Source organism: Staphylococcus sp. 231237_7MaSpsaltlick, assembly GCF_043107035.1.
Genome location: NZ_JBICNX010000004.1, coordinates 1 through 57,671 on the forward strand (window position 1 = coordinate 1; position 57,671 = coordinate 57,671).

General features: G+C 30.8%; 52 protein-coding genes, 2 pseudogenes and 1 riboswitch (1 of these 55 running past the window's edge). Of the genes and pseudogenes, 36 read left to right on the forward strand and 18 right to left on the reverse strand.

All coding sequences use genetic code 11. The features are described 5' to 3' along the window. From ACF91D_RS08575 to ACF91D_RS08660, 18 genes and pseudogenes are all read left to right on the forward strand, one after another. Positions 1–2,627, forward strand: a 2,627-nt coding sequence (locus tag ACF91D_RS08575) for a type VII secretion protein EsaA (RefSeq protein WP_392436863.1), incomplete at its 5' end; no start/stop codon positions are given. Then, the gene (gene essA / locus ACF91D_RS08580) at positions 2,628–3,062 is read left to right on the forward strand and encodes a type VII secretion protein EssA (RefSeq protein WP_107589856.1); all 435 of its coding nucleotides are present in this window, start codon (positions 2,628–2,630) and stop codon (positions 3,060–3,062) included. Then, positions 3,062–3,304 carry an EsaB/YukD family protein gene (locus ACF91D_RS08585; protein WP_107589857.1) on the forward strand — a complete coding sequence of 81 codons (243 nt, stop codon included), beginning with the start codon at positions 3,062–3,064 and terminating at the stop codon, positions 3,302–3,304. The genes essA and ACF91D_RS08585 overlap by 1 nt, the downstream gene beginning before the upstream one ends. Positions 3,305–3,317: 13 nt before the next feature. Beyond that, a complete protein-coding gene (essB, locus tag ACF91D_RS08590; protein WP_107589858.1) occupies positions 3,318–4,640 on the forward strand; it encodes a type VII secretion protein EssB in 1,323 nt (440 codons plus the stop codon). 20 nt (positions 4,641–4,660) lie between these two features. Continuing rightward, positions 4,661–9,091, forward strand: a complete 4,431-nt coding sequence (gene essC, locus ACF91D_RS08595; RefSeq protein WP_107589859.1) for a type VII secretion protein EssC — start codon at positions 4,661–4,663, stop codon at positions 9,089–9,091. Positions 9,092–9,103: 12 nt separating this feature from the next. After that, on the forward strand, positions 9,104–10,183 hold the full coding sequence (locus ACF91D_RS08600; RefSeq protein ID WP_107589860.1) for a hypothetical protein: 1,080 nt from the start codon (positions 9,104–9,106) through the stop codon (positions 10,181–10,183). Positions 10,184–10,185: 2 nt separating this feature from the next. Beyond that, positions 10,186–10,476: a DUF3130 family protein gene (locus tag ACF91D_RS08605; RefSeq protein WP_107589861.1), complete on the forward strand. Its 291-nt coding sequence runs from the start codon at positions 10,186–10,188 to the stop codon at positions 10,474–10,476. 11 nt (positions 10,477–10,487) lie between these two features. Further along, the gene (locus ACF91D_RS08610) at positions 10,488–11,750 is read left to right on the forward strand and encodes a T7SS effector LXG polymorphic toxin (RefSeq protein WP_107589862.1); all 1,263 of its coding nucleotides are present in this window, start codon (positions 10,488–10,490) and stop codon (positions 11,748–11,750) included. Between the two features lie 12 nt (positions 11,751–11,762). Further along, positions 11,763–12,176: a YwqH-like family protein gene (locus tag ACF91D_RS08615; protein WP_107589863.1), complete on the forward strand. Its 414-nt coding sequence runs from the start codon at positions 11,763–11,765 to the stop codon at positions 12,174–12,176. Positions 12,177–12,187: 11 nt separating this feature from the next. Next, entirely contained in the window at positions 12,188–12,646 is a 459-nt protein-coding gene (locus tag ACF91D_RS08620; RefSeq protein WP_119626798.1) for a DUF5083 family protein, read from the forward strand. Positions 12,647–12,690: 44 nt separating this feature from the next. Then, a complete protein-coding gene (locus tag ACF91D_RS08625) occupies positions 12,691–13,026 on the forward strand; it encodes a cystatin-like fold lipoprotein (RefSeq protein WP_392436867.1) in 336 nt (111 codons plus the stop codon). 30 nt (positions 13,027–13,056) lie between these two features. After that, on the forward strand, positions 13,057–13,470 hold the full coding sequence (locus ACF91D_RS08630; RefSeq protein WP_107590104.1) for a DUF4064 domain-containing protein: 414 nt from the start codon (positions 13,057–13,059) through the stop codon (positions 13,468–13,470). Further along, the gene (locus tag ACF91D_RS08635) at positions 13,460–13,852 is read left to right on the forward strand and encodes a DUF5084 family protein (RefSeq protein WP_107590105.1); all 393 of its coding nucleotides are present in this window, start codon (positions 13,460–13,462) and stop codon (positions 13,850–13,852) included. The genes ACF91D_RS08630 and ACF91D_RS08635 overlap by 11 nt, the downstream gene beginning before the upstream one ends. Positions 13,853–14,026: 174 nt before the next feature. Beyond that, positions 14,027–15,313: pseudogene (locus tag ACF91D_RS08640) on the forward strand (ISL3 family transposase). A 560-nt stretch (positions 15,314–15,873) separates the two neighbouring features. Next, on the forward strand, positions 15,874–16,737 hold the full coding sequence (locus ACF91D_RS08645) for a LysR family transcriptional regulator (RefSeq protein WP_107590106.1): 864 nt from the start codon (positions 15,874–15,876) through the stop codon (positions 16,735–16,737). 109 nt (positions 16,738–16,846) lie between these two features. Then, positions 16,847–17,701 carry an aldo/keto reductase gene (locus tag ACF91D_RS08650; RefSeq protein ID WP_107590107.1) on the forward strand — a complete coding sequence of 285 codons (855 nt, stop codon included), beginning with the start codon at positions 16,847–16,849 and terminating at the stop codon, positions 17,699–17,701. 1 nt (position 17,702) lies between these two features. Beyond that, positions 17,703–17,843, forward strand: coding sequence for a hypothetical protein (locus ACF91D_RS08655; RefSeq protein WP_158261783.1), 141 nt, complete (start codon positions 17,703–17,705; stop codon positions 17,841–17,843). Position 17,844: 1 nt separating this feature from the next. Beyond that, positions 17,845–18,384: an NAD(P)H-dependent oxidoreductase gene (locus ACF91D_RS08660; RefSeq protein WP_107590108.1), complete on the forward strand. Its 540-nt coding sequence runs from the start codon at positions 17,845–17,847 to the stop codon at positions 18,382–18,384. A 323-nt stretch (positions 18,385–18,707) separates the two neighbouring features. Here the strand turns inward: ACF91D_RS08660 and ACF91D_RS08665 are convergent, their stop codons facing one another. Further along, the gene (locus tag ACF91D_RS08665; RefSeq protein WP_232166619.1) at positions 18,708–20,261 is read right to left on the reverse strand and encodes a trypsin-like serine peptidase; all 1,554 of its coding nucleotides are present in this window, start codon (positions 20,259–20,261) and stop codon (positions 18,708–18,710) included. A 761-nt stretch (positions 20,262–21,022) separates the two neighbouring features. After that, positions 21,023–21,943, reverse strand: a complete 921-nt coding sequence (locus ACF91D_RS08670; RefSeq protein ID WP_107590109.1) for an ABC transporter substrate-binding protein — start codon at positions 21,941–21,943, stop codon at positions 21,023–21,025. Positions 21,944–22,257: 314 nt separating this feature from the next. Here ACF91D_RS08670 and ACF91D_RS08675 point away from each other — a divergent pair, with 314 nt between their 5' ends. Next, positions 22,258–22,731, forward strand: a complete 474-nt coding sequence (locus ACF91D_RS08675; protein ID WP_232166618.1) for a GNAT family N-acetyltransferase — start codon at positions 22,258–22,260, stop codon at positions 22,729–22,731. A 271-nt stretch (positions 22,732–23,002) separates the two neighbouring features. Here ACF91D_RS08675 and ACF91D_RS08680 read toward each other — a convergent pair whose 3' ends face one another. From ACF91D_RS08680 to ACF91D_RS08690, 3 genes are all read right to left on the reverse strand, one after another. Beyond that, positions 23,003–23,527: a hypothetical protein gene (locus ACF91D_RS08680; RefSeq protein ID WP_107590111.1), complete on the reverse strand. Its 525-nt coding sequence runs from the start codon at positions 23,525–23,527 to the stop codon at positions 23,003–23,005. Between the two features lie 429 nt (positions 23,528–23,956). Continuing rightward, entirely contained in the window at positions 23,957–24,934 is a 978-nt protein-coding gene (locus ACF91D_RS08685; RefSeq protein WP_107590112.1) for a tRNA dihydrouridine synthase, read from the reverse strand. A 314-nt stretch (positions 24,935–25,248) separates the two neighbouring features. After that, positions 25,249–25,434 carry a hypothetical protein gene (locus ACF91D_RS08690; RefSeq protein ID WP_107590113.1) on the reverse strand — a complete coding sequence of 62 codons (186 nt, stop codon included), beginning with the start codon at positions 25,432–25,434 and terminating at the stop codon, positions 25,249–25,251. 67 nt (positions 25,435–25,501) lie between these two features. Next, a riboswitch (SAM riboswitch) is annotated at positions 25,502–25,603 on the reverse strand. A 388-nt stretch (positions 25,604–25,991) separates the two neighbouring features. On the opposite strand from ACF91D_RS08690, the gene ACF91D_RS08695 reads away from it, so the two are divergent. The 6 genes from ACF91D_RS08695 to ACF91D_RS08720 all read left to right on the forward strand — a co-directional run bounded on the left by ACF91D_RS08695 (position 25,992) and on the right by ACF91D_RS08720 (position 35,364). Further along, complete coding sequence (locus tag ACF91D_RS08695; RefSeq protein ID WP_319633840.1) at positions 25,992–26,303, forward strand: 3-hydroxyacyl-CoA dehydrogenase NAD-binding domain-containing protein; 312 nt, start codon at positions 25,992–25,994, stop codon at positions 26,301–26,303. A gap of 23 nt (positions 26,304–26,326) precedes the next feature. Next, entirely contained in the window at positions 26,327–26,881 is a 555-nt protein-coding gene (locus ACF91D_RS08700) for a 3-hydroxyacyl-CoA dehydrogenase family protein (RefSeq protein WP_332299557.1), read from the forward strand. Positions 26,882–27,871: 990 nt separating this feature from the next. Then, a complete protein-coding gene (locus ACF91D_RS08705) occupies positions 27,872–31,024 on the forward strand; it encodes an AAA domain-containing protein (RefSeq protein WP_392436872.1) in 3,153 nt (1,050 codons plus the stop codon). A gap of 48 nt (positions 31,025–31,072) precedes the next feature. Further along, positions 31,073–33,223, forward strand: coding sequence for an AAA family ATPase (locus ACF91D_RS08710; protein ID WP_107590115.1), 2,151 nt, complete (start codon positions 31,073–31,075; stop codon positions 33,221–33,223). Continuing rightward, on the forward strand, positions 33,220–34,254 hold the full coding sequence (gene mcrC / locus ACF91D_RS08715; RefSeq protein ID WP_107590116.1) for a 5-methylcytosine-specific restriction endonuclease system specificity protein McrC: 1,035 nt from the start codon (positions 33,220–33,222) through the stop codon (positions 34,252–34,254). The genes ACF91D_RS08710 and mcrC overlap by 4 nt, the downstream gene beginning before the upstream one ends. 108 nt (positions 34,255–34,362) lie before the next feature. Then, on the forward strand, positions 34,363–35,364 hold the full coding sequence (locus ACF91D_RS08720; protein WP_107590117.1) for an HNH endonuclease signature motif containing protein: 1,002 nt from the start codon (positions 34,363–34,365) through the stop codon (positions 35,362–35,364). A gap of 115 nt (positions 35,365–35,479) precedes the next feature. Here the strand turns inward: ACF91D_RS08720 and alsE are convergent, their stop codons facing one another. Genes alsE through ACF91D_RS08750 form a run of 6 tightly spaced genes read right to left on the reverse strand, consistent with a single transcriptional unit; the run spans position 35,480 to position 39,927 of the window. Continuing rightward, positions 35,480–36,163, reverse strand: a complete 684-nt coding sequence (gene alsE / locus ACF91D_RS08725) for a D-allulose 6-phosphate 3-epimerase (RefSeq protein WP_332299592.1) — start codon at positions 36,161–36,163, stop codon at positions 35,480–35,482. A gap of 15 nt (positions 36,164–36,178) precedes the next feature. Continuing rightward, a complete protein-coding gene (locus ACF91D_RS08730) occupies positions 36,179–37,276 on the reverse strand; it encodes a PTS fructose transporter subunit IIC (RefSeq protein WP_220452780.1) in 1,098 nt (365 codons plus the stop codon). A gap of 14 nt (positions 37,277–37,290) precedes the next feature. Beyond that, a complete protein-coding gene (locus ACF91D_RS08735; protein WP_107527960.1) occupies positions 37,291–37,737 on the reverse strand; it encodes a PTS sugar transporter subunit IIA in 447 nt (148 codons plus the stop codon). Between the two features lie 12 nt (positions 37,738–37,749). Beyond that, positions 37,750–38,067 (reverse strand): PTS fructose transporter subunit IIB, encoded by a 318-nt coding sequence (locus ACF91D_RS08740; RefSeq protein ID WP_107527961.1) that lies wholly within the window; start codon positions 38,065–38,067, stop codon positions 37,750–37,752. Positions 38,068–38,072: 5 nt separating this feature from the next. Next, positions 38,073–38,462: a PTS sugar transporter subunit IIA gene (locus ACF91D_RS08745; protein WP_107527962.1), complete on the reverse strand. Its 390-nt coding sequence runs from the start codon at positions 38,460–38,462 to the stop codon at positions 38,073–38,075. Then, a complete protein-coding gene (locus tag ACF91D_RS08750; RefSeq protein WP_158262829.1) occupies positions 38,455–39,927 on the reverse strand; it encodes a BglG family transcription antiterminator in 1,473 nt (490 codons plus the stop codon). Before ACF91D_RS08750 ends, ACF91D_RS08745 begins: the two co-directional genes overlap by 8 nt. Positions 39,928–40,213: 286 nt before the next feature. On the opposite strand from ACF91D_RS08750, the gene ACF91D_RS08755 reads away from it, so the two are divergent. Genes ACF91D_RS08755 through ACF91D_RS08775 form a run of 5 tightly spaced genes read left to right on the forward strand, consistent with a single transcriptional unit; the run spans position 40,214 to position 45,092 of the window. Beyond that, entirely contained in the window at positions 40,214–40,981 is a 768-nt protein-coding gene (locus ACF91D_RS08755; RefSeq protein WP_232161430.1) for an IclR family transcriptional regulator, read from the forward strand. Continuing rightward, the gene (locus ACF91D_RS08760) at positions 40,978–41,919 is read left to right on the forward strand and encodes a sugar kinase (protein WP_107527147.1); all 942 of its coding nucleotides are present in this window, start codon (positions 40,978–40,980) and stop codon (positions 41,917–41,919) included. Before ACF91D_RS08755 ends, ACF91D_RS08760 begins: the two co-directional genes overlap by 4 nt. Positions 41,920–41,927: 8 nt before the next feature. Continuing rightward, on the forward strand, positions 41,928–42,551 hold the full coding sequence (locus tag ACF91D_RS08765) for a bifunctional 4-hydroxy-2-oxoglutarate aldolase/2-dehydro-3-deoxy-phosphogluconate aldolase (protein WP_107527148.1): 624 nt from the start codon (positions 41,928–41,930) through the stop codon (positions 42,549–42,551). A gap of 12 nt (positions 42,552–42,563) precedes the next feature. Then, complete coding sequence (dgoD, locus tag ACF91D_RS08770) at positions 42,564–43,709, forward strand: galactonate dehydratase (RefSeq protein ID WP_107590121.1); 1,146 nt, start codon at positions 42,564–42,566, stop codon at positions 43,707–43,709. 21 nt (positions 43,710–43,730) lie between these two features. Continuing rightward, positions 43,731–45,092, forward strand: a complete 1,362-nt coding sequence (locus ACF91D_RS08775) for a gluconate:H+ symporter (protein ID WP_107590122.1) — start codon at positions 43,731–43,733, stop codon at positions 45,090–45,092. Positions 45,093–45,180: 88 nt separating this feature from the next. Here the strand turns inward: ACF91D_RS08775 and ACF91D_RS08780 are convergent, their stop codons facing one another. Next, the gene (locus tag ACF91D_RS08780) at positions 45,181–45,915 is read right to left on the reverse strand and encodes an NAD-dependent protein deacylase (protein WP_107590123.1); all 735 of its coding nucleotides are present in this window, start codon (positions 45,913–45,915) and stop codon (positions 45,181–45,183) included. A gap of 182 nt (positions 45,916–46,097) precedes the next feature. Between ACF91D_RS08780 and ACF91D_RS08785 the strand changes: the two genes are divergently transcribed. Beyond that, a complete protein-coding gene (locus ACF91D_RS08785; RefSeq protein WP_107590124.1) occupies positions 46,098–46,967 on the forward strand; it encodes an alpha/beta hydrolase in 870 nt (289 codons plus the stop codon). A 112-nt stretch (positions 46,968–47,079) separates the two neighbouring features. Here the strand turns inward: ACF91D_RS08785 and ACF91D_RS08790 are convergent, their stop codons facing one another. The 3 genes from ACF91D_RS08790 to ACF91D_RS08800 all read right to left on the reverse strand — a co-directional run bounded on the left by ACF91D_RS08790 (position 47,080) and on the right by ACF91D_RS08800 (position 50,250). After that, positions 47,080–47,451: a cupin domain-containing protein gene (locus ACF91D_RS08790; RefSeq protein WP_107527153.1), complete on the reverse strand. Its 372-nt coding sequence runs from the start codon at positions 47,449–47,451 to the stop codon at positions 47,080–47,082. A 13-nt stretch (positions 47,452–47,464) separates the two neighbouring features. After that, entirely contained in the window at positions 47,465–48,418 is a 954-nt protein-coding gene (locus ACF91D_RS08795) for an NAD(P)-dependent oxidoreductase (protein ID WP_107590125.1), read from the reverse strand. 470 nt (positions 48,419–48,888) lie between these two features. After that, entirely contained in the window at positions 48,889–50,250 is a 1,362-nt protein-coding gene (locus tag ACF91D_RS08800) for an FAD-dependent oxidoreductase (RefSeq protein ID WP_107590126.1), read from the reverse strand. A 381-nt stretch (positions 50,251–50,631) separates the two neighbouring features. On the opposite strand from ACF91D_RS08800, the gene ACF91D_RS08805 reads away from it, so the two are divergent. Continuing rightward, complete coding sequence (locus ACF91D_RS08805; protein WP_107590127.1) at positions 50,632–51,798, forward strand: MFS transporter; 1,167 nt, start codon at positions 50,632–50,634, stop codon at positions 51,796–51,798. Positions 51,799–52,061: 263 nt separating this feature from the next. Here ACF91D_RS08805 and ACF91D_RS08810 read toward each other — a convergent pair whose 3' ends face one another. Then, positions 52,062–52,994: a ketopantoate reductase family protein gene (locus tag ACF91D_RS08810; protein WP_107590128.1), complete on the reverse strand. Its 933-nt coding sequence runs from the start codon at positions 52,992–52,994 to the stop codon at positions 52,062–52,064. Between the two features lie 603 nt (positions 52,995–53,597). Between ACF91D_RS08810 and ACF91D_RS08815 the strand changes: the two are divergent. The 3 genes and pseudogenes from ACF91D_RS08815 to ACF91D_RS08825 form a co-directional block, all read left to right on the forward strand. Beyond that, positions 53,598–53,810, forward strand: a pseudogene (locus ACF91D_RS08815) (hypothetical protein); the annotation flags it as partial. A gap of 168 nt (positions 53,811–53,978) precedes the next feature. After that, positions 53,979–54,830 (forward strand): SDR family oxidoreductase, encoded by an 852-nt coding sequence (locus tag ACF91D_RS08820; protein ID WP_107590129.1) that lies wholly within the window; start codon positions 53,979–53,981, stop codon positions 54,828–54,830. A 198-nt stretch (positions 54,831–55,028) separates the two neighbouring features. Beyond that, positions 55,029–55,532: a DUF805 domain-containing protein gene (locus tag ACF91D_RS08825; protein ID WP_107527159.1), complete on the forward strand. Its 504-nt coding sequence runs from the start codon at positions 55,029–55,031 to the stop codon at positions 55,530–55,532. Between the two features lie 49 nt (positions 55,533–55,581). Here ACF91D_RS08825 and ACF91D_RS08830 read toward each other — a convergent pair whose 3' ends face one another. After that, positions 55,582–56,892 (reverse strand): YjiH family protein, encoded by a 1,311-nt coding sequence (locus ACF91D_RS08830; protein WP_107512741.1) that lies wholly within the window; start codon positions 56,890–56,892, stop codon positions 55,582–55,584. A 289-nt stretch (positions 56,893–57,181) separates the two neighbouring features. Continuing rightward, positions 57,182–57,313: a hypothetical protein gene (locus ACF91D_RS08835; protein ID WP_257044044.1), complete on the reverse strand. Its 132-nt coding sequence runs from the start codon at positions 57,311–57,313 to the stop codon at positions 57,182–57,184. 290 nt (positions 57,314–57,603) lie between these two features. On the opposite strand from ACF91D_RS08835, the gene ACF91D_RS08840 reads away from it, so the two are divergent. Then, on the forward strand, positions 57,604–57,671 hold the beginning of the coding sequence (locus ACF91D_RS08840; protein ID WP_107590130.1) for an ABC transporter ATP-binding protein. It continues 802 nt past the right edge of the window; only the first 68 of its 870 coding nucleotides appear in the window; it begins with the start codon at positions 57,604–57,606; its stop codon lies off the right edge, out of view.

The following is a 57,671-nucleotide window of genomic DNA, read 5'->3' on the forward strand; positions in this document are numbered from 1 at the left end:
AGAAAGTAGTAAGCAGTGTCTTAAAAGATTTTAATAAAAATCTCATAGAAATTTATTTAACAGGAATTATAGATAATTTACATAATGCCCAGGAAAATGTTGGCGATATTATGAAGAGAGAAGAACATGTAAACAAACAATTTTCAAATTATTTACTGAACCCATTAAATGATTATCCAATTTTATTTACTGATGCTTTAGTTAATTCTCTCGGTGCTAATAATGATGTTACAAATTTGATGCATACATACAATAATACTTTATTAAGTTCAGATTCTAGTGTTTTTAACATTAATACAAACAATTCAGCATCTAAGATAGTTCAAGACCAGAGTGGAATTTTTAGTGAACATATTTCAACAATGGAAAAAACACTTGAAGAATATAAATCTCAAAAAGAATCGATAAAGCTTAATGATTATATTTCACAGTTGAAACAAATGGACAACCAACTCAAACAACAAAATGATTCAGATCAACAATCAAAAGATGAGTATAAAAAAACTTATGAAAATAATCTAAAGCAAATAAAAGATGATATAAAAAAAGAAAAATCACCATTTACAGATGAAATGATTGATGACTATAGAGATCGTTTGACAAAATCTATCAATTCACAATTAGACAACAATAAAGAACTTAATGATGCACTAAAACAGACAAATGAAGATAATCAAAAAGTTCAAGACACTATGATTAATAATTTGCGTAATGCAATAGAAAATGATGGAACAGGACAGGATCAATTTTACATTTTTAATTTATCTAATAAGGATTTAGAAAATGTTGGTCTTACACAAAAATCAGTAGAAGAATATCAAGAAATATTGAGTGATGTGGAAAAATTCAAGAATGAATTTAAAAAAACACATCCTAATGAAATGATTAAACAAGACGAGTATCATGGTGAATTAAGTGCCGACAACACATATAAACTCACTAGTGAAGGTGTTAGCATAAAGCGCGAAGAAACAATCAATAGTAAAGATATAAATCAACTAACTATCGCCACAGATCCTAATTTTAATTTCGAAGGCAATGTTTATATTAACGATAAAAAATATGACATTAAGAATGAAGATATAAATTTAGATACAACACATAAGTCATATAAAGTAAAAGTAAACGGAATAGCTAAGTTAAAAGAAGATAATAAATCACAAAGTGCATTTTTAAAAAATAAAACAATGCATTTACAATTACTTTTTGGACAAACAAATAAAGTAGTTCAAGCGGCAAATGAGGGGTATGAGAACCAACAAAAGAGTGCAAGTGTAGTAGATCTCTCTATTAATCATAATTTAGAAGGTCAATTAATCAATGCCGATATTAAACAACAACTTAAGTCATTAGAACGATTCAAAGCACAATATAATATATATGAAGACTTGAATTTGCAACCGACTAATGAAAAATTTGATAACAAAGCAATTACGAGTCTTATGGTGAACGAAGTTATAAATGATATGAAACACTTTAAAACTGATAAGAAAAATTTATTGAATCAAGTTGATGGATTGGATAATTTATCTGACGATATGGTAAATGATATCTTCAATAACAAAAATGAAATAAATAAAAATAGGGATGAGATTTCATCATTAATTACAAACTTAGAACAAACAGAAATGAAGTTAGATAAAAATCCGAGCGAACCAAAAATTAATACGGATAAAGAAGAAGAATTTACAACTTTATCTACTAATCTTGATAAAGATATAAGTCAATTATCTGAAAGAAGTACAAAATTATTATCAGATAGTCAAGAATCTAAATCAATTTCTGAATCAATAAGCGGAAAGTTAAATCAGCTTGATGATAATGTAAATAAGTTACATGCAAGTGGCAAATCTTTAGGTTCAAGAGCTAATGATTTAAATAAAGAGATGACTGATAATGATAAAAATAATCTACTATTTGCAAAAGGTTTTGCAAAAGTATTGGAAAATTCTAAAGACGGCGATCGTCAAAATGAAGCATTAAAATCGTTCATGAGTAATCCAATTAATAAAAAGAATTTAGAAAATGTACTTGCAAAAGAACAACAAAATGACACTGTATCACCTACAGTTCTTGTGTTACTAATGTATTTAATTGCAATGATGACAGCCTATATTATTTATACTTATGAACATAGTAAAGGCTCATTAGAACTAATTAAAAAAGATTTTAGTAAAAATAATAACTTGTGGAATAGCATAATAAATTCATCAATTATTACTGTTATAGGTATAGTTGAAGGTTTAATCATAGGAATAATTGCATTAAACCAATATTCAGTATTATCTGGATATAAAATGAAGTTTATCTTTATGGTAATTATAACAATGGTTGTATTTGTACTGATAAATAGTTATTTACTTCGACAATTGAGATCTTTAGGTATGTTTATCATGATCACTGTACTAGCTATCTACTTTATAGCTATGAATTCAATGAGTAGTTTCAGTAATGGTAATTTGATAAATAAATTATCACCATTATCACAAATAGACACAATGATGTTTAATTATTTGAATGCTGAACATCCATTTACTACATCATTAATCATTTTATCTATATTAGCGATAATTGGTTACTTATTAAATATTTTTATCAAGCAGTTTAAGAAGGAGAGGCTTACTTAGATGGTAATTGAAGGATTACTAACAATGGTTCTATTAACTGCAGATCGTCAAAGTGGGAGCCTTGATATTGATATTAAACAAGAAGATAAAAAGAGTATTCATAATGACTTGAATCAATATGATACAACATTATTTGATAAGGATAGTGAAAAAGTAAACGATAAAATAAAAGCGAATAAAAAAGAGCAAAAGCAAAAGTTGAAAAATAATATGTTTCAAAACCAAGTGAGTCATACAACTCGCTTGGATGAAGCAAAAAAGATATTGTTTGCTTCTTCAACAAATTTAAAAAAAAGTTCATATAGTGATAAAAGTCCTTATATTCAAAGCAAACAAAAGAAGAATATACTTCCGTATGCATTATTGGGTATAGGAGCTTTTTTAACAATAGGAGTCATTATATTTTCAATAAGAAAGGGGATTAGAAAAACGTAATGAACCAGCATAAAAAAGTTACGGTTGATTTTTCTAACTATAGCTATGGTACTTATGATTTAGCAGTGCCTATATTTGTACCGTTAAAAACGTTAATTCCTTTGATAATAGATAGTTTAGATTTAGATATTTATAATTATAAAGTTCAAATGAAAGTTACGACAAAACAGCAATTGTTAGTCGGAAATGATAGGTTGATAGATTTTCAAATAGCTAATGGCGACATTTTGAAATTATTATAAGGAGATATGAAATATGACTGGAAATAACAGCGAGGAGCATAGTGAGTTAGAACCATTAGGTGAAGAAAATTTTATTAAATCGACAAGAGATGACATGAGAGAAATATCAAAAACTTCAATAAAAAAAGAACATTATCATCTAATAAGTTTATTAGAACAGAAGCAACAATACTATATTGATGCTGAAGTGACAGAATTAGAAGATAGTTTTCAAATTCATTACGATATTTCAAGACATACAATACCATTTGAGGATATAAAAAATTTTTCAAAAAATGAAAAATTGAGGTATTTATTGAACATTTCAAAATTAGTAGAGCTCAAAGAAACGAGGTATACATTCTCTTTATCTGCTGACGATCTTTATTTTACAAAAGATGGTTTGCCATTAGTGAAAACAAGAGGCTTAAAAAATGTGTTACCCCCGTTAGCAATATCAGATGAGAAATTTCTAACGTGTTACAAAGCACTTGTTATCAATGCATTTAACACTAAAACTTCTTTTAATGCATTAGTTGAAGGAAATTTAGAATTACATAAAGGAACACCATTTGAAAAGAAAGTTATTGCAACGCAATCACTTAATGAATTAATAGATTTTTTAAATGAACAATACGATAAACAACAACATGATTATTCTAACAATTTCAATTATGTAAGAAAAACAAAATATAATACTTTTAAATGGATGGCAATTATAGGTGGAATAATTGCAATTACCTTAATGGCATTTTTAGCATATACATATTTCTCGATAATGAAGACGAATCATCAGATTGAAAATGGTTATAAATCATATGCAAAAGATAACTATTCACAAGTTTTAACAGATTATGAGGATTTAAATGCTAAAAAATTAGATAAAGAAGCACTTTATATTTATGCAAAGAGTTATATAGAAACGAATAAGCAAGGTCTAGAAAAAGCTAAAAAAGAGAATCTGTTAAAAAACATAACGCCTAACTCAAATAAAGATTATTTATTGTATTGGGTGGAACTAGGTCAAGGTCATTTAGATGAATCTTTAAACATTGCGACATACTTAGATGATAATGACATCATGAAACTAACATTAATAAATAAATTAAATGGTATAAAAAATAACCCTAATCTATCCAATGAAAAACGTTCAGAGGAAACTAAAAAGTATAACGAAAAACTGCAAGATATTTTAGATAAAGAAAAAGAAGTTAAAGAAGAACAAAATCAAAATCAAGAAAAAGCAGATCTAGAAAAAGATGAAAAATTAAAACAGCAAGAAGAAAATGAAAAGAAACAAAAAAAACAAGAACAAGATGATAAAAAGAAGAGACAAGAAGCAGAACGTAAAAAATAGTTTGGGGTGAGTCACTAGCTATGCTTAAGATGGTGATAAAGTATCAAGAGCAATTAAAAGTACTGAATCTAATAGATAATAGAACATACACAATCAGCAATGATAAAGAGGCTGACATTATTATTGATAATTTAGATGAAGTTATACATTTAGAGCAAAATGATGAAGGTATGTGGCAGGCGAACCACACTACTATATTTAAATCATTAGTAAGAAAAACGAATCATGGTGACTTAACAATATCGATATTTAATGAAGGTGATATGACTACATTTTCATACCCATCAGCACAAGAAGTTATGACCATTGGACCAAATGAATTTGAAGATATTTCATTAATAGATTTATCAAGTGTGTTAATGATTAAAGATATCAATATTATTAAAGAGAAAGGATTCGTAAGGTTATACCATGATAGCGATATAGATGTGTATGTTAACTATGAATTAAGAAAAGATAAAGTGAACAAATTGTATATAGGCGATCAAATATTTATAGAGGGTGTTTGTCTTGAAATTCTACAAGATGGCATAACTATAAGTTCACATAAAAAAGCAAAATCTAAATTAATACGTGTAATAAAAAATGAAATAGATACAAACGAACAAGAGATTAATGACTATCATCGCTCGCCTAGAATTATACATCGTGAACCTACAGATAAAATTAAGATTGAAAAGCCGCCTCAACCAATTCAAAAAAATAATACGATGATATGGAGAGCAATTATTCCCCCATTGGTAATGATAGCGTTGACAGTAGTTATATTCTTAGTACGTCCCATAGGTGTGTATATTTTCATGATGATTGGTATGAGTTTGGTAACTATTATATTTGGTATAACGACATACTTTACTGAGAAGAAAAGGTATAGAGAAGAAGTCCAAAAAAGAGAAAAAGACTATAAGCAGTACTTAAATGAAAAATCTAAAGAAATTAATAAAGCTATTCAAGTTCAGCGGTTTAGCCTTAATTTTCATTATCCCACGTTACCTGAAATTACAGATATAGTCGAACAAAAAGCATCGCGTATATATGAAAAAACGGTGCACCATCATGATTTTTTACACTATAAATTAGGAATAACAAATATAAAAAAATCATTTGAACTTGATTACCAAGAAGATGAGTTTATCCAGCGGAGAGATGAGCTTTTTGATGATGCCAAAGAAGTATATGAATATTACAAAGATGTGGAACAAGCTCCATTAATTAATGATTTAATACATGGACCAATTGCATATGTAGGTAATCGTAAGTTAATTGTGGAAGAATTGGAAAAAATGCTCATACAATTGTCCACGTTTCATAGTTATCATGATATAGAGTTTTTATTTGTTATACGTGAGGATGAACGTGAAATATTTAATTGGTCGAGATGGTTGCCGCATATGACCTTTACAACTCAAAACATACGAGGGTTTGTTTACAACCAAAGAACTCGTGACCAAATATTAACGTCTATGTATAGTTTGATAAAGGAACGGATTCAAACTGTACGTGAAAAAAACATAGGAAATGAAAAAGTTATATTTAGTCCACATCTCATATTTGTAATTACAGATATGTCATTAATTATCGATCACGTAATATTAGAATATATTAATCAAGACTTGTCAGAATATGGTATTTCGCTAATCTTTGTTGATGATGTTATTGAAAGTTTACCTGAGCATGTTAGAACTATTATTGATATCAAATCACGTACAGAGGGCGAGCTAGTAATGAAAGAGGAAGAACTGGTTCAGTTAAAGTTCACACCTGAAAGTAGTGGCGATATTAATAAAGAATATATTGCTCGCAGGTTAGCGAATTTGAATCATATAGAGCATATGAAAAATGCAATACCAAACAGTATTACATTTTTACAAATGTATAACGTTAAAGAAGTAGAGGCACTCAATATAAAGCAACGTTGGCAACAAAATGAAACATTTAAAACTATGTCTGTGCCTTTGGGTGTACGTGGTAAAGACGATATTTTGTCATTAAATTTACACGAAAAAGCACATGGTCCTCATGGTCTCATCGCAGGAACAACCGGTTCAGGGAAATCAGAAATTATTCAATCCTATATCCTATCATTAGCTATCAACTTCCACCCACACGAAATAGCATTTTTATTAATTGACTATAAGGGTGGAGGTATGGCGAATCTATTTAAAGACTTAAAGCATTTAGTAGGTACAATTACCAACTTAGATGGTGATGAAGCTATGCGTGCATTGACTTCTATAAAAGCGGAGTTGCGTAAACGTCAACGACTTTTCGGTGAATTTGATGTGAACCATATTAATCAATACCATAAACTCTTTAAAGATGGGGTAGCTACAGAACCAATGCCACATCTATTTATTATTTCAGATGAATTTGCAGAATTAAAATCTGAGCAACCGGAATTTATGAAAGAACTAGTATCAACCGCACGTATAGGTCGTTCATTAGGTATACATTTAATTCTTGCTACACAAAAACCATCAGGTGTAGTGGATGACCAAATCTGGTCAAACTCTAAATTTAAATTAGCTTTGAAAGTTCAAGATAAACAAGACAGTAATGAAATATTAAAAACACCTGATGCAGCAGATATAACAGTACCTGGTCGTGCATATTTACAAGTAGGTAATAATGAAATTTATGAATTATTCCAATCTGCATGGAGTGGTGCATCATATAATACCTCAGGTGAAACGCTGGAAGTTGAAGATAAAACGATATATATGATAAATGAATTTGGGCAACTTCAACCTATTAACAAAGATTTAAGTGGTTTGGATAATAGTGAGACTGAAGTAGCACAAACAGAGTTAGAAGCTGTGATAAATCACATTGATCAAGTCACTGAACATTTAGGGGTGGAACGTGTCAAACGTCCATGGTTACCACCATTGCCAGAAGCTGTTTACCAAACGGATTTAATAGAGACAGATTTTAGAAAGTTATGGTCAGACCGACCACAAGAAGTAGAGTTAACAATAGGACTAAAAGATGTTCCAGAAGAACAATATCAAGGACCATTATCATTTAAGTTAAAACAGTCCGGCCATATTGCGGTCATTGGGAGTCCTGGATATGGACGTACAACTTTCTTACACAATGCGATATTTGATATTGCTCGTCATTATCGTCCAGATCAAGCACATATGTATTTATTTGATTTTGGAACAAATGGATTGATGCCTGTATCTGATGTCCCACATGTTGCAGATTATTTTACAGTAGATCAAGAGGACAAGATTGAAAAAGCGATTAAACGCGTGAATCAATTGATTTCAATGCGTAAACAATTACTGAGTCAAGAGCGTGTGGTCAATATAGAACAATATAATAGAGAAACGCAGAATGCTGTACCCAATGTTTTTGTGATTATTGACAATTATGACACTGTAAAAGAGACGCCATTTGTTGAATCTTTTGAAGAAATGATGACTAAGGTTACACGTGAAGGATTGGCATTAGGAATTTATATAATATTAACAGGCTCTAGATCAAATGCAATTAAAACAGCAATTTTCACAAATATAAAAACGCGTATCGCTCTGTACTTATTTGAAAATAGCGAATTAACAAATATTATTGGCTCTTATAAAAAAGGTGTAAAAGACATAAAAGGGCGTGCAGCTATAAATGATGATAATTTCACACAAATGCAAATAGCACAGCCATTTAAATTGAAAGATGGTCAAACTTATAACGATAGAATTAAAGACGAAGTTGCACAAATGAAAGAACACTATGTAGGCGATTATCCAGCACACATTCCAATGATGCCGGAGAAAGTTGAAATTGAAGTATTTAAAGAAAAATATGAATTTGACAACTTGATAAAAAATGAACAAATATTACCAATAGGTTTAGAATTTGAAGAAGTAAAACCAGTTGGAATTAAGCTAGATTCAACAAATCTATTTACTTCATCCAAGCCGAGTGACTTAGATGTAGGTTTTGAAATTCTAGAAAAACAATTAAATGATGTAGCGAAAAGCTACGAAATAGCAGTCTTAGATCCTAACGGTCGATTAAAACAGTCACAATATCAAAATTATCTTTATTGTGATGATAATCAAGATGTCATAGGATTTAAAAAAGAATTAGTAAATTTCATTAAAAATATTGAACCTCAAAAACAATGGTTTGTTGTAATAACCGATTATAAAGAATTCATAAATGTTGCAAATCCTACGAATGAGGAAATTAAGACGATTTTCTTAGATGGACCTAAGAATAACGTTTATCCAATTGTGTTTGGCTTATATCAAGATACGATAGGTGGATTTAAAACAGAAGCTAAATTACTTAAAGAAATAGTAAGCGAAGCATTTATAGGCATGAGTATTAGTGAACAAGATTTAATCAAAGTGAAATATAATTCTAATGAACCCATACTTAAACACAAGGAAATGTATAATATTTCAGAGTATAGCTATAAACGCATCCGACTGTTTGACTAAGGAGGGATAAAAATGAAGTTTGATTTAAATAGCAGTAATGGTATTTTAAGTGAAGATAAAATATATACTCATTTTATAATTGGCACTGGAATAGGACAGTCTATTGTTAATTTTAGTGAAAAAGGAAAAATCAGTTTTGTAAATGCAACTCCAATTATCTATGCGCATTATATTCAACAATTGTTGTTGAATATGAACATACAAGTGGATATTAACAATTATATGGACTGTACGATTATTTCATTTGAATTCCATATGAAACAAGAATTTTTAGACAACTATAAAACTGTGTATAATACAATAGTGAGATACTTGAAAAATTTAGAAATAAACGAACAAATTTTAAACAAAGCTATCAGTAGTGCAAAAGAAGATATGAAATTTAATTTTATAAACACTGAATTTAGAGCTACTTTAAAATTTATGGAACAATATGATGAATATTTTGATTTTGATTTAAAAAAAATAATAAATGATATATGGGATTTTAAAAGTGAAAATTTAATAGTATTTGTTAAAGAAATGATATTTCAAGAAAATATTATGGTAAATATAAGCCATGATATTTTAAACAAGGATGAATTAGAAAGGTTTCAAAAAAGAAAAGAAAAATTTTATTATCCCACTAGTAATAGGAAAAATAAGCAAAAAGTAATAAACGAAGTGGCTAGAAATTCTGATAATTATTTAGGTTACTTATTATATAGTTCGAGTTTTAGTGGAAAAGAATATGAATACTCGATTTTATTAATATTAGGGATGCATCTCTATAAAGGTAGATTTCAAATTCATAGTACAAAAAAACAAATAGGAATAGTGGGTAAAAAAATAGATTTTGAAAAAATGATAAGCGGTATACAAGTTACCGAAGAACAATTTAATCGCTATGTCTATCTACTTAGAAAATCGATTGAAAAGCTATACTTAGATGATAAAAGAAACTTTTATGAAATATTAGCGAAATTAAATGGTAGTAATTTGATGTTGGATAACATTTTGTTTAATTTAAATGAATTAGAGTTAGACAATTTAAATACGTTGCTAGAAAATACAATAATAGAAAATTTTGAAATACATTTTAAGGATGTGTAAAAATGGCGAAAGAAATATACTTAGATCCAATAGAATTTCAAAATCAACTTAGTAAATTTGAAAATGGTGAAACTAAAATTAAATCAACATCAGTAGAGGAAATAAAAGAAGCAAAAAACGAAATAATTTTAGATAGTATCGATAAGTTAGATGAATTAATTGATGATTTAACAGATGCTATAAATATGTATTCAAAAATGATAAAAACTGATGCAGAATCAATGGATAAAATTGCAGCAACAATAAAAGAAAATGACCAAAATAATGCTAGTAAAATTTCAAATGAAAGTTAGGTGACAAATATATGCCTAGATTAGTAAGTTCAGAAATAAATGATTATCTAGAGAAAACATCTTCGGTGAAAGAAAAATTAAACGAAGCATTGTATGATCATTATACAGAATGCAAGTTTTTGTCGAGAACAAGTAGTATTAAAGGTGAGGCAGGTGATAGTATAAAAAAGTATGTGGAAGTTGCTCATATAAGTACTATTGCTAGATCAATTAATGTGATAACTAATTTTGAAAAAGCAGTTAAAAAATTAAAAGAGTTAGGCGAAGATTGTGATAAAGATAGTGATGCTAAAATAGGATCGAAAACATTAAGTGATACCAAAGAAAAAGTGCAGAAAATGAAAAATGAATTTATTGATGTGACTTCTGATTCATCAAGCATACTTAATGAAGCTTCGGAATTTATAAACACTTCTTCATTGAAAAAAGAAAAAGTTGAAAGTGATTATGGAGAAAGTAAGAAAAAAATCACTAAAACTAATGAAAAATTAGATGAGATGGATAAATCTGGCGTAGAATCATTAAGTTCAATAACTAGTGATATTAATGGTTTATTAACACAAATTAAAAAGTTAACGAATGAAATTCATGATAAAAATGGAATAATAACTTCAAAAATCAATTCTATTACAAGAGAAAAATGGTATGAAAATCAAGTTGATTCAGGCGAATTCAAAAAAATGAAAGCAGACAGTCCTGTAGAATATGCAGATGGAAATAGTGCTTTGCAGAGAGTACAAGGTTATAGTAGCGATAGTCACGCCGTAGGCACATCACAAATAGGTGCAGTAAAAGGTAAAGCATATTCTAGTAAAGACGGTGCAGGAGCTAGTGGAGAAGCATTGGTTGGCAGCTTAGACGGTAAAGTTAAAAGTGATTATACAGAAGGAGCAGCACAAATTGAGGTAGCAAGTGCTAGAGGAGAAGCAGAAATAACTAATAAGCATATAAAAGCAAATGCAGAGGCACAAGTTATAGATGCTCGAGCACAAGGGGAAATAGGAGAAGATAAAAATAATGTACATGGTGCAGCATATGGAGATGTGTTATCAGCAAAAGCAGGAGTTAATGCTGGTGGAGATGGTGTAGGGGCGCAAGCGGAAGCAGTCGGAGCTAGTGCCGGAATAGATGGAGGTTTGAAAATAAGTGGAGTAAATGTTGATGTGGGAGCTAGTGTAGGAGCTCAAGCAGGAGGTGCTGCGCAAGTAGGATCACATGGTATAGAGGTTGATGCTAAGTTTATTTTTGGTGGAAAAGTTAAAATAACATGGTAAGGGGGGGGGATTATGTCCAAAATAGAATTGTTAAATACTCTGAATTCAAAAAAAAGTCAGTCAGCAGCAACCCAAGCAAAAATGAGTGAGTTAAATGAAAAAATAGAAAAAGCAAAAAAAATCAAAAAGAAACTAGAGAAGCTAAAAGATGATGTTAAAGAACATAAAAAATCTAGTCATAATATATTTAAAGAATATGATTATTGGATAGGTGATAATAATAAAAAATGGGAAGAAAAAAGCGAAGAAGACTTGATAAACGGTTCTTTACAAGATACTGTAGATAAAATTGATGAAAATATAGATAAATTAATTGATAAAATAGCCGAAATGGAAAATGAGGTTAGTTCTTTAGGAGGAGTGTTAGTAGGGTTAGAGAATGCTATTAATTCTATTTCATCTAGTATTGAAAAGATGTTAAATTAGGAGTGTTAATATTGAAAGAAATAAAAAGTGTAAATAAAAAACTATTAGCTTTTGAAATACTGCCATTTATAGTATTCTTATTTGGTTTACCTTTACCATTTATAGTACCACTGTTTTTTTCATACAATGATAATCTTATCGATACCTTGGCTTTGACGGTACTATTTACATTTATATGTGTTTATATAATAACCATTATTATTGAAATCATTACATATTTTTTATTTACTCGAAAAGTAACTTGTGATGCCTCAGATATAGAAATGTGTAACCGAGTGAAAGCAACCAAAGTATTATCTATATTATATATGATTCCATTGCTTTATTTTATAGCATTTTACTTTAGACTCCTGCATGTAAGATCATTTAGAGAAAATAAGGTTTCAGGACAACCGGCATATCATTTTTGGGAGTTCTTTTTAAAAGCAGATAAAAAACCATTCGAATTACAAGATTTGTTTAAAAAATAATAGATAGGTGTTGAAATATGAGGGGAATTGGAGTGTTGTTGATAATGATGACAGTTTTACTTTCAGCTTGTAGTAATAACGACGACAAGTATCAAAAAAACATTAATAAGGTTCTAGATATACAAAAAGAAACACATAAAGAAATGGCTAAACAAAATTCAGATGTTGTAAAAGAATTTGATGAAAAAAACACAAATGTTTATGTGTATAAAAATGGAAAACTAATTATTATTGGATATAAATTATTTAAAGATAAAGATCAAATGTTTTTGGCTACTTATGAATTTAAAAACGATAAAATTTATTATAAAAGAGACATAAATCCAGAAAAGTATGTTAAAGAGCATAAAGCAGATTATAAAAAAGAAAGAATAGAATAATAGATTATATAAATTAAGAGGAGAACCTAAATGAATAAAATAATTAAAGTGACATCTCTCATTGGAATTATATTACAAAGCTTTTTAGCATTAATATTTTTGGTGTATTTGATTTTAACGATTACAGGAGTACTTAGTCCAGATTTAACTACTACTGTAAATGGAGAAGTGACAGTACAAAATGAAGCAACATCTAAATTAACATTTACAATTCTGTTTAGTGTGTTGTTTATCGTTGCAATTATTGCTGATATTTTAGGCATCATTGGTTTGAAAAAGATGAAAACTTCGTTAAAAACTAGCGGTATATTATATATTATAGGTGCAGTTGTGAGTTTTAATATGATTACATTTATTGCTTGGTTAATTTGTGGTATTTTATTGATTCAACAAAAGAAAAAACAAATGAGTCAAGAAACTCAGGACATGAAATATGAATCGTAGTTGGTGGATTGTACTAGCAATAGGTGGTATTTTATGCATGCTAAGTGTAAAAGGTTTTATTTTAGGTATAGGATGTTTTGCAATGATTGCACTAAATGCAATGTGGCTTGTGGTATACACACCGAAACGTAATAAACCTATATTTGAAAATGTGGCAAAACCCACAATATACATATCAATTATAGGTACATTTTCAGTAATAACATTTATGGGAATCGTATTCTTGGTAACCATGAACCAAGGGTTTAATAACATTGGTGAACAATTATATGGAAATATATTTCACAGTTTTGATTTAATTGTACTTGTACTAGGTATTTTATTTTATATTGTAGGTACTTGCTTAGTGTTTAAAATACAATATTTGCAGTTAAAGAAGTGAAAAAGTCATTTACCAAGAAGGATTAGTCTATTGTAGTAAATTTTACCGGCTCTATAATAAATTGGACTGATGAGAAATTATTCTCAACAGTCCAATTTTTTTATGCATATAAAAAGGGCGCAAATATCTCTATAATTAAAGTTACCACACAATAAAGAAGGAGATAATGCGCCTATGAATGAGTTTATAACAAAAACGCTTGGAATTAAAGATAAAAATATAAAATTTGAGAAAACTGTTGAGGAGAAAGTCGTTAAAAGTTGGAACCGTCTATTTTATTTTGACAAACTGACTTACACACCTACAAGGTGTGCTATGTGCGGTTATGAAAATAGTAATAAAATGATTATTAAAAATGGAATGAAAAATCTAAAATTACACTAAATAAAATGAATGAACGTCCTAGCTATTTAATATTAGCTAAACAACGTTTTTATTGTAAACACTGTGAATCTTATTTTACTGCTGAAACAAATCTTGTAGATGCTTTCTGTAATATTTCAAATAACACGAAGTTTGCTATTTTAAATAAAGCTAATGAAATACGATCGGAAAAATCCATAGCACAAGCTTGTTTCGTTTCACCTAGTACAGTTTCATGCTATATAGATAAGACTGCACGTCAACTCTATCATACTCCATTTCAATCTTTACCAGAACATATAATGATGGATGAATTTAAAAGTGTAAAAACGTAGCTGGTAGTATGAGTTTTATTTTTGCTGATGCTCAAACACATTGTATTGTTGATATTGTCGAAGACCGTAGGTTATCTGCCTTAAAGACGTACTTCTCTCGTTTTCCTTTAAACGAACGTAAAAAAGTTAAAACGATTACGATTGACATGTATGAACCATACATTAGTCTGATTAAAACTACATTCCCTAATGGCAAAATAATCATTGATCGTTTCCATATAGCACAAGCTCTTAATCGTGCACTCAATATAGCTCGTGTTGCGGCAATGAATGCCATTCGATATACAAATAATCCAGATTATAATAAGTGCAAACGTTATTGGAAGCTTGTATTAAAACCAATAGAGTATTTAGAATTATTTCATTATAAAAAAGTTAAATTATTTAAAGAATGGAAAACTGAAAAAGGAATTGTTGGTTATATACTTTCACTGGATTCAAAATTAGATAATACATATCAATATGTGAATAAACTCCGTTTATGTCTTAAAAATAATAATTATCATACATTTATTCAATTATTATCAACAGTTAATATATCCAGTCTACATTCAAGATTTAAAACTGTGATACGTTCTCTTCGCAAATATAGCGAATACATTAAATATACAAAGGAATTAATAATAAAATCAAATTAATTAAACGTGTTTCTTTTGGTTATAGAAATTACTATCATTTGCGAAACAGAATCATATTATGTTCTAGGCTTTATGCAGATTATATAAAAAAAGAGATTAAGCAACCAAATTACGTAGTTGCTTAATCTTTAGGATGTAGTTCATCAATCCAATTTGACGGAGAACCAAAATATATAACCTTGAAATGTCATTGAATTCATTAATTGAGAAATACTGGTATAAATTTATTGGCTTAAGTAGTCTTACTTATATTTTGATTGAATATAAGCTCTTAAGATTATATTTGGTAGATATTTTGCAAAATCAGTAATAGGGGGAAGCTTATCAGAAGTGATGCGGTTTTTTAGAGGGATGATGAAATGTATATGTATATTTCAGATAGCCAAAAGTTTAATTTGTAGAATCAAATATTAGATTCTCTTTCTGATTTGAACATAGTGTAAAGAATAAAGATTAAAAGGTCATCATCATTATTTAATAAGGATGACCTTTCCATATGTCCAAACTGTGATTCACTTTTTCTAATTTTATTTTCCAAAAATTTCAGTTGTCATCATAATAACTATAACGAAATGGCCTTAATAATTAGGAAACTGGTATTTGAAATATTATACTAAACTAAAATATAACTTTTGGTGGTCAGTGCCGAAGATAGCACAATTAATACATAAAAGTAGGTGAATCAATGGATATTAGAGTTTTAGAATATTTTTTAATGGTGGCAAGGGAAGAGAATATTACGAAAGCTGCACAGATTCTGCACGTGACTCAGCCGACTTTATCTAGGCAATTGAAACAGTTAGAGGCTGAATTGGAAGTTTCGTTATTTAAACGTAGTAATCATCATATTGAATTAACTGATGAAGGGTTATTGTTTAGAAGACGTGCGCAAGAGATGGTTGATTTATCTCACCGTTCTAAAAGTGAGCTGAAACAAAGTGAGGAATTAATAGGTGAGATTGAAATAGGCTGTGGCGAATTGCAAAGTATGGAGGAATTGTCTGAGTGGATAGCTGGATTCCAAGAGCTACACCCGGATGTTAGGTTTATTCTGAACAGTGGGAATAACAATAATATAAAAGCTTGGTTGGATCAAGGGTTGATTGATATTGGTTTATTAGTTGAGCCTGTAGAGTTAAGTAAATATGAAGTAATCCGTATGAATCAAAGGGAAGTATGGGGCACTTTGGTTCATAAAGCTTCTCCGTACTACAATTATGAAAGTATTCAACCTGGTGACTTAGTTGGGACAAAAGTAATTACGATTTCTGACAGGGTTGTACAACAGGAACTTGCTCATTGGTCAGGCAAGTATGCTAAAGATATGGATTGGAAGGTTCGCTATAACTTGAGTTATAATGCTGCAGTTATGGCTAAAGCGAGTAAAGGCGTGGTGATTACACTTAATTTAAATCATCATTATGACGATTTAAAGTTTATTCCTCTTGAACCTAAATTAGAATTAAGTTCTGTCTTGGCGTGGCATCAAGAGAAGCCTAATTCGAGAGTTACAGATGCATTTTTAAAATACATCAAAGAAATACAATAAATGAATAACAAATCATTTGATATAAGTATTATACATTTCTTTAATGCCAAATTACACTTAGAGTATCCCAAGTAGGAATACTCTTTTTTAATTTTAAGGACGTGAATCAATGGAATATTTAACATTAAATAATGGTGTAGAAATGCCGAAATTAGGATTAGGGGTCTTTCGTGTTACAAATTTACAAGAAGCAGAGCAAACAGTAGTTCAAGCGATTGAAGCAGGATATCGTTTAATTGATACGGCTGCAGCATATGGAAATGAAGAAGCGGTTGGTAGAGCCATTCAACAAAGTAAGGTAGCTAGAGAAGAGCTATTTATCACTTCTAAGTTATGGTTGACTGACAACTCATACGAAGGTGCGAAAAGAGGTTTAGAACGCTCTTTAAAAAAACTAAATTTAGATTATATTGATTTATATTTAATTCATCAACCTATAGGTGATGTATATGGCGCTTGGCGTTATTTAGAAGAAGCGTATCAAGAAGGTAAAATTCGTGCGATAGGTGTAGATGATTTTACGCAACAAAAATTAGTGGAATTTATCACATTTAACGAAGTGAAACCAGCAATTAATATGGTTGAAGCGAATGTCTTCCATCAACGTGTCGAGGATCATAATTTAATGAAAGAATACGATGTTCAGATGGAAGCTTGGGCACCATTTGCTAATGGCGGTAATAACGTTTTTGAATTACCAGAACTTATTAAGTTAAGTGAAAAATACAATAAATCCGTCGCGCAAATTATTTTAAGATGGTTTATGCAAAGAGATATTATTGCAATACCAAAAACTGTCAATGTTAAGCGTATGCAAGAGAATATTGATATTTTTGACTTTGAATTATCAGCAGAAGATATGGATTTGATAGCTACTTTAAATAGTGGTGAAGGCTTTAAGCTACCAGAAGATGGTCACGCATTTAAAAAGACACTCGATATGCTTAACCAATTTACTGTGTGATATGGATAATTCGAAGCAGAAGCAATATGAGCAATTATGTAATCAACGTCAAGCATTGTTAAAGGAAATTCATGAAAAGGAACAAGAAATCATGCGAATTGATTATCTTAAACATCAAATAAAAAATACAAAGGAGCAATAAAATGACAACATTAGTATTAGTTTTTCATCCAAATTTAGAAGAATCAAGAGTGAATAGAGCAATTGCAGAGGGATTAGAGCATAGTGATGATGTAATCGTTCGTCGTATGTATGACTTATATCCTGACTTTAAAATAGATGTCGCTGAAGAACAAAAACACTTAGCTGCAGCAGATCGTATTATCTTACAGTTTCCATTTTACTGGTACAGCACACCTGCATTACTTAAACAATGGCAAGATGATGTGTTGACTTATGGATGGGCATTCGGTTCTACGGGTACGCAACTTCATGGTAAAGAGCTATTGGTGTCAACAACAACAGGAGCTGTAGGCTATCAAAGAGATGGCGAGGTCAAATATACTGTCGAAGAATTATTACGGCCATTACAAGCAACTAGTAATTTAATAGGTACTAAGTACTTACGACCATTTATTCTTAATAATGCATTAGTTATTAGTGAAGAGGAAATTAATGCATATGTCGAGCAATTTAAACAATATATCACGACAGATCAAGAATTATTAGGATTGTACGAATAGTAAGATTGTCGTTATGATGATTTAATTGAAGACACTGAGTCATTGTCTATGTCTGTATGTGAATACGGATGTTGTGGATGCGTGCTTTGTTGCATACAAATATAGACATAGTAATAAGCAGATACTTCAGTATTTAATTTATTGGATTGTAGAAAGAGATTTTTAAGTTCCTACTATTATGAGTTTAATATATTGTTAATATTTAACTTTAATAGAAAAAGACACCTCCATATTTTTCATTTTAAATGATTGATATGGAGGTGCTTTTATATAACTGTCACGGATTTAGTGTCTGTCTATTTTAAAGATAAGCGACTAAAATGTTATTTTATATTATTAATGATATCTTTACGTAATTTGCCTCTTAACTCTGCCATTGTATTCAAATGATATTTTTTATAATCACCTGAATCAATTCTAAAAGCATGTACGCCTAAAATTTCATTTTTACTATTTAAAATGGCGCCACCAGAAGAGCCAGGCTCAGCCATAATTTGATAATACCCCATTGGATTTACATTACGTGCCATGAGTGAATATTTGCCTTTTGAATAGTACATAGTACCCATTGGGTCATTTTTGAATTTTCCAGTCGGTAAGCCATAATGATATAGGTGAATAGGTGTATTAGCTTTGATATTCGTAATTGATTTTTCATTAGCAATTTTACGTATTTTCATATATTTTGAAATATCTTCATCTGTATATAATAGGGCAACATCGCCATATTGTGACATTTTGACACCAGTCACTTTGAGTGTACGTACTATTTTCGAGCCTTCTTGTAATAAATTTATTCTTAAATTTTGTGTTGATGAAGGTGTCATTGGTTTATGTGCTTGTTGATCATTAATAACGTGATTCGCTGTCAATATTGTGTGATTGCCAATTGCAGTCCCAGTACCATAAGTTAATGATTTTGCTGTGGGATTCCAATTGAATATAGTTGCAATATTGGCTGATTTTGCATTTGTATGTTCTAAAGTAAGTCCTTTATTTCCAGAAGCTTTCATGATTTTTAATGCATCGTTGATACCAGATGCACTGGTCGTTTGTCCAAAGTCTCGAACGTTATCACTACCAGGTATTTTTGATGACCAAGCCTTAGGCGCTTTATTATAGTAGTTACTCTTTGTCTTTGTTTTTTTACTAGTTTTTGGAGTAACCTTTACTTTTACAGCTTTAGAAGCCTTTGCCTTCTTAATTTGTGCTTTTGATTGTTTGCTTTTTACAGTTGTTGATAATGTTTGCGCTTTTAACTTTTTAGTACCATTTGATTTTGCTTTTTTTGTTGGTAAACCTTTATGTGCTGTTTTTAATTTAGTAGATTTAACTACTGCATTTTGTTTCTTTTTACTTGGAATTATAACCTTTTTATTTTTGTAAATTTTATGCTTTATTTTTGCCGGTTTCTTTTTAACTTTTGTTGCTTTCTTTGAATGTAGTAGTTGTTGAGGTTTTGTGGCTTTGACTATACTTGAAGATTGTTTAGGTTTACTATGCTTTACTATATGATTTTGCGTTTTTGATTGATTCGTTGCACTTGTTTTTGTATTTTTAATTGATTGTTTGTCAGTTTGTGTCTTTATATCATTACTTGTATTGGGTTGCTTTAATAAACTATTATTTTGTGATAGAGTTGTTTGTTGCTTTTTATTCTTTTCTACAACTAGATTGGTTTGTTTGATATCATTGGAATCTGATTTTACTTTAGTTGGTATATCTTCAATTGTTTTATAGTTGGTTGACTGTATTTCATTTGTGTTGATTTCAGAGGCACTAATTTTATTAGCATGAAATACCACAATTAAACCAATAATTATTAGAACTGATATAATATTATAAATATAATGTTTTAGATGAATTTTTCTGTTCACTTAATTAGTTTCCCTTCATTTGTATTTAAGTTAAAAAGTTGAGTGCAATTTTTCTTTATAATTATATATTTAAAATATTGTGTTTAGCAATATATTTTTGGACGAATTTTTGATAAATAATAAATTGAAAATTTTTTGCTATATCAATCTTAACTTCACATGAAACTATCGAGTGATTTTGTTTGTCTATACAGTTTTGATAACGATTATTAGGTAGGGAAAAAGAGAAGATTGGTATCGTGGATGGAATGAGAAGAAAAATAGGAGTATGTCATTAATAGGAAATGAGGTTTATTCAGGAACATTATTTGTAAAGTGGTATTTAGTCTCTCTTTTACAGTTTCTAAGTAGTATTACTAATGATTAGGTTAGATAAATTCAGTTAGATTTATGAAGGACTAATTTTTTAAAGTGTTTTAATATAAAATTACATATTTAGATGACGTGTTTTAGCAGTATTCCTGAGAGAATAGGTCGTTCTAAAGACTATAGGCGAAAGTTGTCCCTTAGTATAGCAAGCCAATAATACTATAAATAAAAAGAAGCACCGAGATAAATGAAATTTATCTGAGTGCTATTTTTCTGGGGATTTTGTCCCACGTTCTATTATTCATATGCTGTTATCACAAATTGACATTTACACACAGACTTAACTTGTCACTCATACGATTGTGAAATTCTACTGTGTCCTTGGGTGTTGCATTTAATTCATAACTCCCATTATGATTTTTATTATTTGTTGTATCGCCCAGTGATTGAATTTAGTTCATATCTTTTAGTTGTTTTAAAATAATTTTTCTTTGCTTTTCTAAAGAGATAGGATCATTATACTGTGTATCTTGTAAATCTAAATTAATAACATGTCCTTTTTTTACTGCATCTAAATTTTTCCAATTTGCTTTCTGTGTAAATGGAGGTTTTTCTCCCATTGTGGCTAAGATAATATAATCTCCTGTGTAATCTGCAAGTTGTTCTTCAGATGGTGTAGCCATATAAGCGTTTTTCGTTTCTTTTTCTAATAACTTAGGTTGTTTCATACCATATCCGTCATAAACTATTTCAGTACCACGACCGTAGTTTTGACCGAATGCACTTATACCTTTTGGTGTTGATTGCAAAACAGTAATTGTTTTTCCTTTAACTTTATCACCAAGCGCACTTTTATCTTTTTGTAATTTATTGTCCCACTCTTTTAACCATTTATTAGCTTTATCTTGCTCATTTACAATTTCGCCGAGTTCTTTAGTCGTTTCTTTATAATTCGATTTCATTGCATCCATCTGTAATGTTGGTGCAATTTTTTTAAGCTTATTAGCATTTTTATCTTCTTGAGTTGTAATGATCAGATCTGGTTTTGTTTTTGCAATTTGTTCAATATTGCCCTGGCCTATTCTTTTAATGCCTTTAGTTGCATCGTCGAGCGTTTTATTTTGCTTAACAAAATCTATAACACCAACCGGTTTATGTCCAAATTTTACTAAAGTACCAATATATGTAGGATGTAAAACAACAATTCTTTTTGGATTTTTAGGTATTTTAACTTTAGTGCCATCATCTTGTTTAAATGTTTTTGTTGAAGCATTATCACTTTTGGTGTCGTTTGATTTATCTTTACTGTCATTATTACCACAGGCTGATAAAAGTAAAATCATGCATAGCATTACAAACACTATTCTTTTCATAAAATTAACACTCCCAAAATAATTTTAATTGAAATTGATAATCTTTATCAATTATAGCATGGTAGGAAAGTATAGCAATACATAGTTTTAAAAATTTAAATTGTATATGATTCAAAATTTAGCGGTAAAGCTATGTCAGGGGATTTACATGTTTTTATATAGCATTTAGAGCTGTGAATAGTTAAAGCAACGCTGCACAAGAGCAAATAGGGGGTAATATAAACTTAGAATCTAGCGTTAATATTGAAACATTTGTAGCAACTAAGTGATGATTTATTATTTTTAGAAATCGATAAAAAATGAGGGTGATTACAGTGCAATATATAGAAACACAAAATTTTGATCAAATAGAGTTAGAAAAATTATTTGAAATTGATAACAATATTGACAGTGTTGTTGTTTCATCAGGGGCATACGAACTTATAGAATTACCAGGTATCATAGCTTATGAAAATGGAAAGATATTAGGTCTATTATCTTATAAAAAATTTAATGATTATATAGAAATAATTTCGCTACATAGTAATATTGAAAATATTGGTATTGGAAGTAATTTAATAACAAAAACAGAAGAAATAGCTATTAATATAGGTATAAAAAGAATAAAAGTAATAACAACAAATGAGAATTTAAGAGCGCTTTATTTTTATCAAAAGAAGGGCTATAGAATAACAGAAATACTACCTAATGCAGTGGATAAAGCAAGAACATTAAAGCCAACTATTCCACTAGTTGGAGAAAATGGAATTGAAATTAAAGACGAAATTGTATTAATACGGAAAATATGATTTTACTGAGTTTTATGCGGCAGTATGGTTATCCTACTATAAAAAATTGCATCAATCCGGGCGAATTAATATTTGTCCAGCCAACCAAAATTAAATTTAGGAGCATCAGTAGATAAATAGTTTAGGAATTTTTGATCGACCTGCTTATTTAAAACAATAGAAATTTTTATGTTTATATATTGGTAAAAAATGAGAGAAGTATATTTATAATCAATTACAATAGGATGATGTTACAAAGAAAACCACCCGTGATAGGGGCGGTTTTAATTATTTATTCCTCACTATAAAAGTGATTTACGATAGGTTCATAAATCGATTTTAAATCGTTTATCATTGTCGTTGAGGAGCTAACAATATCTATAACATCGCTACTATTACATAGTAGATTATGTTCATTATAAATACACATGTAAGGATCTTTTAACGCATGCTTTAAATATAAGAGGTAATTAATCAATTCAGATTTTCTAAAAGACTTAATCGTTACAATTGCATAAATTTCTTTCTCATCAAATTCATTTTCTATTTCAATTAATTCTTCTTTCCAGTTGTTTATTGAAATATACTTACCTATTCGTGTAGGCTCTTTAAATATTTTTGGAAAAACAGTTCCATAATAATACGAAAGATTAATACTATCATCATCTTTAAAGAGTATATTAACTATTCGAGTAAGGTTATCTCGGTTAATATAGTCTATATCTAGCCTTAATCTATTATCATTTTCTACTTGAAAAAAAGGTGCAGGATCTTCATTTATAAAACTAATATTTAAATTTTCTAACTGAATATTCAATATTATCCACCTATTCTTTTTAAGTTTGTATCATAAGTTCTACTTTTATTTTTGGGTATTCTAAATTTTGTTCGGAACAGAGTGGAGAACCACCTTATGTTAATTATATATAATAATTATAATATATAAAGCGTGAATATGTATGTTGGAAATGGGTTAGCTGATATCTGATGAAAGGGAGAGTTAAAAAGTTTCAGTATTTGAAAATTATGGCAATATTAAATAATGTGAAGAACTAATAGTATTCAAAATGAGTATAGATATCAACGTGTTTTCAGTGGAGTACTTAATAAAGGGGGCATATTTCAAAAATAATAATCATAAGTTCCTTACTGATAAAAAGCATAACTATTTGGAGTGTTAGTTATAACCCATATAATCAATAAAACCTCCCTTGTTATCAAGGGAGATTTTTATAGTTTCAAAAATTTAGGATTCTACTTCTTCCATTTGTGCTTCAAACTCGTCGAGCAATGCGATTGCTTCGTCTGTCGTTTGTGTTTGCATTAATTGGTGTCGTAGTTCGCTAGCGCCTCTCATGCCACGTACGTAGATTTTAAAGAATCTGCGTAAAGGTTTGTATTGGCGTGGTTCGTCTTTGGAATATTTGTTGAATAATGCGAGATGTAATCGTAATAATCCTAATAGTTCTTTACTTGTATGTTCGCGCGGTTCCTTTTCAAATGCGTATGGATTATGGAAGATACCTCTACCAATCATCACGCCATCAATGCCATATTTTTCAGCAAGTTCAAGGCCAGTTTTTCTGTCTGGGATATCACCGTTAATAGTTAGTAATGTATTTGGTGCGATTTCGTCACGCAGTTTTTTAATTTCTGCTATTAATTCCCAGTGTGCATCTACTTTACTCATCTCTTTACGGGTGCGTAGGTGAATCGATAAATTTGCGATATCTTGTTCAAAGACGTGCTTTAACCAATCTCTCCATTCATCGATATCATAATAGCCGAGACGTGTTTTTACACTTACCGGTAGACCTCCCGCTTTCGCTGCTTGAATAATTTCAGCAGCAGTTTCAGGACGTAGTATCAGACCCGATCCCTTACCCTTGCTCGCAACATTAGCTACTGGGCAACCCATGTTTAAATCGATACCTTTAAAGCCCATCTCTGCCATACCGATACTCATTTCACGGAAATGCTCTGGCTTGTCACCCCATATATGAGCGACCATTGGCTGTTCATCTTCACTAAATGTTAAGCGACCACGTACACTGTGGACACCTTCTGGATGACAAAAGCTTTCAGTATTGGTAAATTCTGTGAAAAATACATCAGGTCTAGCAGCTTCACTAACCACGTGGCGAAAGACGATATCCGTCACGTCTTCCATTGGCGCCAAAATAAAAAATGGACGTGGTAATTCACGCCAAAAATTTTCTTTCATAATATATATAAACCTTCTTTTCTCTTAATATCTCTACTTTTTACACATGATGATATTACCATAAAATAACTGGATATTGAACAGTAATAACTTTAATAAAGAAGTTGATTTCAACTGTATAAAATACGTATTATAACTATGATAATTTTATCAATGAAGAGCGTAACAAACAATCAAATTTTAAATTATTTATAGTGATTATCATTTTATGTGAAATTGCAGTTAATTCATACTACGCTATCATCGTTTAATTGGTTTGAAATTTTAATATTATAGAAGAAAAGCGGAGCGCTCATAGACCTCCGCTTAACAAACTATGATTGAGTTGAATCTGTGATTCTCAAAATCGCGTCTTTATTGTTTGAAACATCAATCTGTTGGCGAATCTGAGACTCAACTTGGTTGATCTTACCTCGTTTTAACACACTACCTGAAAAGTTCTTAGCCTGAAATTGTTTCCAATAATCTAATTCTGCATATAGTTCACGACATGATTTCATGATATAACCACCTTTACAATTATATACAATAAAATAGCTCTTCCAATTAAGAAGAGCATGACACATCTTCTCATCTTTCAGTCTAAATACTGTTGGAATTAGCACATCGCAAATAAGCTGTTGCTGGAGCTTCCAAGGGCCAAATCCCTCCACTCACTCTTAATAAGAGAACTATTTTATTAAGATAATTATACTGAATTATATTGTGTGTTACAAATAAATGGTTTAATACTTTTACCAAGGAAAATGGATTTTTTAAGTAACGACTTGATATAAAATTTTAAATGTTATGAAACAGTCAATTAAATGAGCAATTCGTATACTCATTCTTCACTAAATCTATATCTCATAACTTTGACACCAGATACAATATTTTTATAATACGAGGATTTTCATAACGATAATTATTTATGTTTTATAAATACATAAAAATTTCTTATTTGTCATTTTTTAAAGCACCTTATATTTGTGACAATTATAGAGCTGATTTCTTTTAAATCAAAGATTTAGGTGATGAATTTATAATTGTTTTGCACAATATATTAAGAGGTGATCATATGACTATTAAAAATGTTACGGTAATTGGTGCTGGCGTACTAGGGAGCCAGGTTGCCTTTCAAGTGGCTTTTCATGGTTATGACGTGACTATCTATGATATTAATGATGAAGCAGTTGCTGCAGGTAAGGCAAAATCACATAAATTAGTTGGAATTTATGGAGAATATTTTAATAAAGTAGAGCAAGCAGAACAGTCTTTAAATCGATTGTCTTTAACATCGGATTTAACAGCTGCAGTGGCTGATGCAGATTTAATGATTGAATCTGTTCTGAAATTAAAGAAATTAACATCGACTTTTATAAAGAAGTAGCTAAAGTAGCACCTGAAAAAACAATATTTGCGTCAAATTCTTCTACGATGATCCCAAGTGATTTTAAAGAATTTACAAGACGTCCAGAGAAATTCCTAGCGTTACATTTCGCGAATGAAGTATGGAAAAATAATACAGCTGAAGTGATGGGTCATGCTGATACTGATAAAAAATATGAAGAAGAATTGCTTGATTTTGCAGATAAAATTGGCATGTTACCAATTCATGTGAAAAAGGAACAACCAGGTTATATTGTAAATTCACTATTAGTACCACTACTTCAAGCAGCTGAAGTTTTATATGCAAATGGTGTAGGAGAAATAGAGGACATTGACCGTTCATGGATGGTCGCAACAGGCGCACCAGTAGGACCATTCGGTATGCTAGATATCGTCGGCCTTACAACAGCTTATAATATTGCAAAAATGTCATCACTCAATAGTCCACAAATGGCAAATGTAGCTGAAATGTTAAAAGCATATGTTGATGAAGGTAAATTAGGTACTGCTACTGGCGAAGGATTCTATAAATATCCAAACCCTGCATATAGAGAATTTTTTAAAGACACAAACAAATAACGTAAATCTATTATATAAATGGTCGTGTTATACCCGTGTTAATGAACATGCCTAAGAACTATTTACTAATAATTCAGTGGTAAATAGCTACAGCTAAAATGAATATTTTGAAAATAGATGTATTGAATAAGCCCCCTGAAATTTTGGAGAACTGTACTGAACCCCAATTTTCAGGGGTGTTTTTATGCTATTTGAAAGGAGCGCCTTGTATATTTAAAAATAATTTTATTTAAAAACTATATTCAAATACTGTCTGAATATCAATTTCAAGAATTATTTGTATAGTAAATTCAAAGAGTTAGTTTTGCAAAGTAAGAGCGATATATTTTTAACATTTAGCAACGAGCAAATAATTCTAAGTTACTATATCTGTTCGTAATTATTATATTAATCATTGCTAATTTTATAAAAAATAGTATTTGAGAATGGTATGATATTTGATAATATAATTGTAAAAACGAAGGATTAAAATCAAGAATTCCTTATATTATTCATTTTGAGGATTATACACCTTCAGAAGTTGCTGATATTGTAGTTAGTAGTTTGAGAAAAGAAAATTGGAAATTTAACGAACAATTATTAAGAACAGTAGTTGAAAAAACTATAGCAAACTAGAAGAATCGAACAAATCAAATGGAAGATGGGCAAGAAACTTTGTTCAAGAGTTATTAGTGCAACATAAAAACAATGTAATTAATCAAGATATCGATCATCTTGATTTAGTTTCTATTGAGGATAGTACAATTGACAGTTTAAAGAATTATTGAATAGTATTTTAATAAATTACTGAAACCACACTTAACGATATTTTTGTTAAGTGTGGTTTTTAGAATTTTAATAATCATATAATTTACTTTGATTTTCAATAAAATAAACAGCTTTATTTTGCTATAAAGCAATATTTTTTATTTTGAAGAAAGCTATTAATCCTATTAATTTATTTGTTAAAATAGTGTTAAGTATAAAATTAATTAGTCAAGGTGGGTTATGATGGGGCAATTGGTAAAGGATACATTGTCAGCATGGTTGTTAATTGAATCTTTAAATTCTGGTGAAGTGAATTATACAATGGAGGATGTTTTGTCAGCAAACTATTTCAAAAATGGAAGGAAGCAAACTCAGCTCCAAAGTTTTAATGAATATTTTGATATATGGAATGATGATCGTTTTATTATTTCAGATAATAAGAAGAAAACTGGGTCAATGGTTTTTAAGTTTTATAGACATTGTTTTTACTACAATGAAATTAATCTGAAAATTCAAGATATTTTTAATAGTTATTCAGATATCTATAATCCTAATACAACGCATTGTTATGGTTATACATTCAATACTGATGGAAATGGTAAGGTTTTAGGTGATTCAATACATATACCAATGATAATGAGTGCGTTAAAGGAAATAGAAAGAAATAAGAATGCTAATATTGAAGAGCAATTCAATGATTCGGTAAAAAAATTCATTCAGAAAGTAAATGAAATTTTAGCAAATGAACCTATTAATGAACAAAAATTAGAAAAAATGGATAGAGCTTATAATAAGTACTTTTCAGTGTTACATTCAACCAATGACGGCTTGTTTGAACATTATGTTGCAATCGATTTCTTGAACAATTATCATTCACCACAACCGGAATTTAATAGTTTCTTTATAAGTGATATCGAAGAGGCAAGGAAAAATCCAAGTGAAACTTTAATAAGTTATATAGAAGGAATTGATGATAGTCAACGTATAGAAGTTGATGAAAACAAAGAAATTATTGAGAAATTTTTGCATCCTTCACAATTACCTGATGGACGTTGGCCATCACAAACAGAGCATAGATTATCTCTTATGCAACAACTCGCTGTGAATCGTATTACGAATACAGACGCAAATATTGATTCAGTTAATGGACCACCCGGAACAGGGAAAACGACTTTATTAAAAGATGTTTTTGCACACTTTGTTGTTGAAAGAGGTAAAGAATTAGCTAAACTGAAAAATCCTAAAGATGCATTTGAGAAAAAGAAGTTACATGAAACTGATGAAAGGCATGTTTATATTTTGAAAGAAGATATTTCAAAATATAAGATGGTTGTTGCTTCTAGTAACAATGGTGCAGTCGAGAATATATCAAAAGATTTACCTAAATTAGAAGAAGTGATTAGAAATCCTGAAAAATGTCAATTCCCAGAATATGAAAAAAGTTATGCAGAATTAGTGAAAGAATTGAATTGCTTTGCAGGAACTGCAGAAGATTTAATTGGTGAAAAGGCATGGGGTATGTTTTCGGGTGTATTTGGTAAAAGTCAAAATATTAATAAAGTGCTGGAGCAACTGTTAAAACAAGATGATGAAAAGCTTGGTTTTGCTAAATTACTACAAACCGAGAATGATAATTTAAGTTATTCTGAATTAATGAAAATGTGGAGAGAACAACAAAAATTATTTTTAGATGAGTTGAATAATGTTGAAAAATTGAAAAAAGAAGCAATAAAAGCCTTTGAAGTATATAAGGACTATGAACAATATATCATTGATGAAAATTCATTAAAAAGTGAAAAACAGACTATTAAAAAGCAGTTAGAAACAATAGAACTTGAATTAGTCAATGGTAATAAAGAATTGGAAGATTTGAATGATCAAATAAATTATAATGATAAACAATTGGGTATAATAAATGATTTGATGCAATCTATAAAGGCAAATAATAAAGGTTTAATAAATAAATTAAAAGCTTGGATTAATGATAAAGAAGATGGACAATTTCAAGAATATAATAAAGAGCAACAACAACTATTAACAAAGCAATTAGATTTAGAAAGAACTAAAAATGCAAAACAAGAAGAAATTACTAAAAATAGTGAAAAGCAAAAATCTGTTAATCAACGATTAACGGAGATAAAGCGAAATTTAACAACGATTAATCATAAAGTACAAGATTTCGACAACTATCAGAAGGATTCAACATTTACGATTCCATCTAAAGAGTTTTGGAATACAGATAATTATGATGAACGACAAGTTTCCAATTTGTGGACCAGTGATGAATTACAGTATAGAAGAGCAATGGTGTTCCTAAGATCAATGATTTTACATAAATTATTGTTAATAGCTAACAATACAACTATTTATTATGGTATCAAAGACTTTAAGGATAGACGAAAATTGATAGATACGAAGCCTGAGGTTGTTTATAATGCATGGAATGTGATGCATTTGATATTTCCAATTGTCAGTACGACATTTGCTAGTTTTAGATCTATGTATCAAGGTATACCACAAGGTTTCATTGATCATTTATTTATAGACGAAGCGGGACAAGCTATTCCACAAGCAGCAGTGGGTGCTTTGAATAGATCTAAACGTATGGTGGCTGTAGGTGATCCTATTCAAATAGAACCTGTAGTTACGCTAGAAAGTCATTTGATAGATAATATTCGGAAAAATTATAATGTTCCTGAACGTTTAGTAGCAAAAGAAACATCTGTACAGGCTGTAGCAGACAATGCTAATCGTTATGGATTCTGGAAAAAAGATGCTACTGAGGAAGATCAGAAGACGTGGATAGGGATTCCATTATGGGTGCATAGACGTTGCTTAAATCCTATGTTCTCAATTGCTAATCAGATAGCTTATAACAATAAAATGGTGTTACCTAGCGACATTGAAAAAGTAGGTAAAACGGGTTGGTTGGATTCGAGAGGGACCTCATTTCAAAAGCAATATGTTAAAGAACATGGTGAAAAAGTATTAGAATTGCTAGTTAATGATTGGAATGAAGCAATCAAAAATGGAGAGATGGAACCGAATGCTTTTGTAATTTCTCCATTTTCTGCAGTCCAAAATCAAATCAAGCAATTAGTGAAATCTAGATTGCCTCACAAGACTAATATAGAACGGGGAACAATTAACCGATGGGTGAATAAATCTATAGGTACTGTGCATACTTTCCAAGGGAAAGAAGCGCAGAAAGTATACTTTGTAGTTGGTACTGATAATAAACAAGATGGTGCTGTAAACTGGTCTTGTGAAAAACCAAATTTATTGAATGTAGCAGTTACTAGGGCTAAAAAGGAATTCTATGTTATTGGTGACCTTCAAAGAATACAATCTAAACCATTTTATGAAATTATATATAAAGAAAAGAATATTGATTAAGCATACATTTGGAAGATGTATAAATCAGGCTTAATGGGGGATGAAATAATGGTTGAATTAGTTGATAAAAAATGGATTAAATTTTATAGAAAACTTGCTAATAGATTACTTGATTTTCGCGAGCAGCGAAATCAACTCATTAATGATATAAAAAAAGTATATGAACTTGCAGAAATGAAACTACCTACGTTAGAGAGAGATAATAATATAGTGGATATAGATCCATTTACTGTTTTTGCATTGTTTAATAAAAGTTCTATGAGAGTATCCAATAAAATTAAAATAGCTAAATATTTAGCTGAAGTTTTAAAAGTAGAGGTAGATATACCGACTAGCTTTGAAAGTATACCTACAGTTAATAATATGGGTGCTACATTCTATTATTTTGTTGGAGATCGAGAAGAAGATGATATAGATGAGTTATGGTCATTATTTGAGGCAGCATTAAATTATTCTAATGAAAAGAGTGAGTATCATGCTAATCAATTTATTCACTATTTTGATCGAGTAATTTCAAAAAAAGGGATAGGTAATAGTAAGTTAACTAGTGGTTTATATTGGATTTCACCTCAAACATATACAAATTTAGATTCACGTTCAATTTGGTATATTTACCAGTCTGGTAAAATTCCAAACGAAGTAGTTAAGCAAATACCGAAAATTACATATTATTTAAGCGGCAAAGATTATTTAAACATTGTAGAAATATTAAATAATTATTTATTTAATACACAAACAGGGTTAACTGATTTTGTTGATTTCAGCTATGAAGTTTGGCAACATTCAGAAGAAATAAAAAAACAAAAAAAAGAATCTAGTATTAAAGAAGTTGAAACAACTGATGCGGATAAGGATGTTCAAACGAAAGATTATTGGATTTTTTCACCTGGAGCTCAAGGAGTAAATTGGGAGTTTTTTTATGAAAACGACATAATGTCTATTGAATGGAATGAAATAGGTGATTTTACATCATTTAGTGATAAAGAAGAAATAAGAAGCAAATTACAGGATGTACAAGACAATGACAGTAATTATACCAATGCTACAAATGCAATTTGGCAATTTGCTAAAGAAATGAAAATTGGAGACATAGTCTATGCAAAAAAAGGACAAAATACAATTCTAGGTTGGGGGATTGTCACTTCTGACTATGTATATAATTCCGATAGTCAGTTTAAAAGTATTCGCTATATCGAATGGCAGAATATTGGTAGTTGGACAATTTTTATTAAACCGGCGAATAAAACATTGACTAAAATTACGCCCTATAATGAATTTGTTAAAAAATTAAATTTACTATTCGAACAAGATGATGTAGAGAAAGTTGAAACACCGGATACAGTTTATCCAATGTATAGTGCTGAGGATTTTTTAAATGAAGTTTTCATAGAATCAACTGATTATTTGAAACTTGTACAGTTAATTAAAATGAAGAAAAACGTCATTTTACAGGGACCACCAGGGGTTGGTAAAACATTTGCGGCAAAACGTTTAGCATACTCAATGATGGGATTCAAAGCCAAAGAAAGAGTTAAAATGGTCCAATTTCATCAAAGTTACTCATATGAAGACTTTATTATGGGCTTCAGACCAACAGAGAAGGGATTCGAACTTCGAAATGGAACATTTTACAATTTTTGCAAACAGGCAGAAGAAGATAGTGAAAATGAGTACTTCTTTATTATTGATGAAATTAACCGAGGGAATCTAAGTAAAATTTTTGGAGAATTATTCATGTTAATTGAAAATGATAAACGAGGGTCAGAGTTGGAATTGCTTTATGCAGATGAGAAGTTTTCAGTTCCTCAAAACCTATATATTATAGGAATGATGAACACTGCTGATCGAAGCCTTGCTATACTTGACTATGCATTACGTAGACGCTTTGCATTCTTTAATATGGTATCCTCATTTAATACTCCAGGATTTAAATTATATCAAGAGGGTTTAGGCAATGAAAAATTTGATTCACTAATTCAATGTATTCAAAATTTGAACGCAGAAATCATAGTTGATGATGCATTAGGGGAAGGTTTTGTAATTGGTCATAGTTATTTTTGTAATTTGTCTATTATAACTGAAGATGTATTATCTAATATTATTGAATTTGAAATACTACCTTTAATTAACGAATATTGGTTTGATGAACAGTCTAAAGTGGATTTATGGGCTGAAAAGTTAAGGGAATCAATAACATGATAGAGATTAAAAATATTTATTATATGTTATCGTATGCTTTTACTATTTTAAAAGAAAATGGTTATAGAGAAGTATTAACAGAACAGTTTAATAATTCTACTGAATTATATACGGCAATTTTGATAAAAGGAGTTTCTAACCAAATAAAACGGGGCTTACATTATGAATATATCGAACAACAAAAGTCACTTACAACGCTTCGTGGTAAAATTGATATTTCAGAATCGATCAGAAACCAAGATATTATGAATAAAAAACTCAGTTGTACATATGATGAGTTTTCTAGAGATAATTATATGAACCAAATAATTAAAACAACAATGTTGTTATTATTAAAAGAAAGAATTACAAAAAAACAAAAAAAGAGTATCAAGCATCTACTAATGTATTTTGAGAATACAGGAACGATAAATATACGGACAATAAATTGGAGTTTACGATTTAGTCGAAACAATAAAACTTATAAAATGTTGATATCCATTTGCCAACTAATTATAGAAGGTTTACTTCAAGACAAACGAGAAGGAAGTAAACAGCTTATGGATTTTATAGATGAGCAGCGTATGTCACGATTATATGAAAAATTTATATTTGAATATTACAAGCAAGAATTTCCACAATTATTGGTAACAGCATCACATATTCCATGGAGTTTAGATAATAACGAAACAACAATGTTACCAACTATGAAAACTGATATTATGCTTTCTCTCAACAAAAAGTATTTAATTATTGATGCTAAATATTACTCTAAATCATTACAAAGCTATTATGATACTTATAAAATTCATTCAGCGAACCTTTATCAAATATTTACATATGTAAAAAACCAAGATATGAATTTAAAAGAAAAGAGAGCAATAGTTTCAGGTATGTTGTTGTACGCGAGGACAGATGAAAAAATAGTGCCGAACAATAAATTTCAAATGAGTGGCAATGAGATTAGTGTTACTACATTAGATATGAATACAGATTTTTCTCAAATTAAAAAGCAATTGAACCAAATTGTAAAAGAGTATTTTGATATTTAGATAAGCTAAAAGTATATTTTCTCTGGAAAATATATTTCTTTTTTATTAAATACTTTCAAAGCTTTCTGATTTTAAAATGGTTAACTACTAGAGATATAGGAGAAAAAGATGACTACATTATTAACTAAAAAACAATTAATAGAAAATTTGAAAATAGAACCCAGTACGCTAAGAAGATGGAAAGAATTGGGAGTACCTATTGTAAAAAAAGAAAAGAAAGAGTTCTTTGATTTAGAAAATGTAAAAGATTGGCAAACATATCAAAGAAGGCATATATCTGAATTAGTAATTGGACAAGAATATAGTAACGATTTTATATGCCGTACTTTTAAATGTTCTGGTCAGGGAGGTATGAAACGTTCGCATTTAACTAATTCACTTGTTTTATTTTCAAATCATAGAAACTCTAACGATATCTACGAAGATAAAAAAACTATTGATGATGAAGGAAATAAAATAATTCTTTATACGGGATCTGGTCAAAATGGTGATCAGGATATTAATGATAAGCAAAATAGAGTACTTAATATTTCAAATGAATTAAGTATCAAAGTATATTTATTTGAGTCTTATCAAATTGGAAAGTATATATATCAAGGTGAAGTATATTTATCAAGTTCATCTTATTATGAAGAACAAAAAGGTAGATTAGTTTGTATTTTTCCATTATCACAAATCACACAACTAGATCAGGAAAATTATATATATGAAAAATTAACACCTGAGATAGAAAGACAAAAAGAACAACAAATTTATAAACTTCCTGATGATGTGATTTATAATCAGGCAAAAAAAGTAGCACAACAAAAGCGACATTCGAGTGAAAGTAATCCATTTATTCGTAATCGTTTTGTAGCTATTCATGTTAAAAAAAGAGCTGAAGGCTATTGTGATCTATGTAATAAATCAGCACCATTTAACGATAGAAATGGGTATCCTTATCTTGAATGTCATCATGTAGAATGGTTATCTAAAGGCGGTGAAGACAGTATAGATAATGCATTAGCTTTAGATCCAAATTGCCATAGAAAAGTTCATGAATTAAACTTAGAGAGCGATATGGAAATCATGATAGATAAATTGGCATATTATAAAGGGAAAAATTTGTAATGGATAGTTATGTAGGAAAGAAAAAATTGTATGTAATTACTTGCTTAGAAATTTAATAATATAAAAGCCCCTTTAATAGTTGTAGTTAAAGGGGCGTGTTAGAATCCTAAATCAACTAAAAAATTCTTTGCTTAGTACTGCTGAAATTTTCTAACATTTTATACCATGCATTTTCAATGTTTTCATCTAGTCCAAAGAGTCCGCTTCGTCCAAGTATATAAATATCTGGGCTTACTTTTTGAATTTTTTCAAATGTATTTTTATTTGATGATCCATCCATTTCAATTAGGTAGTCAAAGTTATTAGTATTTCTTAAATTACGTAAATCTCTAATTTTATCAAGAGTCGAGTCAATAAATTTTTCGCCAGCAAATCCAGGGTCAACAGTCATAATAGTTATTTTGTCTACTAAATCTATATAAGGCTTTATGACATTAATAGAGGTTTCAGGATTTAATACTACGCCAAATTTTAAATTTGCATCATGCACTTGATTAATTAGACGAAAAGCTATTCCATTCATTACTTCTGCATGTATACAAATATATTCACTTTTAATTTTTATGAGTTGTTCTATCCATTGACTAGGATTGGTAACCATTAAATGTGTAGATATAGGAACTGTTGAAATTTTTTTGACTTGTTCAATGAACCATGGTGAAAGAGTAATATTAGGAACGTAATGACCATCCATTATATCAATGTGGTAGGAATCTACATGTTCATTTAAAAATGTGATTTGTTCTTTGAATTTATCTAAATCCATCGTCATCAACGATGGAGAAAATTTTGCATTCACTATAAATCATCCTTCCTAAGTAATTTTTAAATCATTAATATCAATTTCTTCTTCAGTTTCTTCTAGTAAATTATTTGTTTCATCGATGGGTCTTTTTAATATAGTAAGAACTAATGCAGTTACGATTACATTAGCTAATACAGCTAATACAAATGTAAATGGTTGTGACATTGTAGGTAATACTAAAAATCCACCGAATGGTACTTGTGCATTTCCACCTAAAATCATAGAAATTGCTCCACCAACTGCTCCACCAACTCCAGTTGCCACTACACTTCGAATAATATCATTTAAAGCAATTGGTAAAACACCTTCAACAATTTCAATAAGCCCCATTGGAAAAGCAGTTTTCAATGTCTCAATTTCTACTTCTTTATATATTTTCTTTTTACATAATTTAGCGACCCAATAAGCAAGGACAAAACCTAATGGAGTAGCAGTGTTAACAACAATTAGTGCAGTTATAGGTTCGTGGATACCTTGTGCCTGTAAGGTTAAAACAAAGGCAAATACGGTTTTGTTTATTGGTCCACCAAAATCGATACTAGCTAACACACCTATTAACACGCCATAAAATAATTTGGATGTACCATTTAATGATTGTAAATATTCTGTTAACCAATGTGTAAACGCTCCGATAGGAATGCCGATGATATAAACCATAATCAATCCACCTAATAGTGAAGCGATAAATGGAATAACCAGCATAGGCATTAAACCTTTTGCCCAACTAGGTAATTTCACAAATCTAATAATTAGTAATACGAGGTATCCAGTTAGAAATCCACCAATGATACCGCCAATAAAGTCAGCCCCAACCGCTGTTGACGTCAATCCTATAATTACCCCCGGTGCAATACCGGGTTTATCAGCAATCGAATAAGATATTCCAGTAGCAATAATTACGGGCAGTAATTTTAATCCTAAACCCCCGATAACTGCTAGTACATCCCAAAATGAATACCCTGATTTAGTTAAATTAGTAGAACTGTCACCTCCGAATGCCATCCCGATAGCAATTAGAAATCCAGCACCACAAACTACTGGAATTAGATAGGATATGGCTGTTAATAAATGTGTTTTGAATTTTAAATTATTAAAAATTGATTTCACAACTCTCATCCCCTTTAAGATGTAAGTATCTTTATTATCTCCTCTTTTTTTTGAGCATTTAATAGCTTGGAGTTAATTTCATCGTTTCCTAGTTTCCTAGCTATTTGAGATAATAGTTTTAAATGATCTTTCGAGTTTTCAGTACCTACAGCAATTAAGAATATAATTTGCACACCATCGTTATCTAATGACTCCCATTCCACTTTTTTATTCAATGTTGCTATAGCAACCCCCGGTTTTTGGACACTTTCACTTTTACCATGAGGTATTGCTAATAAATTACCAATCCCGGTTACTCCTTCTTTTTCTCTGTTATAAACATCATTTAAGAAATTATCTATATCATTAATGTACTGCTCTTTTTTAAATGATGTTGCTAAATTTTTTAATGTTTCCTCTTTATTAGTATAATTTGATTTTGGAAAAATAATTTTTTCATCTAATATATTTACTAGTTCCAAAATTTTCACCTCCTAACTTTTACTTGTATTAATTTCTTCTAATTTTTCAAGTAACTTATTTGGGGACTTTATAGCTAAATCTGTTGGTACTTCAATAATTTTCTTTCCATCGAAACGATTGCTATTTGATATCTTTACATCAATTGCTAGTAATACAATATCTGCATTGTTTATTGTTTCCTCAGATAATTCATTTTCTATGCCGATTGTTCCTTGAGTTTCAATTTGAATAGAATGCCCTTTCTTTTTAGCAGCTTGTGCTATTTTTTCAGCTGCAATATACGTGTGGGCAATACCCACTGTACATGCACAAACACTTACAATGTTCATATGGATTACTCCTTTGTAATTAAATTTTGAATATAATCTTCATTTGCTAAACACTTCATAAAATTTCTTATTGTATTTTTATCATTTTCGTTCGCATTTATAGGCATTAAAACTAATATGATTAAATTTACTTTCTTTTTTTGCCATATTATTGGTGTAGACATATTTCTCACTAATATAATTCGTGTTTTATTAACGTAATGTTGCCTTATATGTGGTAATAGTACATTTGGATATATTTCTACACTGCCCATAGCATCTCTTATAGTAATATCATCTAACATGGAATTTTGTTTGTTAATAATCTTCATTTCTATAAGTTTTTTTTCTATATCAGTTAATAAAGTATGGTAATTTATTAAATTCGTAGTTATATTAATTATTATTTCATTCATAATTAGCACCTAATTTGGGAATAAGCATTTTTATTTTTTCTTGATCATTTTTATTAAACATGGCACTTACCACAACGACTGGAACTTGGTTGAAATCTTTTATAGTGACAGTAGAAATAATTAAATCAATATTGTTAACAAGTTTACTATTGATTGTATCTGAGGATACAACATCTATTATTTCGATTTCAGGTATATTTTTTTCAATTTTTACCCGTAATAGCTCTGAGGTTCCGATGCCAGTTGTACAAGTGATAAGCGTTTTTACTTTTTTAGGATTACGTTCTATTTCTCGAGCAAAATAAAGTGTTAGAAAACCTATTTCATCTTCTGAAAGTTTATTAATTAATAATTTTGAAAAGTATGAAGTTTGAAAAAAGACTTCTGAATATTCGAACTTTATTTGATCCAAAAGAGAATTTTTTATAAGAATATTATTTTCTAATCGATTGAACATAGGTCTTATATGTTTCATTAAATCAATACGAAACTTAGCATTGGAAAAACTACAATCAAATTTCTTTTCCATTGGAATGATCAAATTGTCGGTGAAATTTATAATTTCGTTTGAAAACTCATATTCATTGTTATTATTTGATGGTTGATCATGTTCTAATCGATAAGAAATTAGATATTTGTATAAGTAATCTATTTCCACGTTAGGCAATTTCGAAGATAAATATATTTCGAAATTTTTTATAATGAGATTGCAAACTCTATAAAAACTTTTATTCAAATTCTTATCAATGAATTTCATGCTTTCTCGATTTTGCTTAACATATTTACCATGTTTTCTTAACCGTAAAATTAGAATATATAAATGAGAAAAAATATTGATGTTATATGGATAAGGAATGTTAATATTAAGGGTTTTTTCTATAGTATTAATTTGCTTATAGACAAAATTTTTATCTTTTTCTTCCGTGTTATTAGGAATTCCTGAAGATTTTTCTATATTTAAATACAAAGTGTCCATTTTTTGTATTAGCGCGCTTCTGATATTATTTTCTGTGCCTAAAATTACTAATGTTCGGTCTTTGCGAATTAGTTTAAGATGAAGATTTTTAATATTTTCGGTAATGTACTTTTCGTCAATCGATAACATACTTTCACTAATATAAAATTTATTAATAATATGATTAACAGAAAGTGGATCTGGAGAGTTTATAAGCAAATCCTTTATAATTTCATTTCTTCTTTCTAAAGGAGACATTGATGTTTTTGCTTTCTTAGAAATAATATTTGTTTCAAATTCCAAATTGTTAAAATCTGGATCAATGAAAAAGCCTTTTCCTTTTTCTGAATGTATTTTTTTATTATCTGTAGCACTGTTAATTTCATTTATTAAACGATAAACACTTTTAGAAGATATTGATAATAATTCTGCTAACACAGCTGCTTTAGTATAACCGGAATGATTTTGCAAAAAATTTATTATAGTATTCTTTTTATCCTCCTTATTCAAAATTGTTCCCTCCTCCATAAATTTAGTATATACGAGTTTTTTGTAAGCGCTTAATTCAAAACTGTCCAATACAATGGACAGTTTTTTAAAAGTGACTTTAAATCAGTATAAGCTTTCAATTATAAATATTAACAATAATAGTTAAATGAATTGACAATGTTTAAATTATAAAACATATTCCAAATTAAAATGATGTAATATTGACAATTTAAAAATAATATGGTTATATTTTTGTGCTTTCACATATATATTTTCATTTCACATATATGAAATGAGGAGGGGGATGGTGAGTATAGTTAAATCTGCAAAGCGTGTATTTGATGTTTTAGAGTTATTGAAGGATGCATCGCTACCGTTGAGTGAGAAGGAAATTGGTGATGCCTTAAATATTCCACCAAGTAGTTTGTTTAATTTACTTAAAACAATGTTGGATTCTAAATATATTAGAAAGGATTATCAAAATAAATATTTATTAGGGCATAAGTTGATTAATTTGGGCAATAGAGCTCGAGAAGATTTGGATTTATATAATGAAAGTTTAACTTATATTAAAAATCTAAATGACAAAATAAATGAAACAATTTTTCTTGCTTATCCTCAATACAATGAAATGATCTACCTAACTAAGATTGATAGTAATAGGTCTATTAGAACGACTGCACAACCTGGAACGAATAAACCAATATATTCCACAGGATTGGGCAAAGCTTGTTTATCCATGTATGACAGCAATTTATTAGATGAAATGTTTGAGCATATTAAATTTGAAGCAATCACACCCAAAACTGTAGGTAATTATGCTGAGCTTAAAAAGCAGTTAGCGATGTTTAAAGCACAAGGTTATGCCATTGATGATGAGGAAAATGAGATGGGATTATATTGCATCGCGGCACCAATATTGAATGATGCGCAGCAAGTTGTTGGTGCAATAAGTTGTGCTGGACCTAAGGAAAGAATTATTGAAAATAAAAATATCCCAGGACTTATTAAGCAAAATGCTTATTTTATTTCTAAGGCAATGGGTTTAACGAGAAATGGAGTGAATATATATTGACTGTAATTTCATATGGAGAAGTCATGGGTGTATTTTCAATTAATGATGGTAAGTTCGTATATCAAGATCGTGCACAATTTGATATTGCAGGTGCGGAAGTTAATACAATGATTGGTTTAGCTAAATTAGGTTTATCTTCACAGTTTATTACTGCTGTAGGTAATGATGCGATAGGGGATGCTATACTATATCAGTTGAATGGCGAAGCTGTAGGAACGCATTTTCTAACAACACTAAACAATTTTTCCACTGGACTCATGACTAAAGAAAGAGGCGTATCCAATACGATTCGTGTAGATTATTTTAGACAGAACAGTGCAGTGAATCATTATGATATTAAGCCTTTTTTTAAAGATATTTTTGAAAGCGCAACCATTTTGTATATTACCGGTATTACACCGGCATTAAGTGAATTAACTTACAACACTACTTTAGACTTAATTAAAGAAGCGAAAACTAGAGGATTAACAGTGATTTTTGATCCGAATTATCGAAAAAAATTATGGACTCAAGATGAATTTAAGTGCTTTTATAACAAAATTGCCCAAGATGTAGATATTTTACTAACCGGTAGCAGTGAAGCACAGATTCTATTTGGAAATAAAGCGAATGAAACGATTGCGAAGGAACTTAATCATAAATTGTTAGTTATTAAAGATGGTTCAAACGGTGCCTTTTTTGCAAATCATAAAGCGCAGTGCTTTAAATCGGCATATCATGTTCAGGAAATTGATTCGGTAGGTGCGGGTGACGCTTTTGCTGCTGGATTAATATATGGTCTTGAAAAATATGGATTGGAAAACTTAGCGCAAATGTCTCAATATGCGCTAGCTATGGGCGCATTGGCTACAACGGCTTATGGAGATTTTTATGGGTTACCAACGCTAAATGAATTAGAAAAATTTATAAATCATCAACTAAGTGATGTGGAAAGGTAGTGCATTATATGAACATTGATGTAATAAAGGAACACAAAATCATATCAATCATTAGAGGATATGATACTGAAGATACGTTGAAAATAGTAGAACAATTATATAAAGCGGGGATTAAGCTAGTTGAAGTCACGTTGAATTCTCCGGAGGCATTGAAATCTATTAGCGATTTAAATGAAATTTATGGAGAAGCAATGTATGTAGGCGCAGGTACTGTATTAAATGCAGAAGATTGTCAACAAGCCATAAATGCAGGAGCAAAATTTATTATTTCGCCAGATACGAATAAAGAAGTAATAACATGTACGAAAAATAATCATATCATTTCCATTCCAGGTGCATTAACACCTTCTGAAATTACGTTTGCCATGAATACCGGTGCAGATATAGTGAAAGTATTTCCAATATCTGAAATGGGACCAGGCTATATCAAAGATATTTTAGCGCCATTAAATGAGGCTGATTTGTTACCGACGGGTGGAATTAATTTAGAAAATATCAAGCAATACATTGATGTAGGTGCAATTGGTGTCGGTGTCAGTAGTGCGATTGTAAAAAGTAATCTAGAAATTAATAGAACAACATTGAATGAAATCAAATTGAAAGCGGAGAAGTTACTTGAAAAGCTAAACTAGGAGGCTATTAATATGAAAATTAAAAGTTATGAATTGTATCAGGTACCACCGAGATGGTTGTTTTTAAAAATTACAACAGATTGTGGTATTTCTGGTTGGGGTGAGCCAGTTATTGAAGGTAAAGCCGCGACTGTGAAAGCAGCAGTGACTGAATTAATGGACCAAATTATTGGTAAAGATCCGAGTAATATTGAAGGATTATGGAATCAAATGTATCGTTCTTCATTTTATAGAGGTGGTCCAATATTGATGAGTGCAATTGCTGGTATTGATCAGGCGCTTTGGGATATTAAAGGAAAGCATCTTAATGCACCAGTGCATCAATTATTAGGTGGTAAAGCACGTGAAAATATCAAAGTCTATTCATGGATTGGTGGAGATAGACCTACAGATGTTGCGATAGAAGCTCAAAAAGTTGCAGATAAAGGATTCACAGCAATTAAAATGAATGCTACAGAAGAATTACAATATATTGATGATTTTAGGAAAGTTCAAGATGTTGTTGAACGTGTAAGTGCGATTCGAACGAAAATGGGCGATGACTTTGGTATAGGTATTGATTTTCATGGTCGCGTACACAAACCTATGGCGAAAATTTTGTTTAAAGAATTAGAACCGCTCCATCCATTATTTATTGAAGAGCCTGTGTTACCAGAACATAATGATAGTTTGAAACATTTATCAAACTTTTCGACACCAATTGCAACTGGGGAAAGAATGTATTCACGTTATGATTATAAATCATTATTAGCTGAAGGTTATGTAGATATTATTCAACCTGATTTGTCTCATGCGGGTGGTATTACGGAATGTAAAAAGATTATATCTATGGCAGAAGCTTATGATGTTGCAGCGGCACCACATTGCCCACTGGGACCAATTGCTCTAGCTGCTTGCTTGCAAGTAGATGCAACTTGTCACAATGCAATTATACAAGAGCAAAGTTTAGGTATTCATTATAACAAAGGAAATGATTTATTGGATTATGTGAAAGATAGAAGTATTTTTGAATATGAAAATGGTTTTGTGAAAATACCTGACGGACCTGGTTTAGGCATTGAAATTGATGAAGACTATGTTAAGGAAAAAGCAAAAGAAAGTCATAATTGGAAAAATCCAGTATGGAAACATAAGGATGGCTCTATTGCCGAATGGTAAAGGGGCGTAAGGGGGATAAATATGAGCTTAGTTGGCGTTATATTTAGTGTAGTTATCAGTGTCGCCATTCTCTTAATTTTAATTATAGTATTAAAGTTAAATACATTTGTTTCATTAATTATTACATCAATCATTGCTGGTTTATTTTTAAACATACCAATGGAAAAAATAATGGGAAGTATTGAAAGTGGAATAGGAAGTACACTTGGTCATATTGCTTTAATATTTGGTCTTGGGGCAATGTTAGGTAAATTACTTTCTGATGGTGGTGGTGCGAATAGAATTGCAGAAACACTGATTTCGAAATTTGGAGAAAAATATACACAATGGGCAATCATCATTGCTTCGTTTATTGTGGGTATAGCCTTATTTTTAGAAGTTGGTTTAGTATTGCTTATACCATTAGTATTTACGATTGCCAAAAAACTTAAGGTATCACAATTAAAAATTGGAATTCCGATGATGGCGGCGCTTTCCGTAACACATGGCTTTTTACCGCCACATCCCGGACCCACAGTTATAGCGAAAGAGTTACATGCCAATATTGGAGAAGTACTAATGTATGGCATCATCATTGCGATACCTGTAGCGATTATATCTGGACCTTTATTTTTAAAAGTGGCAGAAAAAATTGCACCCTCTGCATTTCGAAAAGAAGGGGATATTTCGGAATTAGGCTCTCAAAAGCAGTTTTCCGAAAATGAAATGCCGAGTTTTGGTTTAAGTGTTTTTACAGCATTATTACCTGTGATATTAATGTTATTATCTACGATTTTACAATTAATAACAGGTCACGAAGATGGTAAGGGTATGAATTATATTGAGAACTTTGTGTATTTTATAGGTACAGCAGGAACAGCTATGGTGATTTCAGTTATATTTGCTATATTTTCTATGGGATTATGGAGAGGAAAACGAATTGGAGAAACCATGGAGTCTGTCACAAACTCGATTTATCCAATTGGCATGATGCTACTTATTATTGGTGGCGGTGGTGCATTTAAACAAATTCTAATAGACGGTGGCGTAGGCGATACGATTAAAGAGAGTTTTACAAATACAGCTATGTCTCCGTTACTGTTTGCTTGGATTATAGCTGCAGTACTGCGTATTGCATTGGGATCTGCAACGGTAGCAGGTATCTCGACGACGGCAATTATATTACCTATTGTACAGAATTCGGACACGAATGTTGCACTTGCTGTCCTGGCAATAGGCGCTGGAAGTCTAATCTTTTCTCATGTTAATGATGCGGCGTTCTGGATGTTTAAAGAATATTTTGGTCTGACTATTAAAGAAACATTTTTAACGTGGTCGCTTTTAGAAACCATTTTGTCAGTTTCAGGAATTATATTTATTTTATTTATAAGTTTGTTTGTATAGTAGTAATATGACAAAATTTAAGAGAAAAATTCAAGAAGCAGAGTGCTGTTTATAGTACTCTGCTTTTTTATTATGCCACAGGATTACCTTACGCTAAATCAGTTAATTTATTAATTACAGTGACCATATCGTCATTGATAACTAGATTAGCATCATGATCGTATGGTGTAGCATCTCGGTTAATGATAATAAGGTTATCGCCTTCGAAATTAGAGAGGAGGCCAGCAGCAGGTTGAACTACGAGTGATGATCCAAGTACAACTAATGTATCTGCGGACTTGATTTTATGTAGTGCATTGAATATAGTACCTTGATTGAGTATTTCTCCATAAAGTACGATGTCTGGTCTGATTGGCTCACCGCATGTTTCACAAGCACGTAAATTTTTGGTGATAACATCATTTTTTGAATATTTATGATTGCAATGCGTACAGTAAAAGCGATTGAGTGTACCATGTAATTCGTCAACATGTGTGCTGCCAGCATCAGCATGTAGTCCGTCTATATTTTGAGTGATGACGCCTAATGAACGTTTATCTTGTTCTAATTGAGCGATCCATTGATGAACGCTATTCGGTTTTTTGTCAGCAAATAGTAGATATTGATGACAAAAATTAATAAATCCAGAAGGGTCGCTTTTTAAATAATCATCACTTAGTAAATATTCTGGAGAGAATCCGTTTTTCGAAATTTCATCATACAGTCCTCCAACCGAACGGAAATCAGGAATGCCACTAGCAACTGATATACCTGCTCCAGTGAAAAAAACGATTTTGTTTGATGAATCAATCATATCTTTCAACTGTTTAATACTACTTTCCATATTTATCACTCCAGTTAGTTTTAAATCTATAAAAGTATAATGCTTTAGAATAATTTTAAAATTTTGTAGTACTTTTAGCAAATGTGCACAATAGATTAATGACTTTATATGGGATAGTTTGAGGTAATTTTTTCTAACATACATTATACTTAGTTTAAATGTAAGGAATCGAGGTTAGACTATTGAAGAAATTATGGATTACTATTTTAACTACTCTGTTAGTTGTTGCTTTAGGAATTGTATTATTGGTTACTTTTACGCATAAGAAACAGGATTCGCAAGCTACAAGGGGTTCAAAATTTGCGAACAAGCAAGTACCAACTTTGTTTTTACATGGCTATGCGGGCAGTGTTAATTCTGAAAAATATATGGTTCAAAGAGCTAAAGCACAAGGGGTTTCTAAAAACATTATCACTGCGACTGTTTCAAGAGACGGTGATGATGTAGTATTAAGAGGGAAGCTTTCAAAAAAGGCAAAAAATCCAATTGTACAAGTACAATTTGAAGACAATAAGCAAGGGGATTATGCTAAAAATGCACAGTGGCTCAAAAACGTATTAGTAAAACTACAACACAAATATCATTTCCAACATTTTAACTTCGTTGGACACTCTATGGGAAATATGACCTTATCACAATATATGTTAACCTATGGAAATGACAAATCGTTGCCGAAATTAGATAAGCAAGTGAATATCGCAGGTCCATTTAATGGTGTCTTGAATATGAATGAACAAGTAAATGAAATTAGTGTTGATTCAAATGGCAAACCGAGTCGAATGAACCCGCCTTATCAAGAATTTCGTAAGCTCAAACAGGTTTATAAAGGTAAAAATATAGAAGTGCTGAATATCTATGGTGACTTAGAAGACGGTACGCACTCTGACGGTAGTGTTTCTATTAGTTCAGCGAAGTCACTGAAGTATTTACTAGGCGATAGTCCTAAATCATATAAAGAAAAACAATTTGATGGTGACGATGCACAACACAGTCAATTACATGAGAATAGTGAAGTTGCAGATGATTTAATTCAATTCTTGTGGGGAAAATAGAACATCGTTTTGTTTATGATATATACAAATTAAGTAGGAATAACTGACACATTACAATAGCCCATCAATGAGCTTTGAAACTCATTGATGGGCCTTTTAATATAATAAAGTGTTAACATTCATCTTCGCCTTCGTATTTATTGAAATCAAGAGGCATTGGAGTTGCGAAACCTAACATAATGAAGTCTTCATCACTGGTATTAACCATGCCATGCGCATCGCCAGGAAATGAAACGAAAATATCTCCAGCCTTGATAGGCATTTCTTTAAAGTGGTTAGTGATAAATGTCCCTTCACCTTGAAGTACTATCCAAACGTCGTCGGCATTTTTATGTGTATGGCATGGAAGAGATTGGCCTGGTTTCAAGCACCACATGGCTCCTGCTGATATTTGTGATTGATAGAATGTCGTCTTTTTTGCTGCTTCTTCTGAAAATGATGGGAGGTCTTTAATGTTAAAAAAACGATTTTTAGTATTAATCATGGTGTCACTCCTGTCAGTTCACAATATAATCTGGTAATGCTCCAGTAAGTTGTTTTACGACGTTAGTTGCTGCAATATTAGCCATCATATCTCGGGCTTCGAATGTAGCATTGCCAATGTGTGGCGTTATAACTACATTTGTCATAGACTTAAGTGCATCTGTAATTTGTGGTTCAAATTCAAATACATCTAATGCAGCACCTTCGATGAGTTTGTCTTCAAGTGCTTTAACAAGGTCTGCTTCGCAAACAATTGGACCTCGAGATGCATTGATTAAATAAGATGTTGGTTTCATTTTTTGCAGTGCTTGATAATCAATCATATGGTGCAATTGATCATTATAGGCACAATTGATAGTTACAAAGTCAGAACATGTCAGTAGTTCATCTAGTTCGACGTGTTGTGCGTTTAATTTGGCTTCTTTTTCTGGGTAACGTGTAGGCCCTGAGTATAAGATATCCATATCAAAGCCTTTAGCACGTCTGGCAACAGCAGTACCGATTTCACCTAAACCAATGATTCCAATTGTCTTGCCTGAGACTTCACGACCTCTGAAAAATAATGGTGACCATCCATTAAATCCAGTAGTACGACACAGTTGATCTCCTTCAGGAATACGTCTAGCAACAGCAAGTAATATACCCATAGTCAAATCTGCAGTAGCATTTGTTGAAGCAATAGGTGTATTAGTAACATTAATATCACGTTTACGTGCAGCCTTAATATCTATATTGTTAAAACCAGCACCATAGTTTGCAATGATTTTTAAATTTGGAGCAGCATCCATCACATTTGCACCGACATTCGTTGATAGTAAAGTGATTAAGGCATCGACATCTTGTACTTTTTCGATAAGTTCTGATTCTGAAATCAAGGTATCTCCAGTATACATTTCTACATCAAAATGTGCCTTAAGTTGATTAAGACCAGTTTCAGGAATAGCACCTGCTATAAAAACTTTAGTCATAAACTTCGTCTCCTTTTTATTGTGAAATTATTCACATATTATAGTTTTAGTTTATCATCTATATTTTGTATAGGTATGCCAAAATTGCTAAAGTATGGTATGTATTTTGTGCGAAAGTGACAATAAAATAAACCGCGTTATACAAGGTTTAATTATCTAAATAGTAGGTGCGTTTCTTAAAAATATAGTTATACATATTATTTTAATGAAAATAAATAATCATACATATAACTGAGTATATATTTTTAAACAACCATAAAGCGTGTTATAAATTAAAGCATTTCATTCGCATTTTGTAACTCAATGAGTTTGTTGAATATAAAAAGCCAGGAGCTTTTTGCAAAGTCCCAGCTTGTATTGATATTAATCTAATTAAAGGTAACGTGATGGTTTGATGGTCAAACATTATTTGTGATTTGATATAGGGAGTTCTAAACGTATTTTCCAATTTATTTGTGCATACATTTCATTTAGAACAACATTTGATCGCTACCAAATGTATCACCTAAAGCCTGTTGTGCAAGTACATTCAAGTAGTTCCAAGGACGATCAAAATCAGGTTGGAAGAAGAAATCAACATAGGCAAGTTGTTCAAGTGTCCATCCGGCGTTGATTGCAACAGAGGGCGTGTTGATGGATTCTGCTAAGTCTTCTTTAGACATGATTTGTGCTCCGAGTATACGATGTGAATCTTGGTCAAAAATAATTTTCATGTGTACTGTAGTATCATCTTGCATAAATTTAGGTCGAACTAATTCTTCAACATATTTTGCGCCTAATCTACCTTTATAATTGTCTGATTCAAATCCATGAATGCCAGTTTGGCCAAATTTGTAATCAAATAGTGATAAACCTGATGTGCCTGAAACTTTTGGCATTTTCAATGCTTTACCTGACATATTTTTAGCAGCAACAACACCTTGTCTACGTGAATTTGTTGCTAAAGCAATATATCGTTGCTCGTCTACGGGAGCATAAGGAATCATTGTTGCATCGCCGCCAGCATAGACATCTTTGGCGGATGTTTGTAGATAATCATTAACCTCAATAATGCCTTTTGTACCTAAATCAAGTTTACCATCTAGCCATTCAGTTGCAGGGACAACGCCTACTGCAAAGACTACGGTATCTGCTTCATATGTGTCTTTATCTGTTACGACTTCAGTTAAATCGCCTTCATTATTTGCCTTTAATGATTTAACTGTTTCGCCACCATGAAATTCTAAACCATGAGTACGTGCATTTTGTTCTAATATATCTGTAAATTCTTTATCTAGATAAGTGCTGAGTATACGATTATTTACGTCAATGATTTTAGTATCAATACCTGCTTTAGTAAACGCTTCTGCAGCTTCAATTCCAATATATCCACCACCGACTATAATTGCTTTCTTAGCTGTATTCAAACGATTTTTAATGGCGTCTGCCCATCCACGACCACGCATATAGTAGACATGGTTAGTATTGTCTATACCCTCTACTGGAGGTGCGACAGGTTTACCACCTGGACTTAGGAATAATTTATCATAAGAAACATTAGTTTCTTCACCGTTTTCATTCACGGTTATTGATTTAGTGCTAGTGTCTAAGTCTACAACATCACTATTGATATGGACATGGATGCCTTGTTTTTGATAGGACTCAGTATTTGCATAATGCAATGAATCAAGTGATGGTGAAACGCCTTCTAAATAACTTTGTACACCGCATGATAGGAATGAAGGTTTGTCGCCTTTCTCATATAAATGAATTTCAGCATCATTATCTTCTTTTAACAAAGTTTGTATTACTTCAAAACCTGCATGTGAAGATCCAACTACAACATATTTCATTATTATTGCCTCCTTGATATATGGAAAACGTTATATAACGTTTTAATGAAGTTATTATTTAACTTGCGTAATATATATACCACTGAGATTAAATATTAATCTAAACAATTTTGTGAACAATTATATAGTTAATGTTTTTAAAAATGCTTACAATGTTAATTGACATGTGAAAAGACTTATATTTTACCTAGTAAATACTATGCTTATCGTAAGAATTGGCTAGGTGATATGATATCTTAAATTTGAAAATTTTATGAAAACTTGATATATCAGTAAAAAATTACTAAAACCTCTTTTATTTTAGATAGATTTTTTGTAATATAGCACCTATGAATTTTTGTGAGTGAGTATCACATATAGTTAAAAGGGAGGGGAACAGTAATGAAAAATAATAATTTAATCTTTATTATCTTTATGATTGGTACATTTACAGTAGGGATGGCAGAATATGTTGTTACGGGATTGTTAACACAAATCGCCAATGATATGCATGTTTCAATATCTAATGCAGGTTTGCTCATTAGTGTATATGCAATAAGTGTAGCGATTATTGGCCCTTTTATGAGAATTGCAACGATTAATTATTCTGCAAAAAAGCTATTACCAATTTTAGTTGGGATCTTTATTGTTAGTAATATTATAGGAATGCTGGCACCGAACTTTTATGTATTACTGCTTTCAAGATTATTATCTGCAGCAATGCATGCACCATTTTTCGGTGTTTGTATGAGTGTTGCAGCAACAATTGCGCCACCTGCTAAGAAAACGCAAGCTATTGCATTAGTTCAAGCAGGATTAACAATTGCAGTAATGATTGGCGTACCTTTTGGTTCATTTTTAGGTAGCTTTACAAATTGGAGAACTGTATTTGGCATTATGGTTCTCTTGGCAGTGATCACATTTATAGGTGTCCTAAAATTCACTCCAAATGTAAGTTTAAGTACGGAAGCCAATTTAAAGGATGAATTAACAGTCTTTAAGAATAAACATATTCTGATTATTATAGCGATTATTGTTTTTGGATTTTCAGGTGTGTTTACGTCTTATACATTTATGGAGCCAATGATTCATGAATTTGCGCCATTTAAGACGGTCGGCTTAACAGTATGTCTATTTATGTTTGGACTAGGCGGTGTTATTGGGAATTTAACAACTGGTAATATCCCACAAAGAAAGTTAACACAATATTTATTCTATACGTTCTTGTTATTGTTTATTACGATTGTACTATTTGTAACGGTATTACATGTAACAGTATTAGCGTTTATCATTTGCTTTATGTTCGGCTTTGGTACATTTGGAACTACACCATTGCTTAATAGTATGATTATTTTAAATGCACATGAAGCACCATTATTAGCAAGTACATTGGCTGCTTCCGTATTTAACTTGGCTAACTTTATAGGTGCCATATTAGGTTCTTTATTATTGAATATCGGCTTGCCATATATTGAAATTACATTTGTTTCAGCAGGTATTATTCTGTTGGGAATCGTATTGAATTTTGTTAATTTCATATATGAACGCAAAGTGGTACGTGGACAATAAGGTTATAAAACCGTGATTATTGACTTTTTATAAAAGTAATGAATTTGGAAAAAATAAAAATGATTTGTTGTAGTTTTCATATAAGGATATGTCATTATATGTGAAACACTTGAGGGAGTTAAGTGAGTCCGAGATTTAGATGCGACTCAAGCACGCTTGATTAGTAAAAAATGATATCATCTATTTATAAAAAGAGGCCACCCGTAAAGATAGATCAATCTTGGCGGGTGGCCTAACTATATGCTGTCGATGCGTGTAGTGATTTAAAGTTGATTCCTTTCTAATTGATGGATTTGATGTGTCAGCATTTGATTGATAGGTGTTGGTACATCAAATTCCTGTCCGTATTTAGCAATTTGTCCATTCAAGAAATCAATTTCTGTCGGTCTACCATTATTTAAATCTTGGTACATGGATGGGTAATGCAACCCTTGTTCAGAAGCTGGATACATTGCTGTAATCGTATTTAATAATGTGTCGGCTTCAATTTCTATGTTTTTGGCGTGTGCTACAGTAACAATTTCATCTATGATTAATGAGACCATCTCGTTTACTTTGGAATACGCACCAAACTCCCCAATGCGTTGATTTAATATGGTACAGAGTGGGTTCAGTACACAATTAACTGTGACCTTTGTCCAAATGGCTTCAAAGACATTGTTGCTAATAGTCGCGTTTAAATTTGCAGTATTTAAAATTTGTGCAATTGTTTCACTAATCTCATTGTTTACACCATTAGCGCATTGGAAATTAATAGAACCTGTACCCTCCAATAATAAATGACCAGGTCCTTTCAGCCCTGCAGACCACATAGTTACTGCTAGATAAATTTGATGCAGTGGGACAATTTTTGATAAACGTTCTTCGTGGCCTAAACCGTTCATCATACTCAATATTGCTGTATTCTCATGAATAGCACCACCATTTTTTAACTGTGTTAACATCGATTCAGATTGCATCGATTTTGTTAATAAAATAATGAGATCATATGTATCAGCAACATCTTTGGATAAGATAGCAGGGATTGATACAGTATATGTATCTGTTTCAGTCTGAATTTTCATGCCACCATTATTGATATTTTGCACATGAGCTTCCCAATCATCAATAAGCGTCACATTATACCCTGCTTGATGTAAAGCAACTCCAATTCTACCACCCATGGCACCTGCGCCAGCTACTGCAATTTTATACATAATTAAGCCCCCTCGATTAATCAAAATTAAATTTCAGAAAAGTTAGATAGTTGTACAAAATAATAATATTATAGTGAAAGATATTTTTGAAGTGATTGATATAGAAAATACTGTCAGTTCCAAATGGCTATTTTCAATTAAATTAAAATAGCAAATTTCAATTTTAAAAAAGTTTCACATGAAACTTATATTTTTTAATAAATTGAGCGGTGTCTCATCGGTAGTTAAATAGAGAATAAAGCATTTTGTATTGAACGACAAAGAAATAAAAAACAATTAGATATTGTGCTACTTTTTGTATATAATTATATATAAATAAGTTTAATATTAGGAAAAGGGGATTATATTATGAAATTTAAATATGTAGCGATTGCTGCAATAACATCTGCTATTATGCTTTCTGCATGTGATATCAATATTAATACAGGTGGCGATGACTCTAATAAATCAAGTTCAGAGTCAAAAAGTAATGATAGTCAAAAAAATAATGATCAACAAAGTAATGACAATCAATCAAATTCTAATAACTCACAAAATAGTAATCAAAGTAATAGTTCGCAAAGTGATCAACAAAATGCTACAGCACAAAACCACAACGATACTTATGTAACACGTGATAATGTTATTGATATTGTCGAATCATATGAAGGTGAATATTTAGATACAGATAACTATACATATAAAGAACCTGAAAAGCGTGGTAACGGAGAGTGGGGATTCTCGTTTACTGATAAAGACGGCGATTTAGCTGGTTCATATATTATCGACAAAGATGGCTATGTTACGAAATATGATGAAAATGGTAACGAAGAGTAATTTAAATATTATTATTTTATTTAAATGAGTTTAGTAAATAATGCTAGACTCATTTTTTATTGTATTATGTAAGAAACTTTGTGCAGTCGAACAATTTGACACTAAGATGGAAAAGTAATAAGTTGTACTTGTAATTGAAATTAATACATGTTTAAAGTGAGGGATAGCATGAAGATATTATTGACGGGAGCAACGGGTAACTTAGGCACGTATATCACAGAACAAGCACTTGAGTCAGAGGTGCCGGACTTTAACATTGGTGTGCGAAATATTGATAAGGTGCCGGAGCCATGGAAAAGTGAACTATCAGTTAGACAATTAGATTATTTCAATGTAGATAGTATGATTGAAGCATTCCAAGATATAGACCTAGTAGTATTTATTCCAAGTATTATTCATCCATCATTTAAAAGATTACCAGAAGTTGAAAACTTAGTAACAGCAGCTAAAACAGCACAAGTTTCACATATACTGTTTGTCGGTTATTACGCCGATCAACACAATAACCCATTTCATATGAGTCCATACTTTGGCTACGCTGAAAGATTGCTCGCTTCAAGTGGCATTCCTTACACTTATGTGCGCAATGCAATGTACATGGATCCACTTGTTCCATATCTATCAGAGTTAAAGGAACTAGGCAAGTTGATTTACCCGGTAGGTAATGGAAAAATTAATTATATTTCTAGAGCAGATATTGCAAAAGGTATCGTTGCAATACTTAAAGATCCAACATTTTTAGGTTCCAGATATTTACTTTCAGGTTATAGTTATTCAATGGAACAACTAGCAGAAATTTTAACAAATGTAAGTGGAACAGAAATTATTTATGAACCGGTATCTTTAGAAACTTTCGGTGAAATGTATGATGAACCGAAAGGATTTGGTCCTTTACTTGCTTCAATGTATCAAGCAGGAGCAATGGGGTTGCTTAATCAACAATCGACAGATATTGAACAGCTAACAGGTGATAAACCAGAAACTTTCGAAAGTTATTTATCAAGAAATTATAAAGAATAGTTGAAGCGGAGCACTTATAGTTAAATAGCGAATTATACAAGCGTACGTTAGTAATTTGCGTACGCTTTTAGTTATGGTGAATTTTTCTAGAAAACACGATATATTATTTACTTAATATTTTTAAAATTCTTAAAATATACCTTTAAGTAATATTTATCTTTTTGTATAATATGCTTATCAAACAATAGGAGAATTTTAATGGATAATTCACAGAATCAAGTTATTAGTTGCTATAAAGCGTATTGGACGCGCTTTTTAGATGTTAATGGTCGTTCAACTCGTCCAGAATTTTGGCATCCGTTTTGGATTAATTTTGTAATATCTGCACTACTAGGTATTGTTTCGGGTGGTTTATTAAGTAGTATTTTTGCAATAGCGATTATTATTCCTACATTTACGGTAATGGCGAGACGTCTACATGATACGAATCGTACTATGCTTCTTGCAGTAGTGTTTGAAATTAGTGGACTCATTACAACGATAGCTGCAGTTGTATTTATCGTAGCAGTTGTTGCAGCGGCTAGTTCTGGTAGTGGAAGCGTAATTGGAGCATCCTTAATGGCAGGCGCATTTGGTACTGCAGTTGCAGGTATTATCACGATTTACACATTGGTTGTATTGATTGCGCCAGGAAACAAAGGACCTAATAATTACGGTGATGGTGGTAGTTGCGAAGTACCTACAGAAGTACAAACAAATTAATATTGATTAATAAAGATGGGACATGGCGATGCATGTTCCATCTTTAATTTTAAAATATCCATAAACCTAATGGAATTGTAATTAACAGTGTTAATACAACACGTAAGAACCAAATTACGACTAATTTCCATATCGGTATTTTTATTTCAGTAGCCATAATACATGGTACTAAAGCTGAGAAGAAGATAATTGCTGATACGCTGACAACGCCTACGATGAATTTTGTACTTAGTGCAGCTTTAGCTACGAGCAATGATGGCAAGAACATTTCGATAATAGATATTGCTGAAGCTTTAGCGAGTAGTGCTTGATCTGGCGTTGGGAATATATAGATAAATGGATAGAATATATAACTTAGCCAATCAATCACTGGTGTAAAGTTTGCCAGTATTAATCCTAGGAATCCAATTGATAAAATAGAAGGCAAGATTGCAATCGTCATTTCTAATCCGTCTCGTAAGTTATCCCAAACATTTTTAGCTAACGAAGGTGTCGCAGCATTTTTCTTCAATGCTTCTGCATAAGCAGTTTTCAAACGGCTACCCACAATTTCTACCTCTGGTTCGCCTTCTTGACCGTTATAATATTCCGTTGATTCATTGACAATAGGTGGTAACCAGGCAGTAATGGCAGTTACTATGAATGTGATAACTAATGTTCCCCAGAAATATAAATTCCAATGTGGCATTAAACCTAATGTATTTGCCACAATAATCATAAATGTGGCAGAAACAGTTGAGAATCCAGTGGCAATGATTGTCGCTTCTCTTTTATTATATAAGCCTTCTTTATATACTCGATTCGTAATTAATAATCCAAGAGAGTAACTTCCTACAAATGAAGCTACGGCATCTACTGCTGACTTTCCTGGTGTTTTAAAAATAGGACGCATCACTGGTTCCATGAACACACCGACAAATTCTAGCAATCCATAACTCACAAGTAATGAGAGTGCTATAGCACCAACAGGAATTAGCACGCTTAATGGCATCATGAGTTGTTCAAATAGAAACGGACCGTAATCCTTTTTGAATAATAATGCTGGACCAAAATGAAAAACGTACATCACACCAATGATAGCGCCAAGGACTTTAAATACGACAATAACAAAATCGGCAAATGAATTCTTATAACTTTTCCTAATTAATGGTAAGATAGCACCAGCCAAAATCATAATTAAAGCAATATATGGCATGAGCCCACCAAATAATGCACGAATCGCTAAATGGACATGGTCTACAATAATAGAACTCGTCCCAGCAATCTCAATTGGTACGAAAAAACATAAAATCCCAATAAAACTAAAAACAAAAAATCTCCATGCGTTGTTACTTTGTGACTGAACATACCCCTTATTCATAATCTCACCCCAAAGTTTGAATTAAGATATCTAATTGAGCGTTATTAAAGTACTTGTGTACCATCCCCTATACATAAGTCTTTTAACAAACTCAAAGTATAAAATATTATGAAGATAACTTATTACTAATTATTTTATAGGGGTAAAATGTAAACAACCAATATAAATAAGTTAATTGTTTATAGTTTCAAACTATAATTATTGTTTATAGAAGGTAAAAATTAAAAGATACATAACACAAAAAAGCTAGTGATGAAGATTTTCACCACTAGCTTAATTTATTTATATCTTAAAATTTATCTTTTAAATCTTTCGCTTTGTCAGAAGCTTGGTCTTTTAATTGTTCTTTTTTCTCATCGTCATTTTTAATTTCTTCGGCTTTATCTTTCGCTTGATCTTTGAATTCATCAAATTTACTCATTATAAATGCCTCCTTTAAAAGTTATATTTATGTGATTCCACTTTTAAGAGAAGTTAAACATAATTATCAAAAGATATATTTAATTTAGAAAACCTATTTAGAAAAATAACAACTTAAATCTCAAAATTCATAATCAGTGGGTATAGGTGGTAGTTTTCTTTTCGAGAATCGGAACAAAAGGTTCGCCATATAGAGATGACAAATGTCATATGCAATTTATGACAAAAGGGACTAATATATCATCATCTTTCTTGATAAAGTTAAGTCGAATTAAGAAAGGGTGATTACACATGATTTGTGTTGAGAGTATATCTAAGCGTTTTGGTAAGAGAGAAGTGTTGAAAGATATCACGCTCAC

What these genes read in the sequence shown, in the direction of transcription:
- ACF91D_RS08635 (WP_107590105.1), top strand. Translation starts at nt 13,460, where the DNA reads ATGAATCGTAGTTGGTGGATTGTACTAGCAATAGGTGGTATTTTATGC.
- ACF91D_RS08690 (WP_107590113.1), bottom strand. Translation starts at nt 25,434, where the DNA reads ATGAAATCATGTCGTGAACTATATGCAGAATTAGATTATTGGAAACAA.
- dgoD (WP_107590121.1), top strand. Translation starts at nt 42,564, where the DNA reads ATGAAAATTAAAAGTTATGAATTGTATCAGGTACCACCGAGATGGTTG.
- ACF91D_RS08695 (WP_319633840.1), top strand. Translation starts at nt 25,992, where the DNA reads ATGACTATTAAAAATGTTACGGTAATTGGTGCTGGCGTACTAGGGAGC.
- ACF91D_RS08605 (WP_107589861.1), top strand. Translation starts at nt 10,186, where the DNA reads ATGGCGAAAGAAATATACTTAGATCCAATAGAATTTCAAAATCAACTT.
- ACF91D_RS08685 (WP_107590112.1), bottom strand. Translation starts at nt 24,934, where the DNA reads ATGAAAGAAAATTTTTGGCGTGAATTACCACGTCCATTTTTTATTTTG.
- ACF91D_RS08655 (WP_158261783.1), top strand. Translation starts at nt 17,703, where the DNA reads ATGGATAATTCGAAGCAGAAGCAATATGAGCAATTATGTAATCAACGT.
- ACF91D_RS08650 (WP_107590107.1), top strand. Translation starts at nt 16,847, where the DNA reads ATGGAATATTTAACATTAAATAATGGTGTAGAAATGCCGAAATTAGGA.
- ACF91D_RS08720 (WP_107590117.1), top strand. Translation starts at nt 34,363, where the DNA reads ATGACTACATTATTAACTAAAAAACAATTAATAGAAAATTTGAAAATA.
- essB (WP_107589858.1), top strand. Translation starts at nt 3,318, where the DNA reads ATGACTGGAAATAACAGCGAGGAGCATAGTGAGTTAGAACCATTAGGT.
- ACF91D_RS08585 (WP_107589857.1), top strand. Translation starts at nt 3,062, where the DNA reads ATGAACCAGCATAAAAAAGTTACGGTTGATTTTTCTAACTATAGCTAT.
- ACF91D_RS08775 (WP_107590122.1), top strand. Translation starts at nt 43,731, where the DNA reads ATGAGCTTAGTTGGCGTTATATTTAGTGTAGTTATCAGTGTCGCCATT.
- essC (WP_107589859.1), top strand. Translation starts at nt 4,661, where the DNA reads ATGCTTAAGATGGTGATAAAGTATCAAGAGCAATTAAAAGTACTGAAT.
- ACF91D_RS08710 (WP_107590115.1), top strand. Translation starts at nt 31,073, where the DNA reads ATGGTTGAATTAGTTGATAAAAAATGGATTAAATTTTATAGAAAACTT.
- ACF91D_RS08615 (WP_107589863.1), top strand. Translation starts at nt 11,763, where the DNA reads ATGTCCAAAATAGAATTGTTAAATACTCTGAATTCAAAAAAAAGTCAG.
- ACF91D_RS08670 (WP_107590109.1), bottom strand. Translation starts at nt 21,943, where the DNA reads ATGAAAAGAATAGTGTTTGTAATGCTATGCATGATTTTACTTTTATCA.
- mcrC (WP_107590116.1), top strand. Translation starts at nt 33,220, where the DNA reads ATGATAGAGATTAAAAATATTTATTATATGTTATCGTATGCTTTTACT.
- ACF91D_RS08645 (WP_107590106.1), top strand. Translation starts at nt 15,874, where the DNA reads ATGGATATTAGAGTTTTAGAATATTTTTTAATGGTGGCAAGGGAAGAG.
- ACF91D_RS08630 (WP_107590104.1), top strand. Translation starts at nt 13,057, where the DNA reads ATGAATAAAATAATTAAAGTGACATCTCTCATTGGAATTATATTACAA.
- ACF91D_RS08745 (WP_107527962.1), bottom strand. Translation starts at nt 38,462, where the DNA reads ATGAATGAAATAATAATTAATATAACTACGAATTTAATAAATTACCAT.
- ACF91D_RS08835 (WP_257044044.1), bottom strand. Translation starts at nt 57,313, where the DNA reads ATGAGTAAATTTGATGAATTCAAAGATCAAGCGAAAGATAAAGCCGAA.
- ACF91D_RS08780 (WP_107590123.1), bottom strand. Translation starts at nt 45,915, where the DNA reads ATGGAAAGTAGTATTAAACAGTTGAAAGATATGATTGATTCATCAAAC.
- ACF91D_RS08625 (WP_392436867.1), top strand. Translation starts at nt 12,691, where the DNA reads ATGATGACAGTTTTACTTTCAGCTTGTAGTAATAACGACGACAAGTAT.
- ACF91D_RS08810 (WP_107590128.1), bottom strand. Translation starts at nt 52,994, where the DNA reads ATGTATAAAATTGCAGTAGCTGGCGCAGGTGCCATGGGTGGTAGAATT.
- ACF91D_RS08600 (WP_107589860.1), top strand. Translation starts at nt 9,104, where the DNA reads ATGAAGTTTGATTTAAATAGCAGTAATGGTATTTTAAGTGAAGATAAA.
- ACF91D_RS08740 (WP_107527961.1), bottom strand. Translation starts at nt 38,067, where the DNA reads ATGAACATTGTAAGTGTTTGTGCATGTACAGTGGGTATTGCCCACACG.
- ACF91D_RS08825 (WP_107527159.1), top strand. Translation starts at nt 55,029, where the DNA reads ATGGATAATTCACAGAATCAAGTTATTAGTTGCTATAAAGCGTATTGG.
- ACF91D_RS08820 (WP_107590129.1), top strand. Translation starts at nt 53,979, where the DNA reads ATGAAGATATTATTGACGGGAGCAACGGGTAACTTAGGCACGTATATC.
- ACF91D_RS08660 (WP_107590108.1), top strand. Translation starts at nt 17,845, where the DNA reads ATGACAACATTAGTATTAGTTTTTCATCCAAATTTAGAAGAATCAAGA.
- ACF91D_RS08610 (WP_107589862.1), top strand. Translation starts at nt 10,488, where the DNA reads ATGCCTAGATTAGTAAGTTCAGAAATAAATGATTATCTAGAGAAAACA.
- ACF91D_RS08765 (WP_107527148.1), top strand. Translation starts at nt 41,928, where the DNA reads ATGAACATTGATGTAATAAAGGAACACAAAATCATATCAATCATTAGA.
- ACF91D_RS08795 (WP_107590125.1), bottom strand. Translation starts at nt 48,418, where the DNA reads ATGACTAAAGTTTTTATAGCAGGTGCTATTCCTGAAACTGGTCTTAAT.
- essA (WP_107589856.1), top strand. Translation starts at nt 2,628, where the DNA reads ATGGTAATTGAAGGATTACTAACAATGGTTCTATTAACTGCAGATCGT.
- ACF91D_RS08705 (WP_392436872.1), top strand. Translation starts at nt 27,872, where the DNA reads ATGGGGCAATTGGTAAAGGATACATTGTCAGCATGGTTGTTAATTGAA.
- ACF91D_RS08830 (WP_107512741.1), bottom strand. Translation starts at nt 56,892, where the DNA reads ATGAATAAGGGGTATGTTCAGTCACAAAGTAACAACGCATGGAGATTT.
- ACF91D_RS08790 (WP_107527153.1), bottom strand. Translation starts at nt 47,451, where the DNA reads ATGATTAATACTAAAAATCGTTTTTTTAACATTAAAGACCTCCCATCA.
- ACF91D_RS08805 (WP_107590127.1), top strand. Translation starts at nt 50,632, where the DNA reads ATGAAAAATAATAATTTAATCTTTATTATCTTTATGATTGGTACATTT.
- ACF91D_RS08800 (WP_107590126.1), bottom strand. Translation starts at nt 50,250, where the DNA reads ATGAAATATGTTGTAGTTGGATCTTCACATGCAGGTTTTGAAGTAATA.